Source organism: Photorhabdus namnaonensis, from assembly GCF_001684335.1.
Taxonomy (GTDB): Bacteria; Pseudomonadota; Gammaproteobacteria; order Enterobacterales; family Enterobacteriaceae; genus Photorhabdus; species Photorhabdus namnaonensis.
Window position 1 is genome coordinate 54,432 of sequence record NZ_LOIC01000053.1, and the last position, 57,671, is coordinate 112,102.

Below are 57,671 nucleotides of genomic sequence, written 5' to 3' on the forward strand. Positions count from 1 at the left end.
GCGTTATCACCCACGTGACCGGGTGTGATATGGGGCTATCCCACTATCTTATCCAGTCGGCCGGGGAGAAGGTCAATAACCCGCGTCACCTTATCAACGCCGCCCGTAACCTGCGTCGTAAGCAGAAATCGTTCTCCCGCAAACAACAGGGCAGCGCTAACCGCGGCAAGGCCCGCTTACGTCTGGCGGCCGTCCATGAACGGGTAGCCCATGCTCGCGCCGATTTTCAACACAAACTCTCCCGAACAATGGTTGACGAAAACCAAGCGATCATTGTTGAGACGCTGAAATCGGCCAACATGATGAAGAATCACCACCTTGCCCGCGCTATCGGGGATGCGGGCTGGCATGGCTTCATCAAGAAACTGGAATACAAAGCCGCAGCGGCGGGCGTCCATCTGGTCAAACTGGATCAGTGGTTCGCCAGTTCGAAAACCTGCCATTGCTGCGGTCAAAAAGTGCCAGAAATGCCGCTGAGTAAGCGGCTCTGGCAATGCCCTTGCTGTCGAGTCGAACATGACCGCGATATCAATGCGGCGCTCAACATCCAGCGCAAGGGCATAACAGAATTACAGGCGGCGGGACTCGTCGTCTCTGCCCACGGAGGCCAGCGTAAATCCGTCATAAAGACGGTGGCGGCCTGAGAAGTGGGAAGCCTCGCCGTTTTTTACGGCGGGGAGCAGTCACGTACAGTATTTTCTATACCGTATTAACCTCGCATTTCGGTTATCTCTATTTCTTTATCGAAACGTAAATGCTCATCGGCTGCCATTGGAATCAACCAACGTAAATTATAGATCACATTATCGGGTAATGAATTTGTTTCATAGATATTGACGATCTCTTTTTCAATAGAATTGACAGAATAGACACGATCATCATACATATAGAGAAAATTTACCTGATAAACGTCAGGGCGAGTTAATACCGTAAATAATCGCCACTCTTCAGGTTGTGTTTCAATGCCGGCTTCTTCCGCAAATTCCCTCGCCATTGCCTGTTGGGGGCTTTCACCAGTTTCTATTTTTCCACCAACCCCGTTGAGCTTCCCTTTTTGCCAACTGGGTTGTAATTTTGAAATCAGGGAGACATGTTTTTTATCTTTAGAAAACATAAACCCTGTTACATAGTTAATCATTATTTTCTCCACGCTTTTATTTCATGACTAATGTCTGATTTCTGTCTGGCCCATAGGAAATATATTTGATTGGGATACCAGCATACTCTTGAATAAAAGTTAAGAAGTCAATCAGTTCAATAGGCAGTTCTGTTAAATGTGTATATGATGAGTTAAGTTCGCTCCAGGATTTAAATGTTTTATAGATAGGTTTAGCTCTATCGAGCTGCAATAATGCGTCATCGCAGCAGACGAGTTTATCATCAATTTCATAGGCAATAGCGACTTTTATTTCATGTAAACCAGCAAGAACATCAACATTCGTTATGGCGAGTTCTGTTACGCCATTGAGTTTCACCGCATGTTTAATCAGGGATAAGTCCAACCAGCCGCAACGTCTTGGCCTTTTTGAAACGGTGCCATACTCGTTCCCTCGTTCTCGAATATAATCAGCCTGTTCTGTTAATAATTCGGTGGGGAATGGCCCATTGCCGACACGGATCATATAAGATTTCATCACCCCGACAATATGCATTTTCTGTGCCGGTATACCTATCATGGCAAAGCAGGTTTGTACTAATGTCTGATATGCCACGGTATAAGGATAAGTACCAAAACTATTATCTAAGAAAGTGGCTTGTGATGTTTCAAGTAAAACATTTTCTCCCGAATTAAGTAAATCACCGATAACTTCATTAGTGAAGGTGAAATAGGGTGCTATTCTTTTGCCATATTGATAAGTTTCCTCTAACATCTCTTCAAAATCTAATGTAGCTTGTGCATTAAAAACATGGTTGATCTGTTTTTCTCTGATATTCCAAAGAAATTCTAATTTACTTCTTAATTTTTCTTTATCTAACGTATCAATAAGCCGAATGCCATGACGATTGGTTTTGTCTTCAACACAGGCCCCGACACCGACACCAACTGAACCTATTTTCTGCTTACCTTTATATTTTTCTGACGCTTTATTTAATTCAGCGTGTAATGGTAAGACGATATGGCAGCGCGGATCGATAAATATATTAGAATCAATGTTTTCTTTTTGTATAAAATCGATCTCTTTAACCAGAACCGGAAGACTGATTAAAGCACCTTGGCAGATATATAAATTCTTTTTGTTGAGTGAGGCTGGTAATTGAGAAAATGAGCCTCTTAGATTACCATGTTGCACACAATGACCTGCGTTAGCGCCGCCATTGAATCGAGCAATGTTATTGATGTTGCTAGATAAATAGTCAACAAATTTTCCTTTACCTTCATCTCCAAATTGGAGTCCAACTACAGCAATTAACATGAATCTATTCCTTAATTATTTATTGGTTTACTCTAAATAATAGTTAAATCGTCCATTTTTGTTTATCTTTTTTAAGATAAATAATCTGTTCTTTTAAAACCAATATTCTAAATATCTATTCATATGACGTTATAAATTATCACTTTTTTTATCCGATTATTTTGAATAATCTCTTATTGTTGTTTATGAACTAAGGAGTCAGCTATTAATAACGCTTCACTTAATGTATCAACAATAGGAACACCGGCAGCTTCAAGACTGACACGGCTGTGGGTTCCTCCGGTATAAAGAATGGCATGAGTTCCTGCGGCTAACGCGGCAATCGCGTCATCGGTAGCGTCGCCAATAACCACACTTTGCTCAGGAGAAATATTGAGTTTTTTGAGATGATTAGCTAATTGCTCTGATTTGCCGGTGGTCAATAATGGCGTATTTCTACCATCTATTTGGGTAAAGAATTTACCAATACCATGATTATCAAGCATAGGGACCAATTCATGATGTTCCATCAGTGAACATAATGACTGAGTTGCCCCTGTTTCATAACGGGAAGCGAGGAGTTGACTCACACCTTCCGTTAGACTGGCTTTCTGAATACCTGGACGATAGTGGAAATTAAATATTTTCCCGATAACTGACCATTCAGAAGATGAAGGTTCACGGCCAATCACTTGTTTATAGAAAGTTTGTACTGGAACACAATAATGTTCCCGATATTGTTCCAGCGTCAGTGGTTCAATACCAATTTCTGCCAGTGCAAAATTGGTTGCGCTCAATGAAACATTGACATCATTAAGTAATGTGCCATTCCAATCCCAAATAATATGTGCTGTTGTCATAAGCAGTTAACTCTCCCTTTTCCAAACTCATTTTTGTGCGCTGAACATTCAGAACATTGATATGCCAGAGCTTTAAATGCATCGATTGGCTGTTCATAATTCAGCGGTGTTTGTGCTTTTAGATTTAATAAAAAACGCAATAATTTGGCTGCCCATGTTGAATCTGTCAGGGTGTCATGAAGAACAGACAATAAACTGTATGAATAAGCAACCCAATCCGCTGTGGTTGTATGAGCATATTTATCATCTGTGAAAGGCTGATGAACTAAGCGATTCAGGACTTGATGATGCCTGAAACACCAAGGCGTCAATACATCTAAAGTTTCAGGGTTGAATACGCGATCAGAATGCCCATAAACACGGGCACGTAATAATTTTTCCCAATGTAGTTCGACGGCGCGGGCCTTCGGACGTCGCCCGGTTTGAGCCATGACCAGATCGATTGCCTGACATAAGGTGTCGCCTGTTCCGCAATTATCATCAATAATTGTCACTGTTTGCCCAGGTGGAATATTGCGCCCCCAGAGATGAGTGCTCTTGCAAGCTGTATCATCGTAACGTGAGACTTTCACTAAATTGAGTTCGCTATCCCATGCCGCGGCTGTGACCGCCGCCGCCGCTGATCCTCCTAACATGATGCCAACAACAGAGGAGTTGGGGCATTTGTCAATTTGTGCCGCGGCCAAAGTTAACAAATGATTATCTCCTTCAATAAACGGTCTGGGCACTTTGTGTTCCGCATATGAAGGCAATGTCAGGTCATGGATCGGAGAGGATGAAAAAGTAAATGCTGTCCCCATCAGCGTTGAGCTGACGACTTTTGCACACTCTTTTATCCCATCGATGAATGGCACAATATCTTTGTTAACCGTCTGCGGAGAACTTAATAAGCTATCAACAATTCTGAGCAATTTTGCCAGGCTATGATCGGCCAAGATATATTTTGATGGGGCAGTACACCGCTTATCGCTACACTCAAGTTGAGAGATGTATTCTGTGTAATATTTCGCCGTCATCAGTAGCTCGTGACAAGGTTTTTGTTCATAATAGGCCGTACCGCGGGAACCGACGAATGCTGGTTTCTCTGTGAGTAAGCCAGGTAGCGCCATCACTTCTTTCGTTAAATAGCGTGTTTCAGGCACGCTACGTAATTCGCCCAGTAAACCAATAGAACGAAGATCCAAAGCAGGAGATAAATATTCAGGCATATTTAGCGTCTCGATGATTGCGTTGCAGCAAGGGCATCTTCGAGAGGAACCTTACCAATATGTAGAGCTTGACCAAGAATTGCGCCTTCGACGCCGATAGAGGACAGATCTGCTAAAGCGCGAAGATCATCCAAACTTGATACTCCACCGCCGGCAATAACGGGTGATGACGTTTTCGCACAGACTTCCTGTAATAATGTGAAGTTTGGCGAACTCATCATGCCTCCCCGCTCAACATCGGTGACGACGTAGCGTTGGCAACCCTGTTTATCAAGGCGCTCAAGAACATCCCAGAGATTGCCCTTGCTGACATTCCATCCATGCGTTGCCAGTTGATAACCTTCTGATGTGCTTTTTACATCCAGAGCAATGGCAATCTTATCGCCATATTCGGCAATGGCTCGGGCACACCAATCGGGATTTTCTAATGCTGCGGTTCCCAAATTAACTCGTTGGCATCCAGTTGCTAATACTTTGCGCAAGATGGTTTCGTCTCTGATTCCGCCGCAGACCTGTACGTTAATGTCGACCGCAGCTAGAACATCAGCAATAAGATGGCTGTTTGAGCCTCGTCCTGACGCGGCGTCAAGATCAACAACATGTATCCATTTTGCCCCGGCATTTTGCCAGGCCAGCGCTACTTCGGCCGGAGTGCCTAAAGGCCGCCGTAATGTTGGGCTTTCACCACGGGTTAATCGAATGGCGGAATTTGATGTCATTGCTATTCCGTCAACAATATCTACAGAGGGAAATATCTCGAATGTTTCCTTACTTATCATTGAATGCATCCTAATTAATTATTTAAAGATTAATAACCATTGTGACTAATGCAATTACAGCTCGTAACGTAACGAACAAATATGTCTTTTATTTCTTTAAGAATAAACAGATTAAATAATAAACCTGTTGATTTAATGAACTCAATAACCGTTCACCGATTCATAATAGTGGAAAGAAAAAATTTCTCAATACGGTTATTCGCTAAATATAGCAATTTGGATAACTTTGTTCAGCTAGTAAATCTTATATTTACTTAAGAAGGGTTAATTTGGTAATAGGTGAACAGAGATTCAGCTTAAATATATAAGGAGTGAATTCTGCTAATGTCGTCAGGAAGAATTTAATTTTATTTATCTAATGTTTTAATTGTCTAAAATAATATAGATCTGTTTTTTTGATTAATGTCTTCAATATATTCTGATTTATTTTAAATAACAGAATTTAAAAATTTTTTATTTTGGTTGTTATTTATGGTTATGATGAAGCTATAATTTTAGCTAATTGATAATAGTAACGACAATAAATATATAATTACATGAAATTTATTCTGAATAATTATTTGTTTGTATTATATGTGAACATATTTCATCGAGGATTTCTACAAATGTTTTTTTATTGTCAATAATGATAATTATTATAATAATATAGTTTCGTTGTGGGTTATATGGCTACATATTATCAATTCTATTGATTTTAATATCCAGAGTAGAGAACTTCGCTGATATAGCAATATAATCCTCTTTGGATAAGGGTGTTTATTAGTGATTTTTATATGTAACTCTATGTGATGGGATTATATTTCCACATTAATTGGAGATATAATTAAGAATAAATAATTAAGACATCGTATTACCGAATAAACGCAACCTGTTGTCAGGCTGCGTTCCGATTGAACACTAAGGATTCATCTTATCTTGTTTCGTTTTCTGACGGATTTCTCTGTACCAGCGAGGATGATGTTTCTTCGCCCAGCCACGAGTTACCCAACCTTCGACCATTGCCCGAATAGAGCCTTTTACCCAAAATGCGGCATAGACATGTATCATAATCAGCAGGATCAGGCCAATTCCAGCCAGAGAGTGCGCCAGAAGCGCAAGCCGGATCAGAGGGATAGAGAAGAAATCGGCAAAATAGGGGCGCCAGATAATCACACCACTGATAGCCAATAAAATCAGGCAACCACTGATAGACCAGTAAATGCCTTTTTGACCCAGATTATATTGGCCGATATCGCCAGCCTCCTCATTTCTTATGATTTTATGGATGTTTTTCAGCCAAACAAGATCTTCTTTGTCGATAAAGTTATGTTTGAAATATCTGAAAAACATAAAGATAAATAAGAGAAACATGGCTGAACCAATAAACGGATGTAATATCCGTGCTAACTGTGGCGTGCCGAATATATTCATCAGCCAGTTAAAAGAGGGAAAAAAGAGTCCTAACCCGCTGATACCGGTAAACAGAAAGCAGAGGACGACTGACCAGTGATTTATTCGTTCAATCGGTGAGTAACGGAGAATCGTATCTTTTTTCTTCATGACAGTTTCTCCTCGTTTGTGGATTGCTCAGCCTTTTCATCATCTTGTCTGGCATGCTCTTCGTCTTGTTCGTTGGTTCGATTTGGACCAATGCCGACATAATGGAAAATACTGGCGGCGAATGTCGCAGCGAAACCTATGGCGGCTAGCGGCTTCCAAATGCCTTTCCAGAAGGTCACGGTTGAGCTGATGGTTGGATTATCAGGCAGACCATGATAAAGCTGAGGTTTGTCCGCATGATGCAAAACATACATCACATGCGTCCCCCCAACCCCTTGCGGATCGTATAAACCCGCGTTCTGATAACCGCGACCTTTGAGTTCCGTTACCCGTTCGGAGGCCAGATTTTTCATGTCCTCTTTGGTGCCGAAATGAATGGCGCCGGTCGGACAAGTTTTTACACAGGCGGGTTCTTGGCCGACGCCAACGCGATCGACGCACAGAGTACATTTATATGCCCGATTGTCTTCTTTATTGATCCGCGGCACATTGAACGGACAACCCGCGATACAGTAACCACAGCCGATACAGTGCTCTGACTGGAAATCCACAATGCCATTGGCATACTGAATAATCGCACCTGTTGAGGGACACGCTTTCAGACAGCCCGGGTCAGCGCAGTGCATACAGCCATCTTTACGGATAAGCCACTCCAGTTTGCCGTGCTCTTCTACTTCGGAGAAGCGCATCACAGTCCATGATTTAGCCGTCAGATCGGTGGGGTTGTCATAAACACCAACATTAAAGCCCACTTCGTCGCGAATATCGTTCCATTCTGAACAGGCCACCTGACAGGCTTTACAGCCAATACAGGTGGTAACGTCGATCAGTTTTGCCACTTCTTCTTGATGATCACGGGCACGTGGCGCCGGGGTAAAGGAATGCGTGGCGGATTGACGAATAATATCTTGAGATTGCATTGCCATAATTCGCTCCTGTTACACTTTTTCGATGTTGACCAAAAATGCCTTGTATTCCGGTGTATGCGCGTTGGCGTCACCGACGGAAGGTGTGAGAGTATTTGCTAGAAAGCCTTTCCGGGTTACTCCGGCAAAACCCCAGTGACAAGGAATACCAACGGTTTCAACTTGCTTACCGTTAATGGTCAGTTGCTGAATTCGCTTGGTGACGACCGCTTTGGCTTTGATAAAACCGCGTTTGGAAGACACTTTGACTTCATCACCCTGAACAATGCCTTTTTCTGCCGCCAATTTTTCACCGATTTCAATAAATTGTTCGGGCTGAACGATGGCGTTAAGTTGGGCATGTTTTGTCCAGTGACGAAACAGCTCAGTGATGGAATAGGTCGTTGCGACATAAGGGAATTCGTTGGCTTCCCCCATATAAGCAACGTCGGAACTAAAGATCCGCGCAACTGGGTTGGAGATAACATTTGGATGAAGTGGATTGGTGCCGATCGGTGATTCAATCGGTTCATAATGTTCAGGGAATGGCCCATCAGCCATTTTATCGATGGAAAACAGGCGGGCTACTCCCTCTGGTTGCATGATGAACGGCCCGACATGGCTTCCCGGTTCAGCATTGTTGTAATCAACAACATCAAAGCCATGCCATCTATTGCCATCCCATTTAATCAGTTCACGATTTGGGTCCCACGGCTTGCCTTGTGGATCAACCGAAGCACGGTTGTAGAGTACCCGGCGGTTTTGCGGCCATGCCCACGCCCAACCCGGCGTACAGCCCAGACCGGATGGATCGGCGTTATCGCGGCGCGCCATCTGATTGCCTTGTTCGGTCCAACAACCGCTGTAGATCCAGCATAAGCTGAATGTGGAACCATCATCTTTTAGTTGAGAGAAGCTGGAAAGTTGCTGCCCTTTTTTCAGAATGATATTGCCGTTTTCATCTTTAATATCCGTTAATGCTTTGCCATTGGCTTCACGGGCAACTTCTTCCGGTGTCGGATCTTCCGGGTTTTGATAATCCCATGACAGATTCATAATAGGTTCCGCGTAAGCACCCCCTTCTTCACGATAAAGTTTGCGCAGACGTTGCAGCAATTTGCCAAGAATTTTACCGTCATGCAGCGCTTCTCCCGGTGGCTGTGCGCCAGCCCAGTGCCATTGCAGCCAACGGCCTGAATTAACAATCGATCCATTTTCTTCGGCAAAGCAGGAGGAGGGCAGGCGAAAAACCTCAGTTTGAATATCAGCCGGATTGACATCATTCATCTCGCCGTGGTTTTGCCAGAAGTTAGAGGATTCCGTGATCAACGGGTCGATCACCACCAGATATTTTAATTTAGCCAATGCTCTGCTGGATTTATTCTTATCCGGGAATGCCGCTAATGGGTTAAAACCCTGAACGATGTAGCCGTTCATTTTGCCTTGAGTCATTAACTCAGCTTGCGCCATGATATCGTAGCTTTTATCCCATTTGGGCAGCCAATCGTAACCCCAGTCATTTTCTGCGGTAGCGTGTTCGCCCCAGAAACCTTTTAATAAGCTGATAAAGAAATTTGGCGTGTTTTTCCAGTAGTTAACCTGATTGGCAACCAAGGTTTTTGGTGTTGTCTGCGCCAGATAGGTTGCCAGATTCTCTTGTTTCTCATTTGGCAGAGGCAGATAGCCGGGCAGATTCAGTGACAGTAAACCAAGATCACTGTAACCCTGAATATTCGAGTGACCGCGCAATGCGTTAACGCCACCGCCCGGCATGCCGACGTTACCTAACAGTAACTGAACCATTGCCGCGGCGCGGATAATTTGAGCGCCGCCGGTGTGGTGAGTCCAACCCAGTGCGTAGAGAATAGTTGCGGTACGATGGGTTACGGCGGTCGTTGCCAGTTGGGAACAGATATAGAGGAAATCGGCTTTTGACGTGCCGCACAAATTGGAAACTTGTTCAGGGGTATAGCGTTCAACGTGATTTTTCAGTAGGTTCCAGACACAACGTGGGTGAGATAGCGTGTCATCCCGTTTGGCATACCCCTGTTCATCGGTTTCGTAATGCCATGAAGATTTGTCATAGCTCTTGGTATCTGGATCAAAGCCGCTGAATAGGCCATCTACAAACTGATAATCTTCTCGAACAATTAAACAGGCATTGGTGTAAGCCTTAACATATTCGGATTGGATTTTGTTGTTGAACATCAGATATCGGAGCACGCCCAGTAAGAACGCGGTATCTGAACCGGCACGAATCGGCGCGTAGAAATCGGCTACAGCGGCACTGCGATTGAAGCGAGGATCAACCACGATCACTTGAGCGTTGTTTTTAATTTTTGCTTCAATAACCCATTTGAAACCGACTGGGTGGGCTTCAGCGGCGTTTCCCCCCATGATCAGAACAACGTTGGCGTTTTTGATATCTACCCAGTTATTGGTCATGGCGCCTCGGCCAAACGTTGGCCCCAAAGCGGAAACTGTTGGGCCGTGGCAAAGGCGCGCCTGACAATCGATAGCGATCATGCCTAGTGAGCGGGTGAATTTTTGGTCGAGAATACCTGTTTCATTACTGGCTGCGGAAGAGCAGAGCATACCCGTTGTTAGCCAGCGGTTAACGGTGACGTTGTTTTCATTCTTCTCAACAAAGTTGGCGTCGCGGTCATCTTTCATCAAACGGGCAATGCGTTCAATGGCTTCATTCCAACTGATGCGTTGCCATTTATCCGAACCCGCGGCGCGGTATTCGGGGTAATGAAGGCGGTTTTTACTGCGAATATAATCGAGTACTCCGGCTCCTTTCGGGCACAATGAGCCTCGACTGACTGGGTGATCGGGATCACCTTCGATATGAAAAATATTCTCTTTGGCATTTTTTGCACCATCACCCAGGCTGTACATTAAAATGCCACAACCAACGGAACAATAGGTGCAGTTATTACGGATTTCACGCGAGCGCAGTAGTTTGTACTGACGAGTTTCAGCCAACGCAACGGATGGAGCAAATCCTAGCGCGGCGACTGTTGTTCCCGCCATACCTCCCGCGCAGATCTTGAAGAAAGCTCTTCTGCTGACCTGCATCGGTCTTCTCCTTATTTTTTGAATGACGACATTGCTTTACTTTTGATGCAATAACACATTGACGAATCAAGCGAAATTGCCTTCATAGCCCGGCTCGTTTGTCAATCAAAACACTCCTGGGTATCAAGGAGAACCCACTGCATTGATGAGTTGTAAACTACCTGAGGTTATCAGCCAATAATAGCACCAGTCAGTTTTTGAGAAACCTCTATATTACCCTTAGGCGACTTGAAAGATGACGGGTATATAAATTGACAAGAGGCGCCCATTGGGAATAGCGCCTCTTATTGTGGAAGTTTAGCAGGAAAATAAATGATTTTAGGGCAGTTGGTGGAATGGTTATTTTAACTATCCACAATTGTGATAATTAAATATCGAGTCGTTTAGTTTGCCATTTTTTTGATTTCCAACGCCAGATATTGGTCAGCCCACGTAGCCATTCATCACAGAAGAAACCGATCCAAATACCTAAAATGCCCATTTCCATTTTAATCCCCAGAAAATACCCTATCGGAATAGCAATACCCCACATAAAGAATATTGCCGCATATAGTGGGAAACGGGCGTCACCGGAAGCGCGTAACGCGTTCACCATAACGATATTTGCGGTGCGGATTGGCTCGAGAAAAACAGACAACAAGAATAGAGGTAACAACAGCTTGATAATGGCTTCATCTTGCGTCAGGAAATGCAGAATCGGCATTCTGAACAGCCAGAAAGCGGCGACCACGCCAATGGTGACGATACAGCCAATTTTCAGACTATTAAGGCCACGAATATAAGCATCTTCGAACCGTTTAGCGCCGACCAGATGGCCGACCATAATTTCGTTGCCAATGCTGACAGAGATGCCAAACAACATCACAAACAGCGATAGCTGGAAATAGAGAGTTTGCGCTGCCAATGGAATTTCACCCATCAGTCCAATGAATGCTATGGCCGCCATATATTGCAGTATCCATACCAAGTTTTCCCCTGCCGCGGGTAAACCGATATATAAGATCTTGCCCAACATACTTTTTGACCAGCGCAGGAAACCTGCCAGCGTAAATTTGATCCGCAGGCCATAACTGAGCAGGCAGAATAGTAGGATCACGGCGACAATCCGGCCAAAGACCGTAGACCAGGCAACCCCTTCCAGACCATATTGAGGTAATCCGAAGAAGCCATATAGGACGATCATATTACCTAGCACTGTCAGCAAGTTAGCAATCAAAGTAACATACATTGCCGCTTTCGATTTCCCATAAACCCGCAAACAAGCAGCCAGAATAATCGAAATAGCTTCGGGGATCAGGCAGATGCCGAGAATGTGCAGATAGTTAAAACCATCTTCCATCAGATGTTCCGGCATATTCATGATCTGCAAGAGCTTATAGCCGAAGAAGATAGTAATCAGCGCACAGCTAAACCCAAGCAAGAAGTTGAATGCAATAGAAATATGGATCGCCTGGCTAGCTTTATCCCGTTTTCCGGCGCCAATATATTGAGCAATGACGACACTGCATCCAACACTGATAAAGTTGAAGATAGTGATAAACAGATCAAATACCTGATTACCTACAGCCATAGCAGCCAGATAAGAAGTAGAAACATGGCTCACCATATAAGTGTTAATTAATAATGTGGCCAGATGAAGGAGAATATCAATAAAAATCGGCCAGCTTAACGAAAAGAGCGAGCGCTCAGTAACATCAGTTTGATGCATTTGAAAAACCTACTTATTGAAAAAAGTAAATGAATTATTTCTTGAGATGCCGCGTACTCAGGAAATATTCAAGCATTGTACATGGTTTATTTATCCGTTAACAGAGATGAGATAAAGAAAGATAAAAAGGTGAATTCTGTAATTGGATTTGTTCTGCTTGAAAAATTTCTTGTGGCGTGAATTAAATAACGATCGATGTATATCATAAGGGGAACGATTGGCAACAAATATCAGCGTTATTATTTGCCAGATATGTTAGCGAAATTGATAAATTTTTGCCGAATATGTTGTACAGGGTGGATGTGGCATCTGAGCAGTGGATGGTTTTGTTATTACCGGAAAGGCGGCTAAATTTAGCGCCTGTTTTTCCGCTGTGGATGTATATACTGCGACTACAGTACTATTAATACATTTAGTTAATACATTAGTTGGTACAAGTAAATGTAGATCAAAAAGTAAATAAATTTAATTGTAAATAATTAAGATATTTAAATGATTATCTGAATTGATAAAAAATTTAAACACCAATTTTTAAAAATATTTTATATAATTTCTTTAATGTATTATTAGTGTTTATGAGATATCAATTTTTTTAGGTATAAATACTTAACACGCCCAAAAAGTCATTAGATAATTTTATTTAAATATTATTTACTGTTTGATATTGATGAATAATTTTGTTGAGCTGTGAGATTTTTCGAATCTGGTTATTCAATTTTTTATGATAACTTAAACGATTTATCAACGAAATGATAGAAAAAATCTTTTGGTTAAGTTTTGTTCTATAATTAATTTCAAGGAGTCGAATATAAGGAAATGAAAATATACCATTCAGCGAGGTGATATGATGATAAATAGACCACAATACCAGTTACTTTGGGCCTTTTTAACGTTGACTTTCTTTTCTGCCTTTTCTACACCTACCCATGCTTGTATATTGTACCCGCATTTTCCTATATGTGCGGCAAAATGCGTTATTTTTTCATCTCATACTGCAACATGTATTATCGGTTCTCATGCTTCTGATCATTTAACTCCTGATTATCCACCGTCTATTGTGTCTGAAAAAAGTAGTTGATCGAAAGTGGAGTTCTATTGATATTCAGTTAGCACAGTTATTGTGTTATGCGGAATTCTACCTGGGTTTTTTTTATTTTCCGCCCTTTAGTGAAGGGCGGATTTTATAAGTTGATTTATTATTTTAAAATAGAGTAAATTGGAGGGTATATTTTAACTAGTTAAGGTTTATATTTTTAATGTTAATTGAGTTGAATTAATACGCCATTATATTTTCTATGAATTGGCTGAAACGTAGCAGATAGCCGTCAGGATCTTGCACAAGAAATTCTCGTTGGCATGCAATGACTTCATCAATACGGTAGTGATTATCTTTAACCTCTCGGTAGAGTTTGATGTTATTAACTTTTAAGTTGTTCAGCAAAGGTGTTAAGTCATCAACTTCAATCTGAAAATTAATCCCCCTTCCAAGAGGATAATTTAATGAGGCAGTGTTCCAGCCATCATCATGTAGTGCTTCAAGCATAAGTTGTGCCTCACCAAGTGCTAAATACGCAAAATCTGGGTTATTCCGGCGAATAAGCAATTGGAAACCTAAGATTCTTTGGTAAAAATCTAGAGATAGAGAAAAATCAGTGACGGTAAATTCTGGAACCATTCGATTCCAATAGGGTTTATGTTGTTCCATATGTTGTCCTATATTCTACGATGTCTATTTTATTATATGAGAATAGATTAATTCTATCCAGAATGAAAATATTATAGTCTAATGAATTAAATAGTAATAGGTCTAATAAAGCTATTTTTTATTCCTGAGAAATCTTAGTAAATAATGCTATTAATTCTTACGTTATTTAACTTGATTTTTTAAGCTCTTATAGGATGGTTTACTGTGTTAGTAATTAACTTAATTGATGGTGCTTAATTGTATTGTTATATTTATTAAACTAAATTTATTATCTGTTTTTCTTGTTGATTTATATGATTCATTAAGTTGAATTCATATGTAAAATTATATTTATGATATTTTTATTTTTGTGGAATTGGTCACGGATAATTTAAATATTATCTATATCTTAATGGTTGATTTTAATCAGGGAATAAATGCATTTTATGATTTCTATATTTTTACGTTATTATTTTATTTGTTCTTGTAATATGCAAGCATGGTTTAATGTCGATCACCGTATTTCTCATTTTTTCCCTGATTAGCTGTTCTGGTTATATTTAAAAATTAAATATTGTAATCACTACATTTATTCTGGCGTATTTCTGGCTGTTCTTGGGAATTTGTCTGAATTATGCGGTATAGCCAACTATTGGATAAAAAAATATATATGAAACGTATTCCAGAACCTTTCCGTATTAAAATGGTAGAAAATATTCGCATGACTACTCGTGCTGAACGTGAAAAAGCGTTAGAAGAAGCCGGGTATAATCCATTCTTATTACCTAGTGACGCAGTTTATATTGATTTGCTGACAGATTCCGGTACTGGGGCAATGAGTGATCGCCAGTGGGCGGGGATGATGATGGGGGATGAAGCTTATGCAGGTTCCCGTAACTATTATCATCTATGTGATAAAGTTAATGAATTAATTGGTTATCAATATACTATTCCAACTCATCAAGGGCGTGGAGCGGAACAGATTTTATTTCCGTCGTTAATTGCCCGTAAAAAAGCGCAAGGTGGTGCAAAGCATCCGGTCTTCATTTCTAATTTCCATTTTGATACGACAGCGGCTCATGTTGAATTAAATGGCGCGAAAGCGATTAATGTCGTCACATCAAAAGCCTTTGATACAACCACTTATTATGATTGGAAAGGCGATTTTGATATTGATGAATTGAAAAAAACGATAGCAGAACAGGGTGATGATAATGTTGTCGCGATTATTACAACGGTTACCTGTAATAGTTCCGGTGGTCAGCCCATCTCTATCGCTAATATGAAAACTGTGTATGAGATTGCGAAGCAATATGATATTCCTGTGGTGATTGATTCAGCTCGTTTCTGTGAAAATGCTTGGTTTATTAAGCAAAGAGAAAAGGGGTACGAAAATAAATCCGTTAAACAGATCGTCAAAGAGATGTATCAATATGGCGATATGTTAACAATGTCGGCTAAAAAAGATCCTTTGGTCAATATTGGCGGTCTTTGCTGTTTCCGTGATGATGAAGATCTCTTTAGTGAAGTGCGTACCCGCTGTGTGCCAATGGAAGGGTTTGTCACTTATGGCGGTCTTGCCGGGCGCGATATGGCGGCATTGGCAATTGGTCTTGAAGAGGGAATGAATGAAGATTATCTGGCATATCGTATTAATCAGGTGGCTTATTTAGGTGACAGGTTAAGAGAAGCAGGTATTCCTATTCAATATCCAACCGGTGGTCATGCTGTATTTGTTGACGCTAAATTATTATTACCACATATTCCGGGAGAACAATTCCCGGCTCATGCACTGAATAATGCATTATATCTGGAGGCCGGAATAAGAAGTGTGGAAATTGGTTCTTTGTTATTAGGTCGTGACCCAGAAACCGGAAAACAGAAACCATCACCAATGGAACTTTTGCGATTAACTATTCCTCGTCGCGTTTATACTAATGATCATATGGATTATGTTGTAGAAGCCTTTATTTCCTTGAAGGAGGGATTTTCTCAGATTAAAGGGTTAACTTTTACTTATGAACCATCGGTATTACGTCATTTTGTTGCAAGATTAAAACCAATTAAATAATAATAAATATCGGGATGCTTCTTGTTTAAGGGCATCCCCAATTTTACTGCTTAATACCCGTTATCTTTCAAGTTGCCTCTTTGTTGGCCGCACTCGCTCACCCGGTCACATAGTTCGCTATGTTCCCGGGGATTTGCTCCCTTGCCGTCGCGATGCATCTTGAAATCCATAGGGTATATATAAAGTCACGCTAGGGTAACGCATATGGCTACTTCGTCGATAGAAAAATCGTCTCCATCTTTATTTGGCGGCGCCATGATTATTGGTGGAACGATTATTGGCGCCGGCATGTTTTCTTTACCGGTTGTCATGTCAGGAGCATGGTTTTACTGGTCAATCGCCACTTTGGTTTTTACCTGGTTTTGCATGTTGCATTCAGGATTAATGATATTAGAAGCCAATCTTAATTATCGGATTGGTTCAAGTTTCAGTACCATTACAAAAGATCTGTTGGGCAATGGTTGGAATATCATGAATGGTATTACCCTTGCTTTTGTTTTATATATATTGACCTATGCTTATATTTCCGCTAGCGGCTCGATTATTCAACATGCCATGCGCGAGGTATCAATAGATTTTTCACTTGGGTTTGGTGGTTTTTTATTTGCTTTTGTTGTGGCGTTTATTGTCTGGTTAAGTACTAAAACTGTCAGCCGGATAGCATCAATTATTCTTGGCGCTAAGGTATTAACTTTCTTTATGACGTTTGGCGGTTTGATTTATAACGTTAAACCCGCAGTATTATTTAATACAACTGAAGTTAATCCAACTTACTGGCCTTATGTATTAATGACTTTACCTTTCTGTCTGGTTTCCTTTGGATATCATGGTAATGTTCCTAGCCTGATGAAATATTATGGAAAAGAGCCAGAGAAAATCAAGAGATGCCTGTTTATTGGCACATCAATGGCCTTGGCGCTTTATTTGATCTGGTTGATTGGAACAATGGGCAATATTTCCCGGCCTGATTTTGTCGAAATCGTAGCAAAAGGGGGCAATATTGACGTTTTGGTTCAATCATTAAGTGGAGGATTGAATAGTTCAGCTCTGGACTTATTGTTAACTCTCTTTTCTAACTTTGCGGTTGCCAGCTCATTTCTTGGCGTCACGCTTGGGTTGTTCGATTATCTGGCCGATCTGCTTAAATTTGATGATACCAAATTGGGGCGTTTTAAAACGGCATTGGTGACGTTTCTTCCGCCAATAGTTGGTGGAATGATTTACCCGAATGGCTTTATTCACGCGATAGGTTTTGCTGGACTTGCTGCGACAGTTTGGGCGGCTATCGTTCCCGCATTACTTGCCAGAGCGTCCCGTAAGCGATTTGGCAGCCCTATGTATAGGGTTTGGGGAGGTAATGTGATGCTCGGTTTGATTTTGCTATTTGGTGTACTGAATGCTATCGCGCATATCTTATCAAATTTTAATCTATTGCCCGTTTATTCATAAAAAAACTCCTGCGGTGGGGGCCGCAGGAGCCTGGTGTTGACGGAAATAAGCTCCGAAAGGGAGAAAACAAAGCAGGTGTATTTATGTTTTAATTTAGTTTGTTAACTCCCAACATCTTACAGCAAGGTTATTAACAGGAAGTTCTTATGGCTTCCCTTTAGAACACGAATAGTTAGCTGCTTTAATTTCTTTTAGTACAACGTCCTAACAGAAACGTCGTAAATTCGTCACTGATAGAACAATAGCATTAGAATGCCCTCTTTTGGCAACTTTTTGCCTAGTCATTAATTAGTTGTATATAATCTTTCAGTGTCAGTGTTGTTTTTGCAACAGTATTAGCGCTGATGCTAAGCCATCATTTGCCGGTATTCGTTAATCACCTGTTGGCAAAAATCGGGTGAATTCACATGGTGAGGGCTTTTAATTAGTTGTCTATTTTCCGTTTCTATCAATGTAGCTTCAAAAGCTTGGATAAACGCTTGATTGGCATCAGGATTCCAGAATGGCCCATCTTTAATATCCAGAGCGGAAAAGCCACCTTCTGGGATAATAAATTTTACTTTTCCTTCGCACTGATTAAGTTTTTCAGCGATCCAAATTCCTATTTGCCGATTCTCTTCGGGTATGGTGCGCATTAATGTTACTTGCGAATTGTGACGGTAAAATTGCCTGTATTTGTAGCGTTCTGGGATCGTGCTCAGATGACCAAAGTTCACCATATCCAGCGCTCCGCAAGAACCAATATAAGGTATTTGCGTGCGGGCTATTGCCCCCAGACGGTCAGCGTCACAGGCAAGAACACCACCAAACAGATGGTCACAGACTTCAGTGGTAGTGATATCCAGTAGACTGTGAAGCAAACGGCTTTCGGCTAGTTTTTCCATTGTTTTGCCACCGCTGCCAGTCGCGTGGAAAACCAGACAATCATACTGCTGTTCCAACTCTCTGGTTAATAACTGTATGCAAGGTGTCGTCACACCAAACATCGTCAGACCAATAGCCGGTTTATCTTCAATATTGTTCTCTTCATGAAAATAGACTGCCCCTGCGATTTGGTTGGCCGCGTTTTTTAGCACCTGGCGAGAAATACGGTTAAGACCGGATACATCTGTGACCGAATAGAGCATAGATATATCGCTAACACCCACATAGCCAGAAACATCACCGGAAGCCATAGTAGAAACCATAAGTTTTGGTATACCTACGGGTAAAGATTGCATTGCCGGTGTGATCAGTGCTGTACCGCAGGAACCTCCCAGACCTAGAATCGCTAAAACATCAGTTTGTTTTGATAAAAACACATTGAAAGCAACTGACATCGCAGAAATGGCTTTCCCCTTATCACCACAGAAAACGGCTTCTTTACCTTGCGGGTGATGCTCTGCTACTGTTTGGGCCGTAATATCGGCGCCTCTTTCCAGTGAGCCGGATTGAGTAGTCAAATCCACAGTTCGAACAGCAAGGCCGGCTTTTTTGATCAGATCTCTGACGTAGAAAATTTCTGCGCGCTTGGTATCAAAAATAGTAGCGATATAAACATAGCCTTGGTTTTTTTTCATTATAATTATGAATACTTCCCTGGTGCTGACTACTCATTCATGGACAGATTATAGTCAAGATGAGACTCAAGTATCACTGTTATATTATCAAATTGAGACTGCCATCTCATTTTATCCATAAATAAGCTGAATCAATTTGAACGTTTTGTAGATAGTTGAGTAGAGTGATGATAGCGAAAAAATATTTTAACCATAAGTGCTAATGTAGCGATTTTTACTGTGAAAGAGTTGTGGGGGATGATGGACTCAAAGACGAAAACTCATTTTACCGGTACTCGGAAAAAAACTTATACATTGTTAATAAATGTGGCGTTGGAACTTTTTGAACAGAGGGCGATACCTTCGGTTTCTGAATTGGCAATGCATGCTGGTGTTTCCAGGGCAACGGCATATCGCTATTTTCCGACTCAAAGTGATTTAATTGATGCCATTGTTGGCGCCAGCCTTGGGCCGATTCTTACCTGGAAGCCGGCCAGTGAAAAAACTGAGGAGCGGATTATTGAGTTGTTGAATTTTGCCTATCCTCGAATGTTTCAACATGAAGGCGCGTTACGAGCAGCTCTGTTGGTTTCCTTGCAGCAATGGGCTCAGGGACGTTTATCTGAGGATAAACAGGAAAAGAAATTGGTTCGTGGGCATCGTAAAGATATCCTTGCAATGGTTGTCGAGCCATTAAAAGGTCATTTTCCGCCGGAGACTTTGGAAAATGTCATTCGTTCTTTTTCCCTGATTTATGGTTCTGAAGTCTTTCTGGTGATGAAAGATATTTGGCAGATGGATAATGAAGAAATTATTGAGATCACTAAATGGATGGCAAAAGCGATTATTAATCAGGCGCACAGAGATTCTGAATTATAGTTATTTTTGGTGGATTCTCCTGGTGTAGATATTTTGTCTGCTATTTCGTATAACTTACGGTTATTTCTATGAAAAATATTCCTGTTTATGATGATGTTATTGCCGCTGCCCGGCGTATAGAAGGTCATGCTTACCGTACGCCGGTTATGACTTCCCGCACTGCTGATGAAATGATCGGCGCTAAGTTATTTTTTAAGTGTGAAAACTATCAGCGAATGGGGGCATTTAAATTTCGTGGTGCTTTCAATGCGTTATCACAATTTAGTGGGGAACAACGCCGCAATGGGGTTGTGACTTATTCATCGGGTAATCATGCTCAGGCGATTTCATTGGCGGCTCGTATACTGAATATACCGGCGACAATTATTATGCCGTTCGATGCGCCTGCGGTTAAGGTAGCGGCAACCGAAGGTTATGGCGGTAAAATTGTTTTTTATGATCGTTATACGGGCGATCGTGAACAAATTAGTCGTGAATTATCAGAAAAGCAGGGGTTGACCTTAATTCCTCCCTATGATCATCCGCATGTTATTGCCGGGCAGGGAACCGCGGCCAAAGAGTTGTTTGAAGAGGTTGGGGAATTGGATGCGTTGTTTGTCTGCCTTGGTGGAGGCGGATTGCTTTCAGGGAGCGCGCTTGTTGCCCGCCATTTTTCTCCTGAATGTGAAATTTATGGTGTAGAACCGGAAGCCGGTAATGACGCTCAACAATCATTTCGTCAGGGAAAAATTGTTCATATCGATACGCCTAAAACCATTGCTGATGGGGCGCAAACTCGACATCTTGGGCAATATACTTTCGACATTATTCGAAAAAATGTTGATGATATCTTCACCGTTTCTGATGAGGAATTGGTGGATGCAATGCGTTTTTATGCGGAAAGAATGAAAATGGTTGTCGAACCGACCGGATGTCTGAGTTTTGCCGCTGTACGCCAAATGAGTACGCAGTTGCAAGGGCAGAGAGTTGGGATCATTGTCAGTGGCGGTAACGTGGATATCGAACGTTATTGTACTTTGCTGTCAAAACAACCTAAGACGTAATGAGCCATATAGAAGGGGGCTTTGATATTCACAAAACTTATAATGTGTGTTTTGTAGTGTAATTATTATTCTTTAGTTATTGATTTGTTATATTTAAATATTAATTGTAGGGCTAATATTATATATTGGCCGCTACATATTTTATGTGAATATTTTCCTATGTTATATTCACATTGATACATGTTATATTAATCATATACATCCTAATTAATTCTCAATTTATTTTGATGTATTGGATAATATATATTTTTTCTTCAACTTGTATCTAAGTTGGCAATAGAGCAGAAATATAAATTATTCTCGCGATTAATTTCATATCATTGAATTAATATGATGGAGGCAGCTATTGTCTAATATGCTTCCTCTAATAATAGATCTTTTATGACGTCTAAAATAGGTGATTATATGACTACGGAAAATAGCATTATTAATGATTTTAACGGTAAAACGAAGACTCTTGGATGGGATATTATTGCTGCTTATGATAGAACTAAAATCAATATGCTGTTTGAACAGCAATATGTGAGAAAAGTAAGTGAAGGTACACATTTTTCACCTATTTATTGGGAAAGCGAAAGTAAAAAAATCAAATTTGATAATTTGATATTAGGAGTACCATTAATTTCCTTCGAAAATTCATCAATTGAAGGTTCTCAGGCAACGGTAAAATTAAATTTTATTTCTGGTACGATAGTGGAACTTTATGATGATGGTAGAGTACAAAATTATCAGAGAATTACCGCGAATAATGATTACCATATGACGATAACCGTAGATTTGATTGCGGGAACAGGCTCTGTTGGTAATGATGGAAAAGTTGTTGTTGAGTTTAAAAAAGGGACTTTGGGTAAGGTCAATGTTATCAACGATGCGCCAGCGGAAGTAATCGCGTATTTCAGTAATTGGCTGAAAAACAATAAAGTAACTTATGAATTAGGTATTTTGAAGCTGGATAATACGGCTGGACTGGTTCCAAAAATGTTTAAGATTAGAACCCAACCAGCACCCGATGCTAATTTATATGGTTCTGATAATTATGGTCATGGGGCGGTGTTGTTATTTATTGCAACAAACTATAATCCTAACGGTGGAGTATTACCAACTAACTCAAGTAATTTTCCTTATTTGATCCCGGATAATCGTTCTGCGATGCTAATTATCAGTAATAAGACACTTTTTGAGAATATTCTTAAGCCGCAATATGAGCATTTATTACCGAGTTCTACGAGTGTAAATTTAGAATTAGTTAAGTTAGATAGTCAATCGGATGATTCAGCTAGCTATTTGAATATAACAAGTGGGAATGCTGAGAGCGATGAACCTGTACAATATGAAGGAGGAGGGTATAAAGTATGGACGGGAACGGTGAAATATCATGATAAAAGTAATATGTGGTTAGAGAACGCTAAGATCCCCTATTCAGGAATGCATATTAAACCAGGCAAGGAAAAAATTGTCTTTTCTGGGGAGGATAATAATGGTCACTCTTATCATTTTACCCAACCAGTTGGTATTCTTAACGATTCTCCGATAAGCGGTAATTGGTACAAGTCTAAAATTGATTTTTATATTGATGGTTCGATGGATATTACGCCTCATGTGAAATCTAATGATGAGATTGAATTAAAATTAAATAATAGAATGAGCTCCAGATATGACAAACAAGATGAGCCTTTTTGGACAATACACTTTTACCCTAAAGAAAAGTTTATTAATAAAATAGCAGAAATTGTTAAAGGTGTTGTTGAAAATAATTTATCCAATGTTGCAAAAATTAAATTAGATAGCATTAGTCTATTTGCCGTTAATCACCTTTTATTCCCTGAAAGCAATTATCTTGAATTTGATAAAGTGTATGTGCCTGGGGATATGGTGCTATTTGGTGATATTTCTCCAACATCAACTGCTTTTAAAATCAATGATCTTCAATTAACTATACCAGTGAAAACTAAGCATAAATTTACAACCAACACCAATGCAACGGTAAATTGGTCTATTACTCCAGCAGAATTGGGCAGTATTGATGCTAATACCGGCGATTACACTGCGCCGGACAAGATAAAGGGGAATAGTCAGGTTGTAACAATTACTGCGACAGACTCAAAAACAAACGCTAAAGCTTCAGCGGTTGTCACTCTGTTGCCTTCCTCAGTATCGGTTAGTCCTTCTTTTGTTGTTATCAATGAGAATGATGTTAATAAGGAAGCCAATTTTGCTGTTTATGGCAATAAAAAAGTGAATTGGAATGTGGAAACGGGTACTGACTATGGTGTTGTTGATGCGAATGGCAAATATACGCCTCCAGCCTCTTTCCCAGCCGGATATAATATGGTTACGGTGACGGCTGTTGCTGATAATGGCGATTTAGATAAAGTCAATATTTTGCTTATCAGTAAAAACACGAAAGCTGAATTCAAGATTGATCCTAGCTATAATCAAGAGTTATTAACACCTGATGCCGTAATGAAGTTCTCTTCTGTCGGTAATGATTTGACTTCTCCAAGTGAATGGAGCCTCATGCCAGAAAGAGGAGATATTAAGGTAGGAGAACCAGAAATCACGAAAGATGAGTTTGGTAATGACATCGAAAAATATACTGCAACTTATACTGCACCAAGTGATATCACTCGTTCGGAAATTGTTTTACTCAGAGTGACACATAAGAATAAACCCAATCGTGCGGGATATGCTCTGATTACACTGGAACCGAAAATCAGTTGATAACTAACTGTTTTTAATAACCACCAGATGATGCAATAAATTTCTTATTCTTTATTGCATCTCTGTTCTCTAATATATTTTTTATAAAAACTCATCCTATCTATTTCAAATAAATAAAGGTGATTCTATGAATGATAATATCAGCCCATTGCTAAAGAGATTAGGTGATAAATATAACCTTACTGATAAGATGATCGAATCAGGCTATAAATCTATTTTTGATATTATAAAAATACCCCGTAATCTATTCTTAGAAAATTATAATTCAGATCATCAGGCAGCAGATATTTACGATACAGCAAACAGCTATGCTATACAAATAGCGCGTAAATTTCGCCAGCAGCATTACACTCATAATAGCTATGTCAGGAGTTATTCTTCGCTTTCATTAAAAGAAGGCCCTCAATATCAATCCTTATTTCAGGATAATTGGCAGCAATACTGCCAAAATGGCGCACCGGAAGCAAATAACTCACCGGTCGCTTATTTAGCGGAGATTTATAAGTTAGCGATGGATATTGAATCCAACGCGGGTGCTGAGGCGATTAAAATGGATGATCGCCGCTCTGATTTAGCACATTTAATGCTGGATGAAGTCAGTATTAATCAAGAAGTTTCAACACTGTCATTGGTTAATACTATGCTAAGTCAACGTTTGGAAGCTATGCTAAAACAGCAAGGAAAAACCAATTTATCCAGTTATGATCTTTTGGCTAATATACGTTATCCGCTCCAACTTCCTTATGATTATGCACAAAACCAAATTAATCTAACATTTGATAATAAAAAACTTTTTTGTCTGGAAATGATGCAACAGACAGATAAGAGTTATCCTTATTTTCTTAAATCCAATTTGAATACAACTAACGGAGAATTTGTAACACCTTTAGTAAACCAGTTAGGAATTTCTCAGCAAAAAATAATTAATGAGCCATTGAATCCATCTAATAGCCAATTCTATCAGGATAATTACGGTGTTAATAATGCCGAGTTACTTGAGTTGTTATCAACTTTTACTACACAAACGGCGTTCTCTGTCGCAGAGGTTGAGCAATTATTATGTATAAAAGGAATATCTACAAATAAGGAAGTTGCATTAGAGCAAAATAATGTGAGATTATCTCAAAATGTGCTTAATTTAGGTATACCTGCGGCTCCTTATAGTTATGGCGCGGTTTTTATTAATGGGCCGAATGCAAAAGAGAGTGATTTCCTACATTTGTATCGTGAATTTGTCTCAACTGGTAATTTGCTACAGGAAGTAAATAAATTATCCGGTGTGAATCATGAACGCTTTGATAGATTAAATCGCATGATACGGCTGTGGAAATGGGTTAATTTGCCGGTAGATAAAATTGACTTATTGGTAACTTCGACGATGCGGGCAGAAGGAGATGCAAATAAACAATTACAGATGAATGAAAATACTTTACGTATGTTAGGTATTTTTCATCATTGGAGTAAAAAATATCATATTTCACCTGATGATTTTGCCGCGTTGATATATCAAATCACCCCTTTCTCGACGGGTACAGCGATTCCTTTCTTCGATCAGGTTTTCAATTCATCTTCATTATTTGATACGCCATTGGTGATTGATGATCGTGAGTTTTATTCGGAAACAAAGCAGGATGATACTATTATTAGTAAGTTATGTGCTGGTTTAAAAATTGAAGCGAAGGATTTTGCTCTATTAGCGCCATTAGTTGCTGAATCGATTGGTAAAAAGAGTTTAACATGTTCACTTGCTATTATTTCTGCGTTTTACCGTATTGTGCAATTGTCGAGAATTTTCGGGTTAACACCACAGGAAGGCGTGGTTCTTTTAACGCTGATAGGTGGAAATAAAGTATTAAAACAGGTCGCGGGTATGCCTTATTTATCGCAATCAGGAAATAATAGACAAACTGATATACTGGATATTATGCTTGCAATGGAGCAGGCTACAGAATGGTTGAGAGTAAATAAATTATCTGTTGGTACTCTTCAACTATTCTTATTACCAGCTAATGAAGTTGTTATGACCGGAAATGCGGCACAGGTGGCTTTTATTAATCAAGTTGGATTGCATCGTAATTCAGAAAGTCTGACGCTAGAAAATTTATCATCAAATATCTTACCGGCATTAGATAATAATGGTGATTTGATTGATTGGCTAACGCTACGTCAAACTGTTTTAAACGCAGTATCTCATCAAAAATATGGTTTGGTTAAACCTGATATTAATATTTTTGATGAAATTAATAAAGTGATGAAAAGTATATTACTTGATGAGAGAATCAAAGTATCTATTACTGAGCAATGGGCTGCAATTATTACTCAAACTCAATCCGCACAAAATGCAATATCGGCCAGTATGTTGGCAAATGCATTTCAGTTATCACAACCGTTTCCTTTATTTATTTTAAATTGGATTGGCTCAAATAGTTACGATTTTTTATTGAAGTCATTTGAACTGTCTGATAAGAATAATTTGCAACCAGAGATGATAAATCAGGATTATTTGATACTGATGTATGATTTATCCCGATATATTTCAGTGATTAAGACTTTTCAATTGAGTACGGTGATGTTGAACCATTTTTCTGAATATCCTGAACGGTTTGGCTGTCAAAACACGCAACTTTCTTTATCGGTTATTTATTACTTCAGTCGCTACCGAGATTGGATGCAATTAGTCTCTGTTTTAGATAACGCAGAAGATAAAATATTGCGTTATTTGGAGCTAGTCAATACGAATAGTCAAAATAACGATAAAGATAATATGGTGAAAATATTATCTGAACTATTGTCATGGCAGAGTGATGAAGTGTTATTAGCTAATTCACATATTATTGGTAAGGAAGAGAATAGAGCGAAAACATTGGCTGAAATAGATATCATGATGAGACTTAAAGTTTGGTCTGAGGAAATGGCTCTTTCCATGCGCTCATTATTAGCGACGATAAATATCAATGCTCATTCCTCTTATGAGGATTATAAACAGGTTGGCACAATGATGGTAGCAACTCTGTAAATATAGTTTTCATCGTGTAATAAAAATTTCTAATAGAGGTTCAGGATATGAAAAATATTGTTTCTAAAAAATTAGCTGAGAATGTTCGTGATGGATTGGTTAGTTATTACTTAGGGCATATTTCAAAAACAGCTAATTCACCCGATTTAAAAACGCCGGATGATTTATATCAATATTTACTGATTGATAATCAGGTATCTAGTCAGGTTAATACCAGTGTCGTTGCACAAGCGATTTCCAGTATTCAGCAATATATTAATAGCATTATGCTTAACATGGAACCTGGGTATGATTATCAATATGAAGATAGAGTAGAGAAATGGAGTGATGTTTTAAGCCAATATAATATTTGGTCTGGTTTTCAACAGTTATGGAATTATCCAGAGAATTATATTAGCCCTATATTACGCCAAGGTAAAACAAGTGATTTTAAGGAGTTGGAGGATAATTTAAATAAAGGGAAGTTGAGTGATGAAGTTGTTCAAGAAGTTATATTGAATTATTTAAATAAATTTGAAGAAATAAGTAACTTAGAGTTAATGAGTGGTTATATCAATACGACTAAAGAATTAGCTCCCGCTCAGGCTGAATATTATTTTATTGGTAAGATGAATATTACGCCAGGTCAATATTATTGGCGATCCCTGAATATGGCTAATCGAAATATGCAAGATGTCATTAATCCTACCGCTTGGAAAGAATGGGAGAAAATTAGTATTCCTGCTACTGGGGAAGTGATTAAGATCCGGCCGGTTGTTATTGATGGTCGTCTTCATATCGTTTGGTTGGCACATGAAGTTGATAATAATCATGAAGAAAAAAATTATTATAGTATTAATTTGATATATCGAAAATTTAATGGTGAATGGAGTCTGCCAAATAAATTACGTACTTTTACCGGCGATAAGAGTAAAGTTAATGATGGTTTTGAATTAATTGCATTAATGGATTTGCGAGCTGAACCGGTATTAGTTATTTCTGCTATTTATAAGTCAGGAAAAGAAGAGCATTATCCGTACTCCTGTAATTTACTATTTAACGAAGTTCCTGTGCCTTTGGTTGGTGATAAGTCATTAGATCTCTATATTTATCAACAGATTAAATTTAATGATACGGAGAATCTTACACAATCAAATATGTTGTCAGCCTATTTTGGGGATGCATATAAATTAGTTGATAAACCCGTTTATCAGGAATCAGGAAGTCATTCTGGGCTTGCGACAGGGAAAATGACACTATTTGCTGAAATGGGGAGTAGAAAACTACGTCTTAGTGGTAATAATAGTTTATCTATTGGCAAAGAGATTATTAAATCTGTGACATGTGATATTGATCTTAAAAGTAAATCGAGTGAAGCAGGAAAGGTTAATATTTCACTTGCTGATGGCGCAAAAGAGAATAATGGGAAAATAACCGTTTCTGTCGCGGTGACTATAAATGATAATAGTTATGCGTCGGGTGACTATTTTTATATTATGTTTAATTCTAGTCAGAGTGGTTATCCTGAGTTGAACGTTAATTTTTCTGAATGGGGACAAAAGCAAGGTAATGCCTATCATTTTACCAAAGAAATGGAAGTACCATTGTCTGGACTAAAAGAAGCTAAAGTATTTAGTTCAGAACTCAATAAATCTGGTGGTAAACTTGTTGCTTCTGGAGATGGCACGCCTAAAGTAGATATTGATCATTCAGGTTATCGGGAAGCTGATTTCTGTTTATGGAATAGTAAAGGAGGCAACGATAGTCTGTTATATTCAAAACGTCAACTACTCAATGGAAAGAGTATTATTACTACTGTAGAACTTGATCTCGATGAAATAAATGGTAATGATTCGAGTGTATTTTTAAAATTAGGTTATAAGAACGAGGGTGAAGATGCGGATTTAGGTTATAATTATTATGAAGTTAAAATAAGTAAAACGCCCTATCCTAATTTGCTGTTGGCCTATGATAAAAAAACGCAAGCACAGTATCTGGATATTACTGAATTACAATTTAAATATCGATCTATCAGATTAAATACCCTATTTGGCAAGGAGCTTATTGCGCGGGCTAACCACTCTATTGCTGATGTACTGAGCTGGGAGACACAACATATTAAAGAGCCGCCTATTCCGGGGAGTGATAAAAATAATGATTCAGCGCTTAACGGAGCGAATAGTATTTATTTTTGGGAGCTTTTTTTTCATGTGCCCTATTTAGTTGCATATCAACTTAATGCCTCACAACAGTACCAAGACGCACAAAACTGGTTACATTATATTTTCAACCCAGGAGTAAAAAATAAGGCTAATGGTAGCCCAGGCTATTGGAATTGCAGTCTGTTAGAGGTTTCTCAAGATAGCTCAGTACAGCTAAAAGGATTGCACGATCCCGATGCGATAGCTTATGCCGATCCGGTACATTATAAGAAAGCCATATTCCAAATGTATGTGCGGAACTTAATTGATTTTGGTGATAGTTTTTATCGCTTTTTGACCCATGACGGACTTAATAACGCTAAATTACGCTATCTTCAAGCACAGCAATTACTTGGCCCCAGACCTGATTTTGATTTAGTCAGTCATTGGCTACCGATTGAATTGGCAGATATCACCTTTTCAAAGAATAATAAATTACGCGAATTTGAGAGGAATATTGATCCTAATATATTCATTGATCTGCCAGCCACTAAAGTCAGTGCTCATACGGCGGTGGATAATGCGATATTCAGAGTGCCGTTGAACAATGATTTACTGTGGTATTGGGATATTTTATCCAGCAGATTTTATAATTTGCGCCATAATTTAACTTTAGATGGTAAACCTTTATCGTTACCATTATATGCAACACCTGTCGATCCGAAAAATTTGCTTGCTTTACTGGCGAACGGTGGATCATTATTGGCGGCAGGTAGTACGGCTATTCTGAATATACCGCCTTATCGTTTCCGGGCATTATTACCCAGTGTTTATCATGCGGTAGATACATTAAGTCATTTTGGTGATTTACTTTTGAGTGCGCAAGAACGTAAAGATCGTGCGGAACAGGAAGAGTTGAATCAATTACATTTGAAAGAGTTAGCTGTTTTTACCATTTCATTGCAGAAAGATGCTGTCGCAATCGCTGAAAAAGGGAAACAGGCATTATTAAAAAGTCAGCAGACATTACAACAACGGATTGATCATTATAAGGCGCTTTATGATGAAAACATTTCTACAGATGAAACCAACGCCTTGAATTTACAAGGTACGGCAAAAATTATTTCTTCTGTTGAGGAAGGAATGTTAACCGCCGCCGGTGCCGCCTCGCTGATACCTAGCATTGCGGGAACGTCATTTGGTGGACAACGATGGCATATGCCGCTTGTTTGTTCTGCCGGTATTACACGTACAGCATCATTAATGATGCAAATGGCAAGTGATGCATTGAGCGTTAAAGCCAGTTATAACCGGCGACGTGAAGAGTGGGAGATTCAATATAAACAGGCGGAAAGTGAGCTGGAAATGTTGAAAAAACAGATTGAACAGCAAGAGGCGCAAATTTCCGCCGCGAATACAACATTACAACAGTCTCAGGCACAACTGCAAAAAGAGCAGGATATGTATCAGTTTCTTACTGTGACCAGGGTAACGAAATCTTCGCTTTATCAATGGCTGAATGATCAGATGATGTCATTATATCGTCAGGCTTACGATGCAGTGCTTTCGCTATGTTTAAATGCACAAGCATGTTGGCAATATGAAATGGGGGATTTTTCCACACAATTTATTGTGCAAAATGGTTGGGACGATAACCATAATGGTTTGTTGGTCGGAGAAAAGATTAAACTGAATCTATTGAAAATGGAATCGGCTTATTTGAATCGTAATGAACGTCGTTTAGAATTAACTAAAACGATCTCGTTAAAAAATCTATTATCTGATACGAAAAAATGGCAAGATATTCAATCTGAACTTAAAACCGGTGAAGGAATTACATTTATACTGAATGAGAAATTATTTGATCAGGATTATGCCGGGCATTATTTACGCCAGATCACTTCTGTATCGGTTACGCTGCCGACATTAATTGGCCCTTATCAGGATATTAAAGCGACTTTAACTCAAACTAAAAGTTATACATTGAAAACGCCGGATATTAATGGTGTGAAATATTTACTTTCAAATAAAGAAGGCGATAATAAGCAAATTGTCACGAATTTGAGAGCGAGTCAACAAATCGCACTTTCATCAGGTATTAATGATAGCGGTACATTTAATCTTAATTTCGGTGATGAACGCTATTTACCTTTTGAAGGAACCGGGGCGGTTTCTGACTGGAAACTTACCTTCCCATCAGCGGCAACAGACAGTATACAGCGAGATATTCTGGATAATTTGGCAGATATTATTTTGCATGTACGTTATACCGCGAAGGATGGCGGAGAGGCATTTTCTGGTCAGGTAAGAGAACTACTTAAATAATATGTGTATTTGTCGCTGTTTTTGTATTTAATATTTAATTAGGAATCTGGTAAATTTATTTTTATTATTTGCCAGGTTCTTGTTATTTTGATTGGGAATTAGGTAAAAGTGAAATTCAGCGTGCTAAGCGCTGGATTTCACTTTTGAGAGAGTTAAACGGCGGGTAATGTGGTTAAAGCGACTTCCGGCTAGCTTATCTCGATATGCCGGATATATACACCTGCATGAGCCATCATCGCAATCAGCTTATCCACACTGAAAAGCTGTATTTTCCCCCTGGCAAGCTCTGAAACACGGGGTTGGGTAATCCCCAGTAATTTGGCGGCTTCAGCTTGGGTAAATTCCCGTTTTGTTATCCATGCATTGAGAATATTCATTAGTTGAGCACGGATCTTCATGTTTTCGGCCTGCTCTGGTGTATCTCTGATCGCGTCCCATACGCTTTCAAAAGTCTGCATTTTCATAATTTCCGCTCCTGTATCAGTGCCTTAAACGAGGTTTGTCAGCGGTCAGAATACCCCGAAAGGTACCTTTAATGGTTATGTTAAGCGGTGATAATTTTCAATCCTTGTTTATCAATGAGGTTTAGCATTCTTAATGCTGCCCCATTGGGTTTAATTTCACCACGCTCCCATTTTGATACGCTTTCTTTCGTCATATTAAGCGCCAGAGCTAAACTAGCTTGAGAAATGTTATAACGGTCGCGTAATTTCTTGATTTCATCGCCAGACATCGGGCGAGCTTTAGCTATATGTTTACTTAAATTGCGAACTTGAATTCTAGCTTCAAGTTTTTTGGTTAAATCACCGTTAGAAATACCAGCCTCTTCTAGCTCTTTTGCAAAGCCAAGCATTTCGTCCAATTTAGTGCTCATCTTTCACCTCTACCAAAAGTTTTAGTTCGAGCATTTTTTTTATTTTTTTATCATCATACTTTAGAAGTTCTGTGGCAACGTCTTTGTAACCCTCCAAGTCATCGTCCTCGATTTCCTTAGCTCTCTTTCCGCTGACTTCACTTTTTGACCAGCCATCGAAAAAAAACAGGTTAGTTCCACTTTTAAAGAAGATGATAGTTCGTGTGCCACCACTTTTACCCGTGCCTTTTAAAGGAACCCGCTTCTTGATAACACCACCGCCTAAATCAGCTTCAAATACACCATTCATGACTTCAGACGCCGCTTTAAGTAAGGTATCTGTGGTGATTTTTAGTTTTTTAGCTTTTTTATTAAAAAGTTTTGTTAAGTAAATAGCCACGAAATCCCCGCGATGGTAATTTTTATTATAGTAATCTTTGCTATAGTGTTGTGCAAGTTTTAATCTATGTTATCTATATAAGCTAGGTCAGAGTAGTTATCAAATCGAGACCATTGACCGTTAAATATCAGTCAAACCGTACCTATCAGGTTGTTGCGCAGCTTACCTGTGATGACCTCAGCTATTCCTTTCGTGTCTGTATTTTCATTATATAGGCCGCCATTTGGCGGCCTATTGATCTAAAAGTCAGGATTTTTTGCAATCAAATTAACTGCTGCTTTTCTCTGCCAAAATAAACATCCCAAACGGATGAATTTCCAGATAATAATTATCGCCAACATCGGGTTGCAATTGGGTAGCGTTAATCTGTAATAGCAGAGTTTGCCCTTGCCAATCGACGGTGACTTCATATTGTGGCCCCATGTAAGCCACATGGCTAATGGTGCAGCGTTGGCTGGTATTACCTTGATGGCTCAGGGTAATTGCTTCCGGTCTGACGCCTACCGTTACCGATTGCCGATTGGTGGTAAAGTTTGCTGGCCGTGGCAGGCGATATTGGAAAATCTCAACATAATCAGTACTTAAAGTCGCAGGGAAGATATTGGCGTCTCCCATAAAACTCGCCATAAACTCAGACGCCGGTTGGCGATAGAGTGTTTGTGGCGTGCCAATTTGCATGATTTTACCTTTATTCATCACCAGTACCGCGTCGGAAACTGCAAATGCTTCACTTTGATCATGAGTAACGTATAGCGAGGTGATATTAAATTGCTGCTGCAATTCGCGGATTTTCTCGCGCATACTGCGGCGCAGATTGGCGTCAAGGTTACTCAGCGGTTCATCGAAAAGTAGCACTTTAGGTTTGAGGATCAGTGCGCGAGCGAGAGCGACACGCTGTTGTTGACCGCCAGAGATTTGGTCTACGTAACGATCTTCAAAGCCGCCTAAGTCCACCAGCTCCAGCGCCTCTTTAACCCGTTCCCGTATCTCTGCTTTAGGCCGTCCTAGCATTTTCAGCCCGTAACCGATATTTTCCCCCAGTGACATATGCGGGAATAGGGCATAGGACTGAAATACCATACAGATATCTCGTTGCTGAATAGAGCGATCTGTGACGTCTTCACCGTCAATGAAAATCTTACCTGCGCTAGGTTTTTCCAGCCCGGCAACCAGACGTAATACGGTGGTTTTACCGCAGCCGGAGGGTCCTAACAGTGTGACCATATGTCCCTGCGGAATAGATAGTTCCAGATTATCGATCACGGTGTTGCTACCGAACCGTTTGGTTACATTTTTCAGTTCGACAAAATTTTGTTGTGTCATGTCGTCACTCCGTGATTACTGTACATTTTTGGCTTTGGAACGAGAGATCCGCGCTTCGCCAATCAGGTAGTCAAATAAGAAAATAATGGCCAGCATGACCACAATCAGGATCGAGCCATAAGCGATAGCGACCCCGTATTCACCATCTTCCACTCGATTCAGAATATAAGAGGTTGCGACACGGGTGTCTGGCGTAACCAGGAAAACAATCGCGCTGACGGTGGTAATCGCACGAACGAAGCTGTAGATCAGTGCGGATAAAATCGCCGGGCGCAGTAAGGGTAACAGTATATGGAAGATGGTTTTCATCGATCCGGCGCGCAGGCTGAGTGACGCTTCATCCAGTGATTTATCAATTTGTCCAAGACCGGCAATACCGGCCCGGATACCCACCGGTACATTACGCATGGTCATGGAGATTATGACGATAGCCGCGGTGCCGGTGAGGTAAAACGGTGAATCGTTGAAGGCCAGAATGTAGGAGACCCCGGCGACGGTACCCGGTACGGCAAAACACAGCATGGTAGTGAATTCGATGGTTTTTTTACCGCGAAATTCCTGGCGTACGACAATGTAAGCAATCAGCAAACCGAGGATAGCGGTAATAGGGGCGGCGATACCGGCGTAGAGCAAGGTATCCAGCAATGATGGCCATGCGCCGTCGTTCATCCCTTGACCGAACAGTTTGATAAAGTTATCCAAGGTCAGGGTGTAATCCACGCCCCAGTTAACGGTGAAACTGCCGTAGAAGATGCTGCCGTACAATAGAATGTTGAACACAACCCAGATAAACAAGATGGCGCAGACACCCCAAACCAGTGAAGTCGGCAACGGTTGTACATCACCACGGTAGGATTTGCCGGAAACCGTGACATAGGAACGTTTACCAATCCACAAATACTGAACGCAGAAGACCAGTAGCGAGAAAACCAGTAGCGAAGCGCCGAGAGTACTGGCGGCTTGATAGTCGAGTTGAGAACCGGTGATATAGAAATAGATCTGAGTCGCCAGTACGTCAAAGCTACCGCCTAATACCAGTGGATTACTGAAATCGGCCAGCGACTGGACAATGACGATCAGGAAAGCGTTCGCCAGCGCCGGTTTCAACAGCGGGATAAAAACATTGAAGAACGTCTGATAGCGGTTGGCCCGCAGAGTATAAGCAGCTTCTTCCAATGAGGGATGGATGGTTTTGATGGCGCCATCAAGGATCATAAACGCCATTGGTGTGAAGGCTAGAACTTGCGCCAGCCAGATGCCGGTAAAGCCATACAGCCAGTTGGTGTTGGTCAGGCCAAACCAGCTCGCCATAAATTCAGTAATGTAGCCGGAGCGGCCCATCATCAATGTGACGCCTAAACCGACCACAAACGGCGGTGTGACGATGGGCAAAATAGAGAATACCCGGCCAATAATGGCGGAACGGCGAGCGATTCTGGCGGTGTAAATTGCCAATACCAGCCCGAAGAAAGTACAGCCCGCGCCAACCGCCAGCGAGAGCAAAATGGAGTTGATAATAACCTGAATAATATGTGCTTGCCCCAGGATCGATAGAAAAGCGAATGGAGCAAACTGACCGGTATCATCCGTAAACATCGGAATAAAGATGGCGATACTTGGATAAAGGATAAATATACCGATGAGGGCAATAACCGTGACCAATGAGCCGATAACAAAACGATCACCACCTAACCACTCAAGGCGAGACAGGGCCAGGGTAATAATCGCGCCTAGAGAGATAAACAGGAAAATCGTCGAGTAGCCTAGCCCACGACCAATAATCGCTGCGCTAATAACGACAAATAGGGCGCATAATAAGGCATAACCCGCGTCAAAATAGTGGCGGCTATGTTGATTGCGGTTTGTTGGTGTCAGTGGGCGTAGTAGTAGCACTGAGGGTAATAGGAACCACAGTAAGCTGATGTTTAATCCGTTCCAGCCATAGGCGGCGAGAAGTTCATCTTGAGTAGAGTCGAAAAGGCCGTAGTCGAGGCTCCATGATGGCAAAAGCGCGAAGGCCAGCCACATCAGGGCAATCCACCAGAACACGGCATCCTGCTTCTGTCTGATAGGCAAGGTAAATGCGTGAGACATAATTTCCCTCTGTTTTATTATTATTGTGTAGTAGCAGCAGTAAGAAGCTATCCCTCAGGCATTATGGGGGCGGGAAAATAAAGTAGCCTGATGGATAGCTTCTAAGGGCGGGAAATGCTCCGCCCTTGACTGACTTTATTTAGCCATTTTCACTTCTGTCACCCATTTGGTAATTAACTCTTTGCGTACATCACTGGCGCCATATTTATCCATGTCGTAATTGATCAGTTTCAGATCGGATAATTTAAGCGCCAAAGGAGAAGCTTTTGCCTTAGTGTTGGTCAGGATCTGATAAGCTTTCCCTTTCTTCCAACTCAGTTCTTGTGCTTCTTTGGATAACACCCAGTCAACAAACAATTTAGCGTTGTCCATATTGCGGGCATTTTTGATGATACTGACGCCGCCGATTTCATAACCGGTACTTTCACATGGCGCGATAAGTTTTAGTGGCGCGCCATTTTCTACTTCTAATGAGTAATCATGCAGGAAGCCGATACCAATTGCGGATTCGCCGCGGGCGGCATTTCGTGCCGGGGCAATGCCGGATTTGGTGTACTGAGAAATATTGGCGTTTAGTTTTTTCAGATAATCAAATGCTTGATCTTTGCCCCATAACTGAACAAAGGTTGCTAACGCGGTGTAAGCGGTGCCTGAACTTTGAGGATCGGCAATCTGAATTTCGCCTTTATATATCGGTTTGGTGAGATCTTTCCAGCAGGTTGGAATCGGCAGATTTTTCTCTTTTAGACGTTCAGTGTTGACGCCATAGCCAAGAATGCCGACGTAAACCGCGGAGCTGTAGTTGCCTTTACGTTTAGCCGGGTCGCGGAACTGCGGCATGATTTGCGCCAGATTAGGGGATTTATAAGGCTCCAGCAGATCCATCTCTCCCGCCTGAGATTGCGGGTCCAGTGTACCACCGTACCAGACATCCGCTTGTGGATTGCGTTTTTCGGCTTCAATTTTTGCCAAGGTACTGCCTGAGCCATTACGGACAAAAGTGGTTTTTACATTGTATTTTTCACCGAATGCTCTGGTTTCAGTTTCACACATAGCGTTAGTGGCGCTGCAATAAACGATCAATCGTCCGGCGGCTTGAGCGCTGTTGGTAAATGCGGCAACGACCAAACCGGCTGTGATAAGTGTAGAGAGAGGTTTCAGTTTCATTATTTTGTCCTTAGTATTTAAAACTGCTTGTCATCGGAAAGTCTCGGTGCTATCCCTGCCATATGTTCCCTTTTACCAACGTCTGCCATTAACAGCGGCATCAACAGCAAACCCATCATGGCGGCTGCGGCTGTGAGTAGGGCAAACATCCCTGACCAGCCATAGTGGGCAATCATTTGACTTAGAGGCCAACCTGCGATTGCCGCGCCCAAGTAGGCGTACAATCCCAGATAACCGGTGACGGTACCGGCGGCTTGTTTATGGCAATATTCTGTTGCTGCCAGCCCAATCAGCATTTGCGGGCCAAATACAAAAAAACCGATACTGAAAAAACAGACTGCCAACAGCGCATAGTGATGAATGGGAGTCAGCCACAATGCGGTGACAGCCATGAACAGTCCAAGTGCGAACAGTAGAATCATTGGGGCGCGTTGACCGCGGAACAGTAAATCCGATCCCCAACCGGAAAACAGAGCACCGGTTAAACCACCGAGTTCAAACAGTGAGAGCGTCGCGTTGGCACTGAGTAGATTGGCGCCATGTGTTTCTGACAACCACAGATTGCCCCAATCGTTAATCGCCATTCTGATGAGATAGACCAGAATGTAGGAGAATCCTAGCAACCAGATAGTTCTGCTAGTTAAGATCGTATCCCGCAATATCTGCATCATCGGCAGCGGGGGCGATAGCTGTTCGTGTCGAAGCTCTAGTAAATCCTGCCGCCACTGTCCCACACTGGGCAAACTTTGCTGTTGTGGTATGCCGCATAATTGATAACAAAGCCAGATACCCAATAAAATGCCGATAATTCCCGGCATCATCAGCGCTGTTTGCCAGCCGTAAGTTGTCGCCAGAAAAGCGGACAATATTGGGATAGTGATGCCGACAATATTGATGGAAGTATTCCAATATCCCCACCAGAAGCCCCGTTCATTGCGGGAGTACCAGTGTGTCAGCAATCTGGCGCAAGGCGGCCAGCCCCATCCCTGAAAGAAGCCGTTCAGTGTCCAGATGATCAGCAGTGCGGAAAATGATGAGCAGAAAGCAAAGATAATGTTTAACACACCTGTCATCACTAATCCGGCGCCCATAAACCAGCGATAACCGGTGTGATCATGAAATACACCGGAAATAAATTTTGAGCTGCCGTAAGCCAGATAGAATAGACTGATTATCCAGCCGATATGCCCTTTATCCAATCCTAGTTCCAACTGCATAACCGGCATGACAAAGTTGAAGCTTTTTCGCGTCAGATAAAATGCGGCATAGCCAATAATCATGGAAATCAGCAGGCGGCTACGCCAGCGGCGATAGTGTTGTGAAATCTGTTTCTGGCTGGTGGCTTGCATACCCGGTTCCTCCATGAAAAAGGGAATGTAAAGAAAAATTAATGAAAATGGATGGGGTAAGGTTTTAGGTAACTAGGAATAGTTCTTAGTTATGACTGATTTTCATCAGAATTTGTGGGCAGGTTAACAGTTATGCGTGTGCCGTTATCATTACTTAACTGCCAATCTCCTCCTAACGCACGGATACGTTCTTCAATACCCTGGAGGCCAAATCCGCCTTTTCGGTTGTCTTCTGCAATGCCGATGCCGTTATCACTGATTCTGAGTTCAATCACATCCCGGTGTTGTCGCAGGATGATAGCGATTCGAGTCGCTTGAGCATGCTTGCTGATATTGTTCAGCAACTCTTGAACCAGACGGTAGAGGGTAAAAACCACCGTTTCATCCGTTGGATTTTGAGGAAGCTGGTAATTCAACTGGCAATCAATATTTTGTTCTTTAAACGCGAATTCATGGATCAGATGGTGAAGTGCTTTTTCTAAAGACATCTCTTCCAGAACCGGTGGACGTAATTGGCGTAATAATTGACGCGTGGATTGATGAATCTGTTGGGCGAGATGATTGATCTGTTCTGCGATCATTTCTGTTGCCGGGGTGGCGGCGGTACGTTTTATTAGTGTTGCCTGAATTTGAATGGCGGTAATATTCTGACCAATTTCATCATGTAACTCGCGGGCAATGCTTTTACAAACGTTTTCTTCCGTGTGAATCAGTTTCTTCATCAGGGTACGGCGGGCGGTTAACTCCCGTTCTAGCAATTCACGGTAACGTTGCAAATTTTCAGCGAGCTGTTGCTGACGGCTGATTGCTATTCCCAGACCTATGCCTAATAAGGACTGAATGGTCAGGAACATTTCCAGTTCGCCTAAATCGTTAAAAGCACCACTGAATTGACGAGCTGATGTGATCATGAGACTCCCTAACAGAGCTGCCAGTACGCCGCCTTGCCAGCCGTAACGGTAGGCCATGAAGACATTAGGGATAAATATTAGAATCACCAAAAGATTTTCAATTTCTGGTGACATAAAGATCTGGGCGCTTAATCCTAGCAGGCAGAATAGACAACACCACATCAACAAGGAAGGGCGTAGCTGCGGATCAGGATCGCTCGGTTGCAGCATATTTCTCAGATGTTGCTGACGCAGGTATTCATAGATCAGATAAACAAAAGGTGACAACAAAACGCCGCCGGTTAACGAGGTGAGAAACAGATGGCTGGCGTCGGCAGTCAGCGTAAACCCCAGAAAAACAGCCTGTAACACACTATTGGCGGTTACACCAGCCAGCAGAATTGAGAGCCGTTGCCAATACAGGGTATAGCGCCCCCAGAATTGTTGCACGATAAGGGCAGGTATTAGGCTGAGAAAGGGTGATAACAGAATGATATTGTGAGTAATAAGTTGTTCGCTGCCGAGCCATAGCAGAATAATAATCTCAGTGGTTAATAAGGTTGGTAAGTAACGACGCCCCAGTAGGATAAACAGTGCCAGCCGTAACCCTTGCGGGAAAAGCAGAGCTGCTTGTTGCCCGTTATCATTCAGGTAGAAGCTGATGGTCCACAGAGCAAGCCAACTCAGTGAATAGAAAAACAGCAGAAAGAGTGATAACAGGCCAAATCGTGATCTTCTGTTCATGAGTTCCCCGTTAGAATCTGGTGTTGCAGGGCGTAATGAACCAGATCAATGGTACTATCGCACTGGAGCTTGCTAAGAATATTGGCACGATGAACATGAACTGTTTTATGGCTGAGATTGAGCTGTTCCGCGATAGTTTTAACATTGATGCCGTTGATAAGTAGAGAAAATATTTCCCGTTCTCTGGGGGTCAGAACTTGTAGTGCTTTAATCTCTTGTGGTGTCTGACGCAGTGCTTTTAGTGCATCGGCACACAAGTAGCAACCGCCTTGATGTACGGAGCGTACTGCCTGTACTAATTCTTCCGGGCCGCATCGTTTGGTGAGATAGCCGCAGGCGCCGGCATCCAGCGCACTTTGTACAAATGCCGTGGTGTCATAAATACTGAGAATAATGGTACGAAAATCAGGTTGTTTTTGCCGTAACCGGGTGAGCAGGTGCAAACCGCTTTCATCGGGCATATCGATATCCATCACGGCGACGTCAATTGGGTTTCTGAGTAAACCCAGCCAAGCTTCTTTGGCATTGGCGTACTGCCCGGCGATTTCAATATCCTTTTCAAGCGCGAGTAATTGGGCAAAACCGGAACGGACGACTACGTGGTCGTCAATAAGTGCAACTCTAATCATAAGTTTTCGTTAATGGATAATGGTAAATGAAATAATTTATATGATGTGCAGGAAAGGCAGGTTGTGCAAATTAATCAACTAAATCTGTAAGAAAGATAACAAATTTAGCAAAAACCGCGGTAAACCCTCGCATTGGGCTAGGATTTACGGGGCAATTGTTAAAAAAAGCCTTTTTTATCTATCAGTGAGGTTTTAAAAGCGGGAAAAGATGCCTGACTAACCACGAAAAAACAGGTAAAAACTTTAATCATCAAAAGTAAAAAGCAGTGATTAAGGATTTTTAAAAGCGGGTAAAAAGTCCGATGGCATTCGGACACTGGAAGAGAAAACATCAGGAAAAACGGGTTTTAAATTGATTAAATAAGGTGAAAAAATGACAGTGTTAACCCAATAACAATAAAGAAAACCGAGCGGCCTTTAGATTAACCTCAGAAAAACAAGAATGTTTAGCAACATTAAAAATGATTAAAGAAATGGGCGTTAATCTTAATACCGTTAACAGTTCTGCCACACTCACTGGTTTTAAACCTAAAAATCAAATACAGAAAAAAGAGAAAACCTAAATATCAGCTTAATGAAAACAAGAACATTAAATACGATTCAGAAAATGTAAAAACCATTAAATCTACCACAATTAATCAATGAAATTCATTTAGCAGGCAGATTTCCAATTAAAAACAAACAACCCATCAGGGTGAAAGTCACTACTCAAGCTTATCATGTTTTTAATATTGTTTTTTTACTTACATTTTCATTTTATCGGTGATTAATCAACTAAGGATTAAGACAATAAGCACCTCATTAATGCCAGCTTTTTAAAAGGTATAGGGTGACTAAAAACAGCCTATTCTTTACTATGTTTAAACATTTATCAGCAATACTATTACATTTAGTCGAAATTCACTCACCATTAACCGAGATTTGAAAAGCAATAATCAGGTAAAATAATTTAATAGAATAGATTAATGCTCAAGTGTTTTCTCACCCTCACTTTACGAACAAATCAATAAAAAATGCGATAAAAAAGAGATAAAACGATTAATCTGGCAGGATTTAAATGCTAGAAAAGAGTTATCCTAAAAAGCATTAATGGTGTCTTTATACTATCAAGTTATTGATTAGTGATTTATAAAGAAAAGATAAAGGGTGATGATTTACAAAAAACCGCAGAACTGCCAGTAAAGCCATACTGGTAAAACAATGTTGGTAAAACTATGTCGATAAAACAATATCTATAAAACCATGTCAGTTAAAATAAATCGGATATGATTAGCGTTCTTTTAAACGTAAAACCACGATATATCATAATGCTTAAATTTCGCAAAAAGCATATAGCCAAAAGATAAAAAACGATTAAAACCAGATACCGATTAAAATCATACGTTAAAAAAATAACTTTTAATCCCAGTTTAAAACCTACTCTAGTTTTATGGGTATTCTAATTAAAGGTTTTATACCCTATGGATTTCAAGATGCATCGCGACGGCAAGGGAGTGAATCCCCGGGCAACACCAGACTCAGGTAGGAGCTACTATCATCACCATCAATTTCTCGAGAATCTAGGTAACGCATCAGATAATGAGGAGATTCATCTTCGTTTTTAACATCACTAACCACCCAACCACAAGGCTGGTTTTTTTCCTGGCGAAAATACCTTCCTCTATCTTAATAATATTTTCCGGCGAATATTTTCTTAACCCTTTCAGCTCATGACGGTGAAAACGCAGTTGAGTACCGAACTCCTCCCGAAAACGCTGGTAGCAGCCAGAATGCGCTGTTTCTTTTCCGGGGTGTAACCCTGTTTAAAAAACAGAGTGATAGAAATCCCAAGATCTTTTAATATCTGCATCCAGCTAATGTTTTTTAGCTCTTCCAAGATGATATCTGAACCCTGTTGCACCGTCTGCCAGCGGGCTTTTATCTCACTCTCCATCCAGGTCACAATTTTCCCCGTTTGTTCACTGACCCAGGAAAAAGCGTAGCTGTCCTGATAGCTTATCGGGTCAATAACTTCTTCACACACCCACTTGCCGGCTTGATTGAACCAGATACCAAACTGGGCAAGCAGATCCCGGGTACTGTCGCGGACATAATTCAACCCATTTTCGGCCAGACCCGCCACTTCCTGCCCGAGGATAACCCAGTCTTCATAGCTGGGTAAAAACGACCAGCGGGAAGTGCTGAGAAGCGGTGGATTTTTTGTCAGAGGTTACGGAATGGTTCCTGGCACACCCTCTGTGGGAGGAGCGGGTAAAGCTTGGTCATCAGGAGGCGAACCGGGTGGCAGCGGAGCCAGTGGGATGGGATTTTTATAGTGTTGGGAACCGGGCTGATAAAATTTTTGCCATGCTTCATCATACTGTTTTTGCTCTTCTGTACGGTTATTGATGATACGCATCACACCAAAGCGGTCACGGGTAGCAATCCGGATATAATCTTTTTCCTATCCTTTACTGAGGGAATCTCCCGGAAATTCACGATATTTATCAGATGAATATGAAGAGAATGTGATTAATGTCACATAAAATGGCTGACTTACGGCAGGGAGCAGTCACAATATCTGGCACGTGGATTCGAACCACACTTGCACGGTGCGACCCAACTGCCGATAAGGCGCTATTTCGACGTCGATATAAAAAATTTCGCCCCGGAAATAAATCACGGCTTGCCAGTGATTGTTAACATGCTCACACTTTCTATTGCGTGCGAAATCCTTGGTCTGTAAGGGATAACGAGCGGAGAACATCATAGTGAAAGCATATCAACAGACAGTATCGGAATGGTTGCACCTTGTGGGTGAACGTCAAGGTGTGGCTTTGAGCATTGGCAGCGATGGTCACTGTACCGTGCCTTTCGGCCAAGGTGGTGAGTGCATCATCGAAGTTCCGGGCAACGACGACGTTCAGGCATTTTATCTCTATATTCCTTTGTTGCGATTACCAGTAGATGAACCGGGCCAGTTGATGTTGACTCGGGCTGCCCTTGAGTTGAATATGTTCGGTCTTACCACGGGTGGCAGTCAGATCAGTCTGGACAGTCGTACCAATTATCTGGTGTTGAGCTTCTCTGCGTTGATCGAGGTGTTCGACGAAACTGCATTTATGCAGACTCTGGGAGAGTTTCTCGATCTTGGGATCAGCTTGCAATCTCAGTTTCAGGTGATCAGCACCCAGCAGAACGGAGCATCCGCGCTGCATCCATTACCAGGCTCGGCCATCGCATGCTGAGTCACGGTCATCTAAATAACCAAGGAAAATAATAAGATGTCTATTCAAAGTCTTGGGCACACTCTCAAAGCGACGGCATTGCCGCCCCTTTCGAACGGAGAAGTACAGACACCATCTCGCAATAATAATGTTCATCATCATCTTGCCTCCCATTACACCAGTACCGGTCTTGGTATTCAGGTGTCACCGGGCAAGGTGCTGACTACTACACTGAAATATCTGACATTAAGTGCCCCGGCTCGCAAGATTGGCACTGCCATACAGGGAGGACATGACTCCCATGCGCAGAGTGCCAAAGGTAAGGCGCGTTACTGGACTGGGGCCATTATCAAGGGATTGGCTAATATCACGGGCGGCGCCAGTAGTGTAACGAGTGGTGCGATTACGGTCGGTGTCGCAGGGGTTAAAAATTTGGCGGAATCCACCGGGCGTTTGCTGGCATCCTCTGCCTTGGGGCTGGCTGGAGCGGGAGTGAAGGTAGTTTCACACTTACCGCTTGGCGCGTCCGATCGTTTGCAGGTTGGAACGCGTGCCGAGCAATTGCTGAATTCTGCCAAGGTGATCGCTAAACCCACATTTGTGGCTAAAGCGGAGCAAGAGCCGTTGAATGCTGTGGGAGCTAAAGCCGTGATGGATGCGGCTCAATTGGCGAGAATCAGTTGCTCCAGTAGCTATCGGGATATGCCCGCGGGTTACAGCCATGCCGCTTTAGCTGATATCCCGCCCTCAATCTTGGCTCGTCGGCAGAATGGCACTGGCGGAACCGGCAGTGAGTTAACCCTGCATGTTCGCCCCAGTAAGGGAGAGAATGATCCTTTAATCCTTGAGGGAGATGGCTGGTCCGCGCTCAAGGTTGCTGTCTACAAGCGTGACGACACGATGGTGCTCTCCTTTGTGGGCACTCAGCCAACCAAGCGTCCTGGTACGGTGAAGAGTGATGTCGGCGCTGCTTTGGGGATCAAGGACAGCGCGTTTCAGGATGCTGACCGCTTGGTCAAGGCTTTTACCAAGCAATATGGCGGCAAGGTTGAGGTTCTGGGCCACTCTTTGGGCGGCGGGCTGGCGCAATATGCAGGCATCAAACATGGGATCAAGGTCACCGCGTTCAACAGCATGGGATTGCATGTAGGATTGCGGGATCGGTTGGCCGACAAGTTGGATAGTGCCAACGTCACCCACATCAATACCAGTAGCGATCCGCTGAGTCAGAAGGCCGAACATGGTATTTGGGGACTGGATGCCTCTTCTCAGGTAGGCAAGCGTTATGTGATTGAGCATTCAGGTGGTCACCGTATGGAGTCGGTGACCGCAGGTTTGGAAGCCTTACTGGCTTAACGACTCGATATGTCAGGACAACGCCTCCTGTGGGAGGCGTTGTCGTTGCCAACAGACACTGTATTGAAAAACATAAGTATTTAACGTAATTGCACGTTATTTCAGCGCCTTGAGGATTTGCCAGGCTGCTTTGATGCGAGCCTCGTTGGGGTAGTTTTTGTTCGCCAGCAGCACAATACCCATTTGCTCTTGCGGTACAAACGCGACATACGCGCCGAAGCCATTGGTAGAACCGGTTTTATTGATAAAGAGCGCATCTGTTGGCGGCTCTGGCGGCGATAGTTCCGTGGTTTTGTTGGCCTGATAAGCGACCTGCGCCGAGTTGCCGCTTAGCACTTGCTCAAGGGTAACGGGCCAGTGATAAAGCTCCCAGCCTAGCCCTTGCGTCATCTCACCCACCCGGTAATAGCCGGTATGGGTTGCCCGAATGGCCTGTGCCAGTTTGCTGTCACCTACGCGGGAAGGATCGATATTCGCATCGACGAAGCCGATCAGCTCCTGTGCACTGGTTTTCAAACCATAGGCTTCCTCATCCAGCACGCCGGGGGTTATGCGAATCGGTTTATTCTCTTTTGAATAACCCCATGCATAATTTTTCATCTCCTGCGCAGGCACGTTAAACCAGGTATGGTGCAGACCAAGCGGTGAAAGAATTTGGTTTGTCACCAGTATTGAGTAAGGTTTTTCAAGGCGTTGGGCAACGATATAGCCCGCCAGGCCAATGCTGGGATTGGCGTACTGGCGGTAGGTTCCGGGCGTGTATTTTGGCTGCCAGTGCTGAAACCAGTCCACCATTTTGCTATTGCTGTCGATCTCATCAGGGAATTGTAACGGCAGGCCGCCCGCAGTATAAGTGGCAATATTCAGCAGGTTTATGTTGTCAAAAGCGCTGCCTGCAAGCGGTTGAAAATGCTGGCTAGCCTTATCGGAGAGGGAGATAGCTCCCGTCACTTGCGCCCAGGAAATCAGGCTGCCGGCAAAGGTTTTGCTGACTGAGCCTAATTCAAAGATTGTCTCTTTGGTGACTGGCGTGTCGCTCTCTTTTGACGCGTCACCGTATTGATAGAAAAAATGTTGACCGCGGAAAGTCACCGCAATCGCCATTCCTGGAATGTCATATTCCTGCATCAGGGAATGTATGGTCTTATCAACGGTATTTGTCAGACGGGTCTGAGCGGGTGTGTCCGAGGCTTGAGCGCCGAGAGAAGCGGTAAGCAGCAGCCCGCCGGTCAGCACCGAAAGTCGTTTTGTCATGTGATGTGCCCTTAAATTACAGTGAGAGTTTTCAGTCCGGGATTTTATCAGGATTTATATACCCAATCACAAAATTTGTGATCTTTATCACCTGACAAAATAAAACTTTGCGGTTGCTGATTGAAAACCAAGCGCTTTCGTTTTTTTATATCAATTGTTACCCAAAATGTGGATAAAAACTGATTTTTGGGTAACTAGCCAGTAACTAGAAAATTTAATATTTCCTTTCGTTTTGTTTCCAATCGAAACCTTTTATGCCGATTTTTGTCTATATAATAGACTGTAATAGCGATCACAATTTCATTTAATTGCTTTTGCTGTAATTAAATCGAAAGAGAGGGAAAGCAATTCATCACAGGCGAAGTAAATTTATCGCTGAAAATCTGAGGAATATAACGGAATGGCTGTGGATACCGTAAAAAGACGTGAACAGATTATCGACTTGTTGTGTCATGAAGGCAGCGTGCGTGTTGAGCATCTGAGCACCCGTTTTGGGGTTTCCAGCGTCACTATCCGTAATGACCTGCGTTATCTGGAACAAAAAGGTTGCGCATTGCGTTCTTATGGCGGCGCCATGTTGAATCAGCAATTCGCCTTTGATCGCCCTTTGCAAGATAAAGGCCGAATCAATCGTGATGTGAAATCGCGTATTGCGGCCAGGGCGGCACAGTTTGTTCAGGATGGTGATGCCTTGATCCTTGATTCCGGCTCGACTACCACGCAAATCGTGCCATTTCTTAAAGAACGGCGTGATTTGGTCGTCATGACTAACGCGTTGAATATCGCCTATGAACTGGCGGGGTTTGACCGGATGGAGGTGATGGTGCTTGGCGGGAGTGTGCGTCAGAACTCCTACTCGCTCTATGGTCCGGCCGCGGAACAACAATTACGTCAATATCGCTTTGACACCCTATTTCTTGGCGTCGATGGTTTTGATCTGGAAGCAGGGATAACCACGCCACATCCCGGTGAAGCCCACCTTAATCGCGTAATGTGTGAGGTGGCGCATGAAATTATCGCGGTAGCGGATGCTAGTAAATTTGGACGTAGAAGTTTTTGTATGATCCGTCAAGCCGGACAGATTCATCGGCTGATTACTGACAGTCGGATCCCCGATAACTACAGGCGGGCATTAATGGAACTCGGTGTGAATGTGATTATTGCCGACGAATAGTTCTTACCGAGATTCTTGCCCGCATGGGAGACACCATGCAGTCGCTATTACAACTTATCCGTCGTCATAAATCAGGTGAAGCGGTGGGGATCTATTCGGTCTGTTCCGCTCATCCTTGGGTATTGGAAAGTGCCTTGCGCGTCGCTAAAGAGCGTAAAACCTCGGTACTGATTGAAGCAACCTCTAATCAGGTCAATCAGTTTGGTGGTTACACCGGGATGCAACCGGCTCAATTCCGGGATGCAGTTTGGCAACAGGCCGATCGTATCGGTTTACCGCGTGATCGTATCTGGTTAGGAGGGGATCATCTTGGACCAAATGCCTGGCAGGATCTTCCCGCTGAACAGGCGATGAAACTGGCTGAAACGTTGATACACGATTATGTGGCTGCGGGGTTTCGTAAGATCCACCTCGATTGCTCGATGTCTTGCTTGGGTGATCCAACGCCATTGGGCGACAAGGAGGTTGCGGTACGCGCGGCTCGTTTGTGTCAGGTGGCAGAACGTTGTTGGCGGCAGGTGGGGGGAGAACCACCGGTTTATGTGATAGGTACTGAAGTGCCGGTACCGGGCGGAGCCAAAGAAGCATTAGAAGGAATGCAAGTCACTACGCCTCAGGCAGCCGCTGCGACGTTGGATGTGCATCAACAAGCTTGGCGACTGGCTGGATTGGAACCGGTATGGCCGCGAGTGATTGCGCTGGTGGTGCAACCGGGTGTGGAGTTCGATCACCACCATATCGAACATTATCAACCTGAACGTGCAGCGGCACTGAGTCAATATATCGAATCTCAACCTTATTTAGTCTATGAAGCCCATTCTACTGATTATCAAACGGCGCAAGCTTACCGTGAATTGGTACGTGATCACTTTGCCATTCTGAAAGTCGGTCCGGCTTTGACTTTTGCTTTACGTGAGGCGCTGTTCGCACTCGATAAAATCGATAGTGAATGGAATGGGGAACAGGGCGCGGCTCATCTGTGCGCCACGCTGGAACAGGTCATGCTTGAGCAGCCGGAGCACTGGAACCGCTATTATCATGGTACACCGCATCAGCAATTTATTGATCGTCAATACAGTTTGAGTGATCGCGTTCGTTACTACTGGCCGCATCCGCAAGTACAACAGGCAGTGAATACTTTGATGGATAACCTGCGTTGTCGCCCGGTTTCCCTTTCACTACTGAGTCAGTACCTACCTGAGCAGGCGCAGGCGGTTAATGCCGGAAGGCTGGATAATGACCCTCACGCTTGGGTGTTGGATAAAATTCGTTCTGTGCTCTTAAGCTATGCGCGAGCTTGTGAGCCAGAGGTACAAGGAGTTTTAACATGAATGAGCTGTTTTCCTATACCGAAGTCTGGTTGCGTGAGCATCATGCGTTGCATACTGCCAGAGAGATTCATCAACAGCCTGAGCTTTGGCGTCAGTTATATCAAAATCTGCAATGTGAGGAAGGGTTGTGGCGGCCCTTTTTGCAGCCTTTATTATCAGATCCAGAGTTACAGATAGTGCTGTGTGGCGCAGGTTCCTCCGCATTTATCGGACGCGCGCTGGCGCCTTGGCTGCGTGAGCAGTGTGGACTGAATGTGGTTGCGTACAGTACGACAGACATTGTGCCTTCTCCTTTGCAATATCTCGATCCAACACGTTCAACATTATTAATTTCCTATGGGCGATCAGGCAATAGCCCGGAGAGCGTGGCGGCGGTAAAACTGGCGGATCAGCTCCTGCCACGCTGTTATCACTTGATGCTGACCTGTAATCCCGGTGGTGCGTTAGCACGTTATGCCGAAGGGCGCGCTCACGTCTGTTCGTTGAATATGCCACTGGGGGCTCATGACCAGAGTTTTGCTATGACGTCCAGTTTTAGTTGTATGACGTTAGCAACAGTGTTGCTGCTAGGGCCGTTGACGTTGGAACAGAGTGGGACGTCGTTGATGGCGATGAGCGCGTTGTGTGAGCGGGGAAAAGGAAAGTGGCAGGCACAGGTTAAGCGGCTGGCACGCAGTGGTTTTAAGCGCATGATGTGTCTGGGTTCCAGTTGTTTTACTGGGATAGCAGAGGAGGGGGCGCTCAAGATGCTGGAGTTGACCGCCGGGCAGGTTATCACTCGTTACGACTCATCAATGGGGGTGCGTCATGGGCCGAAATTTATGATCGAACGCGATACGCTGGTGGTCATGATGCTATCCGCTGATCAATATCGTCGTCGTTATGATCTCGATCTTTGGCATGAACTGAATCATGACGGGTTGGCGTGTCAAATTGTTGCACTGAGTGGCACACAGGGGAAAGGGTTCACGGTGGTTAACAGTGAACAAGACGATATCTGGCTGTTGTTCCCCTATTTGATATTTTTGCAGATGTTAGCGTTTGAAACCTCGCTGGCACTGGGCGTAACGCCAGACAATCCATGTCCGACAGGGGAAGTCAACCGTGTGGTGAAGGGGGTGGAAATTTATCCCTATCATCCACCGTATTCACCAAGAATAAAATGTAGCAGGAGTGATTATGTCGATACCGAATATTTTAATGACCCGAATTGATAACCGGTTGGTGCACGGTCAAGTCGGTGTGACCTGGACCAATTCACTGGGGGCCAATTTGGTATTGGTGGCTAACGATCAAGCTGCCGGTGATTTGATGCAGCAAAATCTGATGGATATGGTGGTTTCTGATGGGGTTCAGACGCGTTATTTCACCCTGCAAAAAACCATTGATGTGATTCATAAAGCGGCTGAACGCCAGAAAATTTTCATCGTCTGTAAAACGCCGCAGGATGTACTGACGCTGGTAAAGGGCGGAGTACCGATCCGCTTCGTTAACGTGGGCAATATGCATTTTTCTGAGGGAAAGCGTCAAATCCATAAGACGGTTTCGGTTGATGACAGTGACGTGGTGGTGTTTCGTGAACTGGAGCAACTGGGCATCACTTGCGAAATTCGGCGGGTGCCGGATGAAGCAGGAGAACCTATCGCCAAATTGCTGGTTTGAGGGGTGAGTTATGCTGATTGATGCGATATTGATTGGGTTGTTGGCTGGCTTGGCCGGGGTGGATCTATTCGATGGGTTGACTCATTTTCATCGTCCAGTGGTAATTGGGCCGTTGGTTGGGTTGATTTTAGGGGATGTACAGACGGGTTTGTTGGTGGGTGGCTCACTGGAATTAGTCTGGATGGGCATGGTGCCGCTGGCAGGCGCTCAACCGCCAAATGTGGTGATTGGCGGGGTGATTGGTACTGCGTTTGCCATTTTGACGGGGGCTGATCCTAAAGTCGCGATTGGTATAGCGGTGCCATTTTCCATTGCGGTACAAGGTTGTATCACTCTGTTGTTTACCGTCTTCTCACCCATGATGCATAAATGCGATCAGATGGTAAAAGCGTTGAACTGGCGTGGCGTGGAGCGCGTGAATTATCTGGGTATCGCCATTCTGTTTTGTTTCTACTTTATCGTGGCATTTCTGCCGGTCTATTTCGGTGCCGACGCCGCCAGCGTCATGGTACGGAAGGCGCCGCAATGGTTGTTGGATGGTTTGGCGGTTGCGGGTGGCATGATGCCTGCGATTGGTTTTTCTATGCTGATGAAGATCATGATGAAAAAGACCTATATCGCTTATTTCATTCTGGGTTTCATTTCAGTCACCTTCCTTAATATGCCGATTATTGCTGTAGCACTTGGCGCTTTCGCGATTGCATTGATCGATTTCTTTAACCGTTCCCGTATGGAAGAGGCCGCTGAACGCAGCGTGTCTACCACTCAATCTCACACTCAATCTCAGGAGATGGAAGATGGCATTTAACGACACCGATGCGGCTATGGCCGCTAAAGCTGAGAACAGGATGGCGCAGGCGCTGGCAACCAGTCAGGTTGAGCAGGATGATTATCAGGACACGATACCGAGTGAGGATCTGACCAACGGCGATTTGAATCGTATGGCGTGGCGCTCTTTGTTGCTACAGGCATCATTTAACTATGAGCGTATGCAGGCGGGGGGCTGGTTGTACACCTTGATCCCTGGTCTGCGTAAGATCCACAAGAATCCGCAAGATCTCGCAAACTCGATGAAGATGCATATGGAGTTTATCAATGTGCATCCGTTTGATGCCACCTTTCTCTCTGGGTTGGTGCTGGCAATGGAGCGGAATAAAGAGAAAATTTCCACCATTCGTGCCGTGAAAGTGGCGCTGATGGGGCCGCTAGGTGGGATTGGCGACGCGTTGTTCTGGTTGACTCTGCTACCTATCTGCGCGGGTATCGGGGCTTCTCTGGCGCTACAAGGCAGTCTATTCGGTCCCATCATATTCCTGTTGTTGTTCAATATCGTGCATTTCGGCTTGCGTTTTGGCCTGGCGCATTATGGCTATCGTGCAGGAACCAGCGCATTAACATTGTTGAAAAAGCATACCAAAAAGATCTCCCATGCTGCTTCAATTGTGGGAATGACGGTAATCGGGGCGTTGGTAGCTTCCTATGTCCACCTCTCGACGCCGGTGGTGGTAAATGCCGGTAAGGCCAGTGTGGCGTTGCAGAAGGATGTGCTGGACAAACTGATGCCGAATTTATTGCCGTTGTGTTTCACTTTGCTGGTGTTTTGGTTGATGAAAAAGGGATTTTCCCCGATCAAATTAATTGGTTTGACTGTCGTGATCGGGATTGTAGGGAAGTATGTTGGTTTTCTTTAATAAACGGCGCTGAGGAGAGGGAATGTTAGGTATTGTAATCACCGGTCATGGGCATTTCGCCAGTGGGTTGTTGCAGGCAGTGGAACAAGTCGTCGGACGACAACCTCAGTGCTGTGCTGTCGATTTTCCTGAGGGAATCAGTACGCAACAATTATTGCTGTTGTTACAGGCGGCTTGCACCGCCTGTGATAGTGGTGAGGGTGTCATTATTCTCAGTGACTTACTGGGTGGATCACCGTTCCGGCAGGCGGCGCAATTGGCAATAGCTAATCCATGTTATGAAGTTATCACCGGTACTAATATGCAATTAGCGGTAGAGATGATGCTGGATCGTGAAGATATAACTCTGGAAACATTTCGTGATATGGCGCTGGAATGCGGGCGGCGGGGATTAACCAGCCTGTGGCATGAACAACAGAAACGAAGGTATGACAGCCCGAATCTGGATGGCATTTAAGGAGCTTATATGTACCTGATTTCTAGTCGTCAAATGTTAAAAAAGGCCCTGCGTGAAGGCTATGCGGTTCCTGCTTTCAACGTCCATAATCTGGAAACTATCCAGGTGGTGGCGGAAACCGCCGCACGTTTGGCATCACCGGTGATTTTGGCAGGTACGCCAAGTACTTTCAGTTATGCGGGGACTGACTACCTGGTGTCAATTTGTCAGGATGCCGCTCGTCGCCACAATTTGCCGCTGGCGTTGCATCTCGATCATCATGAGGAACTGGAGGATATCAGCCATAAAGTGACTGCGGGTGTGCGTTCGGTAATGATTGATGGCTCGCATTTACCCTTTGAAGAGAATATTCGTAAGGTAGCTGAGGTGGTACGATTTTGCCATCGTTACGATGTTAGCGTTGAGGCGGAGTTGGGGCGGCTAGGCGGGCAGGAAGATGATTTGCAGGTTTCCAGCGCCGATAGTTTCTTTACCGATCCGCTGGCGGCGAAAGCCTTTGTTGCCCGTACCGGTATTGATTCTCTGGCGGTAGCGATTGGTTCTGCGCATGGTTTGTATCATGGTGAACCGCGTCTGGATTTTGATCGATTAGCAGCAATTTGTGAGCAGGTGGATATTCCGTTGGTGCTGCATGGCGCATCGGGTATTCCTGAAGTGATGATACAGCAGGCGATTGGTCTTGGTGTATGTAAAGTCAATGTGGCGACCGATCTGAAAATTGCTTTTGCTGATGCGGTAAAGCGCTATTTCATCCAGCATCCAGATGCGAATGATCCGCGTAAATATATCGCGCCGGGAAAACAGGCTATGCAGGCAGTAGTAGAAGAAAAGATCCGGATTTGTGGCAGTGCAGGCAAGCTGTATTCGTGACGGTTCTGTTTTTTTATTCTGACTATAAGGAAACTGCTGTGAAAATAAGAACGTTAAATAGAATTACGTTGAGTTTATTAGCGAGTTCCGTGTTGTATAACACGCCAGTCTGGGCAGATAGCTGGTTGTTGGACGGTAATAATTACCATGTAACTGTTAGCGACGAACACGGTAAAGTGACGCAATTAAAATTTGAAAATCCAAAAAACCACGATCAAATCATCATTGATAATCTATTTGAAATCACGTTGAAGTCAGGAGAAAAGCTCACGGCTAAAGATTTTCAGATTACTGATATCAGCAAAAAGCGCAATCGTATTGTTGTCTCCCTGAAACATGACAACATTCAGGTAAAAAATATCATTACGGTGGAGGATAAAGATAAGTACGGCTCGTTTGAAATCACTATTACACCGCAGGAAAACGCGTTGGAGCTTAGCTCTGTCTCGTTGATGCCATTTCGCACTAAAGTCCCTTTTGTTCATGGGTCTATCGTCAGTTCACCGATTGTCAGCGATAGCTTCTTTATTGTTCCCGGTAATCCATTGATTACCACTGAGGCTTATAAAGGGAGCGCTTCGCAAAAAATTGTGCTCTCTATCCCGCTAGAGCCGGGGAAAACGTTAAGTTATAAGACATATGTTGGTGTTTATCAGCAAGGGCAATTGCGGCGTAACGTCAATGAGTTTTTGAACAATGCTCGTCCGCGTCAATATAGTCCTTACCTACATTACAACTCTTGGTACGATATTGGTTTCTTCACGCCTTATACTGAACAAGAGTCGTTGACTCGTATCAAACAATTTGGGCAGGAGTTGGTGACTAAGCGCGGTGTGAAGTTGGGTGGTTATCTGTTTGATGATGGTTGGGATAACCTCAAAGGAGATTGGGGTTTTAGTCAGGCATTTCCCCATGAGTTCAAAAATCTTAAGAAGGAAGCCGATCAATATCATGCTCGTTTAGGTATTTGGCTTTCTCCTTGGGGCGGTTATGGTAAACCGGGTGAGCAGCGTGTTTCTCATGCGGAGGAGTTTGGTTATGAAGTAATAGATGGCAGATTTGCGCTTTCAGGCCCTAATTACTATGCCAATTTCCATAACCGGGTGCTCAACCTGATTCAACAACAAAATGTATCCATGTTTAAGCTGGATGGCACCGGTAATGCTGATCGTGTGATTAAAGGAAGTTCATTCACCAGTGATTTTGATGCCGCTATCCATCTTATTGAAGATATGCGCAATACAGGCAATGAGCTGTTTATCAACTTGACCACCGGCACCAAAGCCACGCCTTCCTGGCTATTTTTCGCCGATTCTATTTGGCGTGGCGGCTATGATGTGGAGTTTCACGGTCCAGGTTCCAAAGTGCAGCAGTGGCTTACCTATCGTGATGCGGAAACTTATCGTAATGTCGTAACAAAGGGGCCGCTGTTCCCACTGAATTCATTGATGCTGCATGGCATTGTTTATGCTAAACAGGCTAAGCATCTGGATAAACAGTCACCTAAAGATTTTGCCGATCAGGTTTGGAGCTATTTTGGCAGCGGCACTCAGTTACAAGAGATGTATGTTACGCCTGAACTGTTGACTACTGAGGATTGGGATACGCTGGCAAATGCGGCGAAATGGTCAGAGAAAAATAAAGATGTGCTGTTTGATACCCATTGGATTGGTAAAGATCCCACCGACCTAGCGGTGTACGGTTGGGGAGCCTGGAGTCCGAAAAAGTCGATTATTACTTTGCGTAATCCTGCTGATGAAGTGAAGCAATATTATCTGGATTTGCAAAGCGATCTTGAATTGCCTGATGATCAACCTTCGGTATATGACGTTAATATCGATTATGGTGAGAATAACTCGCTGCCGAAGTTTATCAATAAAACGGTGTTGATTACGCTTCAACCGTTGGAGACATTGACCTTTTCTTTGACCCCATCGAAATAATCACTGTGTTATTAAATTGCCCCGAATAATTGATTTTATTCGGGGCAGTGATTATTTTGGGAAATTATTGTGATGGTGTTTTATTAGAAAAAATCAGCATATTATCAATGAATTAACATTTCAGACATATTAGATTTTGGTTCTGCTAATAACTTTTTCTGCCGCTATGTGTGATAGAAAACCTGAACGACTCCCGTATTCTGGATGATTTGCGACGAATTGATCGATTCGGCGGATTAGCAATGATGGAAGAGTTACGTTGATTTTCTCTGACTTTCCCATTAATCGTGTAATATCCACATCAATTAATGCCCATATTGCTCCTATATATTCAGGGTCGGCAAGGTAGTTTTCTACGCTTGTCGCTTCTGGTACTGATTCATTATCATCAATCAGCAATTCGATATGCGCTTCAATTGCTTCGCGGACGCTTTCTACTGCGTCTGTAAAATTATCCCCTCCAGAAAAGCAACCCGGGATATCAGGGACACGGACGCCGAAGGATGAGTGGCCTTTATCAATCGCAACTGGATATAACATTTACACCTCCGAGAAGTGGACTCAAAGTCCCGCCTGTTTCTTGATACTTTTCAATGTTGGTAAAGGTATATCCTTTTATTGTTATTGGCTAATGGTCTTGTCAGAATTGTCTGTAACTAAGTGGTGGAAGCAAGTCACAGCAATTGTTTTTTTAAAATCTATTTAAAGGACAAAACTAATGAAAGCGTTGATTGTAATTGACATGCTGAACGATTTTGTCACAGGAGTACTCGCCAATGAGGCGGATGCGATGAAGATCATACCGGTAATCAAGCGGCTGATTGATCATGCTAGGAACCATCGTGATTGGCTGGTGGTTTATGCTAATGACGCTCATCGAGCTGATGATCGGGAAATGAGTATTTGGGGCAGACATGCAATGGCTGGAACGCCAGGTGCTAATGTCATTGAAACATTGGCTCCTATTGGGATGGAGCGTGAAATTGTTTTGCCCAAGCGATTTTATGGGGCTTTCGATGGAACCGATCTGGAAGAGGTTTTGCAAGCATATGGTGTGACGGAAGTGGTGTTAACCGGCCAGCATACCCATTGTTGCGTCAGACATACGGCCTATGGCGCGTTTATACGCGGTTATCGAATCAAAGTTTTGTCAGATGCTGTGTGTGTTTTCCCCGGTGTTGATCAAGAGGACGCTCTTAATTATCTTAAAACCATTTATGGCGCTGAGATTACAACGAGTAATGTTTTAACCGGGTAATATGGAATAACCTATTAATATAGTTAATGGATCAAATTGCTGAGAATATATCAGCTAAAACTGATCTGGCAGATGCCAGTGAATATTGGCGCCTGCCAGCTAAATATTAACTAAACAGCGGGTAAATTACGTCCATAATAGATTTCTTGTATCTCTTTTTTCAAGAGATGGGTAATTTCCTGCTTTTCCGTTTCACTCAGTTGCTCTGGTGTGGCATTAAATAGGTAATCATTCAGGTCAAATCTTTTTAGCATCATTTTTGTATGAAATAGATTTTCCTGATAAATATTAACATCCATCATGTAATACTGCGATTGCACTTCCTCGGTCATATAATTCTGAATCGAGCTGATTTCGTGATCGATATAGTGTTTCATGCCATTCACATCTCTGGTGAAACCACGGACGCGGTAATCCATCGTGACAATATCTGATTCTAATTTGTGGATCAGATAGTTCAGCGCTTTGAGAGGTGAAATAACACCGCAGGTTGATACTTCAATATCAGCTCTGAAAGTGCATATGCCGCCGCCCGGATGGCTCTCTGGATAAGTGTGCACGCAGATATGGCTCTTATCCAAATGAGCAACGACGGAATCGGGCAACGGACCGGGATTTTCAGTATTGTCGACATCCTTTGGGTCCATCGGCTCTTCGCTGACGAGAATGGTGACGCTTGCCCCTTGCGGCTCATAGTCCTG

At 42.7% G+C, this 57,671-nt stretch carries 45 protein-coding genes and 2 pseudogenes (1 of these 47 only partly in view); 21 read left to right on the forward strand and 26 right to left on the reverse strand.

Annotated elements, in window-relative coordinates:
* A partial coding sequence (locus Phpb_RS26315) for an RNA-guided endonuclease InsQ/TnpB family protein (RefSeq protein WP_240492497.1) occupies positions 1-644 on the forward strand: 644 nt, incomplete at its 5' end.
* A 65-nt stretch (positions 645-709) separates the two neighbouring features.
* Here Phpb_RS26315 and Phpb_RS09520 read toward each other — a convergent pair.
* The 10 genes from Phpb_RS09520 to Phpb_RS09565 form a co-directional block, all read right to left on the reverse strand.
* Positions 710-1,138, reverse strand: a complete 429-nt coding sequence (locus tag Phpb_RS09520; RefSeq protein ID WP_065390125.1) for an NUDIX domain-containing protein — start codon at positions 1,136-1,138, stop codon at positions 710-712.
* A 16-nt stretch (positions 1,139-1,154) separates the two neighbouring features.
* Positions 1,155-2,414, reverse strand: a complete 1,260-nt coding sequence (locus Phpb_RS09525) for an adenylosuccinate synthase (protein WP_065390126.1) — start codon at positions 2,412-2,414, stop codon at positions 1,155-1,157.
* A 173-nt stretch (positions 2,415-2,587) separates the two neighbouring features.
* On the reverse strand, positions 2,588-3,253 hold the full coding sequence (locus Phpb_RS09530) for an HAD family hydrolase (RefSeq protein WP_065390127.1): 666 nt from the start codon (positions 3,251-3,253) through the stop codon (positions 2,588-2,590).
* Complete coding sequence (locus Phpb_RS09535) at positions 3,250-4,461, reverse strand: phosphoribosyltransferase (protein ID WP_065390128.1); 1,212 nt, start codon at positions 4,459-4,461, stop codon at positions 3,250-3,252. The genes Phpb_RS09530 and Phpb_RS09535 overlap by 4 nt, the downstream gene beginning before the upstream one ends.
* Positions 4,462-4,463: 2 nt before the next feature.
* Positions 4,464-5,240, reverse strand: a complete 777-nt coding sequence (locus tag Phpb_RS09540; protein WP_065390129.1) for a HisA/HisF-related TIM barrel protein — start codon at positions 5,238-5,240, stop codon at positions 4,464-4,466.
* Positions 5,241-6,137: 897 nt separating this feature from the next.
* Complete coding sequence (gene fdoI / locus Phpb_RS09545; RefSeq protein WP_065390130.1) at positions 6,138-6,779, reverse strand: formate dehydrogenase cytochrome b556 subunit; 642 nt, start codon at positions 6,777-6,779, stop codon at positions 6,138-6,140.
* Positions 6,776-7,705, reverse strand: a complete 930-nt coding sequence (gene fdxH, locus Phpb_RS09550; RefSeq protein WP_065390131.1) for a formate dehydrogenase subunit beta — start codon at positions 7,703-7,705, stop codon at positions 6,776-6,778. Before fdxH ends, fdoI begins: the two co-directional genes overlap by 4 nt.
* Before the next feature lie 12 nt (positions 7,706-7,717).
* A complete protein-coding gene (gene fdnG / locus Phpb_RS09555) occupies positions 7,718-10,765 on the reverse strand; it encodes a formate dehydrogenase-N subunit alpha (protein WP_075489440.1) in 3,048 nt (1,015 codons plus the stop codon).
* Between the two features lie 367 nt (positions 10,766-11,132).
* Positions 11,133-12,473, reverse strand: coding sequence for an MATE family efflux transporter (locus Phpb_RS09560; RefSeq protein ID WP_065390132.1), 1,341 nt, complete (start codon positions 12,471-12,473; stop codon positions 11,133-11,135).
* A gap of 1,273 nt (positions 12,474-13,746) precedes the next feature.
* Entirely contained in the window at positions 13,747-14,178 is a 432-nt protein-coding gene (locus tag Phpb_RS09565) for a bleomycin resistance protein (protein ID WP_065390133.1), read from the reverse strand.
* 425 nt (positions 14,179-14,603) lie between these two features.
* On the opposite strand from Phpb_RS09565, the gene tnaC reads away from it, so the two are divergent.
* The 3 genes from tnaC (at position 14,604) to mtr (ending at position 17,677) form a co-directional block, all read left to right on the forward strand.
* Positions 14,604-14,702, forward strand: a complete 99-nt coding sequence (gene tnaC / locus Phpb_RS27530) for a tryptophanase leader peptide (protein ID WP_181147885.1) — start codon at positions 14,604-14,606, stop codon at positions 14,700-14,702.
* 125 nt (positions 14,703-14,827) lie between these two features.
* Complete coding sequence (gene tnaA / locus Phpb_RS09570; RefSeq protein WP_065390134.1) at positions 14,828-16,228, forward strand: tryptophanase; 1,401 nt, start codon at positions 14,828-14,830, stop codon at positions 16,226-16,228.
* A 204-nt stretch (positions 16,229-16,432) separates the two neighbouring features.
* Positions 16,433-17,677, forward strand: coding sequence for a tryptophan permease (gene mtr / locus Phpb_RS09575; protein WP_065390135.1), 1,245 nt, complete (start codon positions 16,433-16,435; stop codon positions 17,675-17,677).
* 347 nt (positions 17,678-18,024) lie between these two features.
* Here the strand turns inward: mtr and Phpb_RS09580 are convergent, their stop codons facing one another.
* Complete coding sequence (locus Phpb_RS09580) at positions 18,025-19,236, reverse strand: Tm-1-like ATP-binding domain-containing protein (protein ID WP_065390136.1); 1,212 nt, start codon at positions 19,234-19,236, stop codon at positions 18,025-18,027.
* Positions 19,237-19,473: 237 nt separating this feature from the next.
* On the opposite strand from Phpb_RS09580, the gene Phpb_RS09585 reads away from it, so the two are divergent.
* From Phpb_RS09585 to Phpb_RS09605, 5 genes are all read left to right on the forward strand, one after another.
* Entirely contained in the window at positions 19,474-20,094 is a 621-nt protein-coding gene (locus Phpb_RS09585) for a TetR/AcrR family transcriptional regulator (RefSeq protein ID WP_065390137.1), read from the forward strand.
* Positions 20,095-20,162: 68 nt separating this feature from the next.
* Positions 20,163-21,137, forward strand: coding sequence for a threo-3-hydroxy-L-aspartate ammonia-lyase (locus Phpb_RS09590; protein WP_420848341.1), 975 nt, complete (start codon positions 20,163-20,165; stop codon positions 21,135-21,137).
* A gap of 405 nt (positions 21,138-21,542) precedes the next feature.
* Positions 21,543-23,858, forward strand: coding sequence for a hypothetical protein (locus Phpb_RS09595; protein ID WP_065390139.1), 2,316 nt, complete (start codon positions 21,543-21,545; stop codon positions 23,856-23,858).
* A gap of 127 nt (positions 23,859-23,985) precedes the next feature.
* Entirely contained in the window at positions 23,986-26,874 is a 2,889-nt protein-coding gene (locus Phpb_RS09600) for a Tc toxin subunit A (protein WP_065390140.1), read from the forward strand.
* A 47-nt stretch (positions 26,875-26,921) separates the two neighbouring features.
* Positions 26,922-31,319 (forward strand): Tc toxin subunit A-related protein, encoded by a 4,398-nt coding sequence (locus tag Phpb_RS09605; protein WP_065390141.1) that lies wholly within the window; start codon positions 26,922-26,924, stop codon positions 31,317-31,319.
* Positions 31,320-31,507: 188 nt separating this feature from the next.
* Here Phpb_RS09605 and Phpb_RS09610 read toward each other — a convergent pair whose 3' ends face one another.
* From Phpb_RS09610 to Phpb_RS26750, 12 genes and pseudogenes are all read right to left on the reverse strand, one after another.
* Entirely contained in the window at positions 31,508-31,783 is a 276-nt protein-coding gene (locus Phpb_RS09610) for a helix-turn-helix domain-containing protein (RefSeq protein WP_065390142.1), read from the reverse strand.
* Between the two features lie 80 nt (positions 31,784-31,863).
* Positions 31,864-32,193 (reverse strand): helix-turn-helix domain-containing protein, encoded by a 330-nt coding sequence (locus Phpb_RS09615; protein WP_065390143.1) that lies wholly within the window; start codon positions 32,191-32,193, stop codon positions 31,864-31,866.
* Positions 32,183-32,572, reverse strand: a complete 390-nt coding sequence (locus tag Phpb_RS09620; RefSeq protein ID WP_065390144.1) for a type II toxin-antitoxin system RelE/ParE family toxin — start codon at positions 32,570-32,572, stop codon at positions 32,183-32,185. The genes Phpb_RS09615 and Phpb_RS09620 overlap by 11 nt, the downstream gene beginning before the upstream one ends.
* Positions 32,573-32,631: 59 nt before the next feature.
* Positions 32,632-32,787, reverse strand: a pseudogene (locus Phpb_RS27535) (replicative DNA helicase); the annotation flags it as partial.
* Positions 32,788-32,839: 52 nt separating this feature from the next.
* Complete coding sequence (gene fbpC, locus Phpb_RS09625) at positions 32,840-33,895, reverse strand: ferric ABC transporter ATP-binding protein (RefSeq protein ID WP_065390145.1); 1,056 nt, start codon at positions 33,893-33,895, stop codon at positions 32,840-32,842.
* A 15-nt stretch (positions 33,896-33,910) separates the two neighbouring features.
* Positions 33,911-35,989, reverse strand: a complete 2,079-nt coding sequence (locus Phpb_RS09630) for an ABC transporter permease (RefSeq protein WP_065390146.1) — start codon at positions 35,987-35,989, stop codon at positions 33,911-33,913.
* Positions 35,990-36,124: 135 nt separating this feature from the next.
* Positions 36,125-37,156, reverse strand: a complete 1,032-nt coding sequence (locus tag Phpb_RS09635; protein WP_065390147.1) for an ABC transporter substrate-binding protein — start codon at positions 37,154-37,156, stop codon at positions 36,125-36,127.
* Between the two features lie 17 nt (positions 37,157-37,173).
* Positions 37,174-38,505, reverse strand: coding sequence for an MFS transporter family glucose-6-phosphate receptor UhpC (gene uhpC / locus Phpb_RS09640; RefSeq protein WP_065390148.1), 1,332 nt, complete (start codon positions 38,503-38,505; stop codon positions 37,174-37,176).
* Between the two features lie 89 nt (positions 38,506-38,594).
* Positions 38,595-40,139 (reverse strand): MASE1 domain-containing sensor histidine kinase, encoded by a 1,545-nt coding sequence (locus Phpb_RS09645; protein ID WP_065390149.1) that lies wholly within the window; start codon positions 40,137-40,139, stop codon positions 38,595-38,597.
* Positions 40,136-40,768: a response regulator transcription factor gene (locus Phpb_RS09650; protein ID WP_065390150.1), complete on the reverse strand. Its 633-nt coding sequence runs from the start codon at positions 40,766-40,768 to the stop codon at positions 40,136-40,138. Before Phpb_RS09650 ends, Phpb_RS09645 begins: the two co-directional genes overlap by 4 nt.
* A gap of 1,491 nt (positions 40,769-42,259) precedes the next feature.
* Positions 42,260-42,599, reverse strand: a pseudogene (locus tag Phpb_RS24850) (type VI immunity family protein); the annotation flags it as partial.
* Between the two features lie 378 nt (positions 42,600-42,977).
* Positions 42,978-43,166 carry a hypothetical protein gene (locus Phpb_RS26750; RefSeq protein WP_240492499.1) on the reverse strand — a complete coding sequence of 63 codons (189 nt, stop codon included), beginning with the start codon at positions 43,164-43,166 and terminating at the stop codon, positions 42,978-42,980.
* A 352-nt stretch (positions 43,167-43,518) separates the two neighbouring features.
* Here Phpb_RS26750 and Phpb_RS09660 point away from each other — a divergent pair, with 352 nt between their 5' ends.
* Complete coding sequence (locus tag Phpb_RS09660; RefSeq protein WP_165603283.1) at positions 43,519-43,995, forward strand: CesT family type III secretion system chaperone; 477 nt, start codon at positions 43,519-43,521, stop codon at positions 43,993-43,995.
* Positions 43,996-44,031: 36 nt separating this feature from the next.
* Positions 44,032-45,330, forward strand: a complete 1,299-nt coding sequence (locus tag Phpb_RS09665; RefSeq protein WP_065390152.1) for a Tle-like phospholipase domain-containing protein — start codon at positions 44,032-44,034, stop codon at positions 45,328-45,330.
* 96 nt (positions 45,331-45,426) lie between these two features.
* On the opposite strand, the gene ampC is transcribed toward Phpb_RS09665, so the two are convergent.
* Entirely contained in the window at positions 45,427-46,584 is a 1,158-nt protein-coding gene (gene ampC / locus Phpb_RS09670) for a class C beta-lactamase (RefSeq protein ID WP_065390153.1), read from the reverse strand.
* Positions 46,585-46,984: 400 nt separating this feature from the next.
* On the opposite strand from ampC, the gene agaR reads away from it, so the two are divergent.
* The 9 genes from agaR to Phpb_RS09715 are packed head-to-tail and all read left to right on the forward strand — an operon-like array spanning position 46,985 to position 55,712.
* On the forward strand, positions 46,985-47,758 hold the full coding sequence (agaR, locus tag Phpb_RS09675; RefSeq protein WP_065390154.1) for a transcriptional repressor AgaR: 774 nt from the start codon (positions 46,985-46,987) through the stop codon (positions 47,756-47,758).
* 35 nt (positions 47,759-47,793) lie between these two features.
* Positions 47,794-49,089, forward strand: a complete 1,296-nt coding sequence (locus Phpb_RS09680; protein ID WP_065390155.1) for a D-tagatose-bisphosphate aldolase, class II, non-catalytic subunit — start codon at positions 47,794-47,796, stop codon at positions 49,087-49,089.
* Complete coding sequence (locus Phpb_RS09685) at positions 49,086-50,303, forward strand: AgaS family sugar isomerase (RefSeq protein ID WP_065390156.1); 1,218 nt, start codon at positions 49,086-49,088, stop codon at positions 50,301-50,303. The genes Phpb_RS09680 and Phpb_RS09685 overlap by 4 nt, the downstream gene beginning before the upstream one ends.
* Positions 50,269-50,751: a PTS N-acetylgalactosamine transporter subunit IIB gene (gene agaV, locus Phpb_RS09690; RefSeq protein ID WP_205634758.1), complete on the forward strand. Its 483-nt coding sequence runs from the start codon at positions 50,269-50,271 to the stop codon at positions 50,749-50,751. The genes Phpb_RS09685 and agaV overlap by 35 nt, the downstream gene beginning before the upstream one ends.
* A 10-nt stretch (positions 50,752-50,761) precedes the next feature.
* Positions 50,762-51,559 carry a PTS N-acetylgalactosamine transporter subunit IIC gene (agaW, locus tag Phpb_RS09695; RefSeq protein ID WP_065390157.1) on the forward strand — a complete coding sequence of 266 codons (798 nt, stop codon included), beginning with the start codon at positions 50,762-50,764 and terminating at the stop codon, positions 51,557-51,559.
* The gene (locus Phpb_RS09700) at positions 51,549-52,442 is read left to right on the forward strand and encodes a PTS system mannose/fructose/sorbose family transporter subunit IID (protein WP_065390158.1); all 894 of its coding nucleotides are present in this window, start codon (positions 51,549-51,551) and stop codon (positions 52,440-52,442) included. The genes agaW and Phpb_RS09700 overlap by 11 nt, the downstream gene beginning before the upstream one ends.
* A gap of 22 nt (positions 52,443-52,464) precedes the next feature.
* A complete protein-coding gene (gene agaF, locus Phpb_RS09705) occupies positions 52,465-52,899 on the forward strand; it encodes a PTS galactosamine/N-acetylgalactosamine transporter subunit IIA (protein WP_036808253.1) in 435 nt (144 codons plus the stop codon).
* Between the two features lie 9 nt (positions 52,900-52,908).
* On the forward strand, positions 52,909-53,769 hold the full coding sequence (locus Phpb_RS09710) for a tagatose bisphosphate family class II aldolase (protein WP_065390159.1): 861 nt from the start codon (positions 52,909-52,911) through the stop codon (positions 53,767-53,769).
* Positions 53,770-53,807: 38 nt separating this feature from the next.
* A complete protein-coding gene (locus Phpb_RS09715; protein WP_065390170.1) occupies positions 53,808-55,712 on the forward strand; it encodes an alpha-galactosidase in 1,905 nt (634 codons plus the stop codon).
* A 129-nt stretch (positions 55,713-55,841) separates the two neighbouring features.
* Here the strand turns inward: Phpb_RS09715 and Phpb_RS09720 are convergent, their stop codons facing one another.
* Positions 55,842-56,252 (reverse strand): type II toxin-antitoxin system HicB family antitoxin, encoded by a 411-nt coding sequence (locus tag Phpb_RS09720; RefSeq protein WP_036808247.1) that lies wholly within the window; start codon positions 56,250-56,252, stop codon positions 55,842-55,844.
* Between the two features lie 178 nt (positions 56,253-56,430).
* Here Phpb_RS09720 and Phpb_RS09725 point away from each other — a divergent pair, with 178 nt between their 5' ends.
* A complete protein-coding gene (locus tag Phpb_RS09725) occupies positions 56,431-56,970 on the forward strand; it encodes a cysteine hydrolase family protein (RefSeq protein WP_075489442.1) in 540 nt (179 codons plus the stop codon).
* Positions 56,971-57,080: 110 nt separating this feature from the next.
* On the opposite strand, the gene speD is transcribed toward Phpb_RS09725, so the two are convergent.
* Positions 57,081-57,671, reverse strand: partial view of an adenosylmethionine decarboxylase gene (gene speD / locus Phpb_RS09730; protein WP_065390160.1) — the 3' portion only. Its footprint extends 204 nt past the window's final position; only the last 591 of its 795 coding nucleotides appear in the window; its start codon lies beyond the right edge, outside the window; its stop codon occupies positions 57,081-57,083.

What these genes read in the sequence shown, in the direction of transcription:
- Phpb_RS09610 (WP_065390142.1), bottom strand. Translation starts at nt 31,783, where the DNA reads ATGAAAATGCAGACTTTTGAAAGCGTATGGGACGCGATCAGAGATACA.
- agaF (WP_036808253.1), top strand. Translation starts at nt 52,465, where the DNA reads ATGTTAGGTATTGTAATCACCGGTCATGGGCATTTCGCCAGTGGGTTG.
- Phpb_RS09590 (WP_420848341.1), top strand. Translation starts at nt 20,163, where the DNA reads ATGAAAAATATTCCTGTTTATGATGATGTTATTGCCGCTGCCCGGCGT.
- tnaA (WP_065390134.1), top strand. Translation starts at nt 14,828, where the DNA reads ATGAAACGTATTCCAGAACCTTTCCGTATTAAAATGGTAGAAAATATT.
- ampC (WP_065390153.1), bottom strand. Translation starts at nt 46,584, where the DNA reads ATGACAAAACGACTTTCGGTGCTGACCGGCGGGCTGCTGCTTACCGCT.
- Phpb_RS09530 (WP_065390127.1), bottom strand. Translation starts at nt 3,253, where the DNA reads ATGACAACAGCACATATTATTTGGGATTGGAATGGCACATTACTTAAT.
- Phpb_RS09635 (WP_065390147.1), bottom strand. Translation starts at nt 37,156, where the DNA reads ATGAAACTGAAACCTCTCTCTACACTTATCACAGCCGGTTTGGTCGTT.
- fdnG (WP_075489440.1), bottom strand. Translation starts at nt 10,765, where the DNA reads ATGCAGGTCAGCAGAAGAGCTTTCTTCAAGATCTGCGCGGGAGGTATG.
- agaV (WP_205634758.1), top strand. Translation starts at nt 50,269, where the DNA reads ATGTCGATACCGAATATTTTAATGACCCGAATTGATAACCGGTTGGTG.
- uhpC (WP_065390148.1), bottom strand. Translation starts at nt 38,505, where the DNA reads ATGCAAGCCACCAGCCAGAAACAGATTTCACAACACTATCGCCGCTGG.
- agaW (WP_065390157.1), top strand. Translation starts at nt 50,762, where the DNA reads ATGCTGATTGATGCGATATTGATTGGGTTGTTGGCTGGCTTGGCCGGG.
- Phpb_RS09680 (WP_065390155.1), top strand. Translation starts at nt 47,794, where the DNA reads ATGCAGTCGCTATTACAACTTATCCGTCGTCATAAATCAGGTGAAGCG.
- Phpb_RS09520 (WP_065390125.1), bottom strand. Translation starts at nt 1,138, where the DNA reads ATGATTAACTATGTAACAGGGTTTATGTTTTCTAAAGATAAAAAACAT.
- Phpb_RS09565 (WP_065390133.1), bottom strand. Translation starts at nt 14,178, where the DNA reads ATGGAACAACATAAACCCTATTGGAATCGAATGGTTCCAGAATTTACC.
- Phpb_RS09600 (WP_065390140.1), top strand. Translation starts at nt 23,986, where the DNA reads ATGAATGATAATATCAGCCCATTGCTAAAGAGATTAGGTGATAAATAT.
- Phpb_RS09595 (WP_065390139.1), top strand. Translation starts at nt 21,543, where the DNA reads ATGACTACGGAAAATAGCATTATTAATGATTTTAACGGTAAAACGAAG.
- Phpb_RS09645 (WP_065390149.1), bottom strand. Translation starts at nt 40,139, where the DNA reads ATGAACAGAAGATCACGATTTGGCCTGTTATCACTCTTTCTGCTGTTT.
- fbpC (WP_065390145.1), bottom strand. Translation starts at nt 33,895, where the DNA reads ATGACACAACAAAATTTTGTCGAACTGAAAAATGTAACCAAACGGTTC.
- Phpb_RS26750 (WP_240492499.1), bottom strand. Translation starts at nt 43,166, where the DNA reads ATGCGTATCATCAATAACCGTACAGAAGAGCAAAAACAGTATGATGAA.
- Phpb_RS09560 (WP_065390132.1), bottom strand. Translation starts at nt 12,473, where the DNA reads ATGCATCAAACTGATGTTACTGAGCGCTCGCTCTTTTCGTTAAGCTGG.
- Phpb_RS09540 (WP_065390129.1), bottom strand. Translation starts at nt 5,240, where the DNA reads ATGATAAGTAAGGAAACATTCGAGATATTTCCCTCTGTAGATATTGTT.
- Phpb_RS09685 (WP_065390156.1), top strand. Translation starts at nt 49,086, where the DNA reads ATGAATGAGCTGTTTTCCTATACCGAAGTCTGGTTGCGTGAGCATCAT.
- Phpb_RS09585 (WP_065390137.1), top strand. Translation starts at nt 19,474, where the DNA reads ATGATGGACTCAAAGACGAAAACTCATTTTACCGGTACTCGGAAAAAA.
- Phpb_RS09720 (WP_036808247.1), bottom strand. Translation starts at nt 56,252, where the DNA reads ATGTTATATCCAGTTGCGATTGATAAAGGCCACTCATCCTTCGGCGTC.
- fdxH (WP_065390131.1), bottom strand. Translation starts at nt 7,705, where the DNA reads ATGGCAATGCAATCTCAAGATATTATTCGTCAATCCGCCACGCATTCC.
- Phpb_RS09580 (WP_065390136.1), bottom strand. Translation starts at nt 19,236, where the DNA reads ATGAAAAAAAACCAAGGCTATGTTTATATCGCTACTATTTTTGATACC.
- fdoI (WP_065390130.1), bottom strand. Translation starts at nt 6,779, where the DNA reads ATGAAGAAAAAAGATACGATTCTCCGTTACTCACCGATTGAACGAATA.
- Phpb_RS09650 (WP_065390150.1), bottom strand. Translation starts at nt 40,768, where the DNA reads ATGATTAGAGTTGCACTTATTGACGACCACGTAGTCGTCCGTTCCGGT.
- Phpb_RS09615 (WP_065390143.1), bottom strand. Translation starts at nt 32,193, where the DNA reads ATGAGCACTAAATTGGACGAAATGCTTGGCTTTGCAAAAGAGCTAGAA.
- Phpb_RS09710 (WP_065390159.1), top strand. Translation starts at nt 52,909, where the DNA reads ATGTACCTGATTTCTAGTCGTCAAATGTTAAAAAAGGCCCTGCGTGAA.
- mtr (WP_065390135.1), top strand. Translation starts at nt 16,433, where the DNA reads ATGGCTACTTCGTCGATAGAAAAATCGTCTCCATCTTTATTTGGCGGC.
- Phpb_RS09525 (WP_065390126.1), bottom strand. Translation starts at nt 2,414, where the DNA reads ATGTTAATTGCTGTAGTTGGACTCCAATTTGGAGATGAAGGTAAAGGA.
- agaR (WP_065390154.1), top strand. Translation starts at nt 46,985, where the DNA reads ATGGCTGTGGATACCGTAAAAAGACGTGAACAGATTATCGACTTGTTG.
- tnaC (WP_181147885.1), top strand. Translation starts at nt 14,604, where the DNA reads ATGATTTCTATATTTTTACGTTATTATTTTATTTGTTCTTGTAATATG.
- Phpb_RS09665 (WP_065390152.1), top strand. Translation starts at nt 44,032, where the DNA reads ATGTCTATTCAAAGTCTTGGGCACACTCTCAAAGCGACGGCATTGCCG.
- Phpb_RS09725 (WP_075489442.1), top strand. Translation starts at nt 56,431, where the DNA reads ATGAAAGCGTTGATTGTAATTGACATGCTGAACGATTTTGTCACAGGA.
- Phpb_RS09605 (WP_065390141.1), top strand. Translation starts at nt 26,922, where the DNA reads ATGAAAAATATTGTTTCTAAAAAATTAGCTGAGAATGTTCGTGATGGA.
- Phpb_RS09535 (WP_065390128.1), bottom strand. Translation starts at nt 4,461, where the DNA reads ATGCCTGAATATTTATCTCCTGCTTTGGATCTTCGTTCTATTGGTTTA.
- Phpb_RS09700 (WP_065390158.1), top strand. Translation starts at nt 51,549, where the DNA reads ATGGCATTTAACGACACCGATGCGGCTATGGCCGCTAAAGCTGAGAAC.
- Phpb_RS09630 (WP_065390146.1), bottom strand. Translation starts at nt 35,989, where the DNA reads ATGTCTCACGCATTTACCTTGCCTATCAGACAGAAGCAGGATGCCGTG.